Here is a 55927-nt window from a genome sequence, read left to right as displayed (position 1 = left end):
CCCGTCAATTTCGCACTCAATGTCAAGGCCTGCGCAGACCAACCGATAAGGCAAAGGCTACAAATTAAAAGTTTTTTCAATAGATTGATCATGATTGGCCTTGGAACTTCAAACATTAACAACACCGCCCCGTGGGTTCATGGGGCGCATACACTCCTTCTCGGCTAGCACGATTTAGCAATAAGCCTTAATAGGCATGAGTTTGCACAAAATAAAAAGGGAGCATTACGCTCCCTTCTTTACTTTTATTATTTAACTTCAGCCCCTAACTTATCACTGCCATTAAACCGTTAGGTTCTTTCTACCAAGAAACGTTGTTTGAAATCGACAAACGCCTCATGTAACGCATTCTCTTTAATTGGCTTCAGCATGACATAGTTTGCACCTGCCGCCATAAACGCATCACTGGTTTCTTTCGCGGTGTCTGCTGTACACGCGTAAATTGGCGTTCCAAGCCTCAAGTTCTGGCGAATCTCGTGCGTGGTCTCAATACCACCAAGGTGGGGTAATTGGTTATCCATGAGGATCAGATCGTAGGTGGTATCAGAAAGGAGCTCCATCGCTTCCAGCCCATCTTTCGCCCAATCCACCTGCATTTTATACTTCTTACAGAAAGCCTGAAGGATAAACGCATTGGTATGGTTATCTTCCACCAGTAGCACTTTTAAACTTTCATCAAACAAGGCTTCCGGCTTGATACGTTGACTGACCTCCAGAGGCCTTAAGACACGCTCACGATCTTTTACTGGAAGTGTTATAACAAATGTTGTCCCCCCCCCCTTGCTACTGCGGACCTGAACATCACCTTCTAACATATCGACTAGGTTCTTAACGATGGTCAAACCTAGGCCGCTACCGCCATATTCGCGTGTGGTTGTCGACTCTTCTTGCACAAAAGGTTCGAACATTTGGTCGAGCTTATCGCTTTCAATGCCGATGCCAGTATCAGTCAGTTCCACAACTAACACGCTGTTCTCCGCACCATAGAATTGTTCAAGTTCTGCGTGCAGTCGAATCGAGCCAATCGGCGTGAACTTAACGGCATTACTCACTAAGTTAAATAGAATCTGATTCAAGCGGACTTGATCGGTGAAGATTTCAACATTCGGGTCAAGCTCATTCTCGATGACCAACTCCACCCCCTTATTTGTGCAAATCGGACGATAAATATTTTCCAATGTACGCATGGTATCGGTGAAGGAGAACGGGTGTTTCTGAATATTGAACTTGCCCTGCTCTATCTTTGAGAAATCGAGAATATCGTTCAGTACTGCAAGCAAGTGCTCGCCACTGTGGCACAGGACGTCGATTTGATTCTTCTGCTCTTGTGTATCGACAGAATCTTTCAATAATTGGGCGACACCTAAAATGCCGTTGATTGGCGTACGAATTTCATGGCTCATTTTAGCAAGGAAGTCTGCACGTGCTTGCGCCGATTTTTCTGCTTCTCTACGCGCAATGTTACTCTGCTTCTCGGCTTCGATAAGTGTTGTAATGTCTTGGCCTTGCACAATAATGCCACTGATATCGCCATCAACACGAATTGGCGACAAGTTCCATCGGTAGATCTTATTACCAATAGGCACGTTCACCCCAGTCAACGTCGCACCTTGAGCCGCCATTTTGAGGTGTGGGGTCAATTTCTCTTTAAAGCCTTGGAAGACCGGATGCATGATTTCATGATCGTCTTCGATCACTAATTCTTTGCGCGCGGCAGGGTTCATCTGAATCAGGACACTCTCTTCAGACCAAACCATGATGGGTGATAAGGCAAAATTAAACAGATCTCGGAACGACTTCTTCTGCGCTTCAAGCTCTTCGAATGTACTTTCAAGGGTTGAACCGATGTGATCAAACTCTTCAATATCCGAACCGCCAAATCGTTCAAACCCTTTTTCCTCACGAGCAGAGCGGGTGTAAGACATCAAAGATTCTAACTGCGCCGAAACTTTACTCTCAATCCATTCCCTACTCATTAAGGCAATCATGATCATACCGATGATCGATGCAAGCATGGCTAGAATATGTTGGATTTGTAATGTCACCACACTCTGATTGTCTTGTACCGTCAACAAGCAAAGCTCGGTAGTCACTGCATTTACGACGATTGGCGTTTCTATTACCAACAGCTTATCGAGTCTTTTGTCTGAACTTTTACGCTGCAATACATCAGCAACGTTATATGGCTCATCACCAATCAAAGAGTTTGCTAAAGGAACGCTATTAGCAACCAGCACCACATTGTCGACGTTACTTTCACTCTTGAGCTTTTCCATCAAAGCGAAGTTGTTGTCTAAGACGACGGCATTAAATGAGAAACCAAGCACCTCTCCTGTTGAAGGGTCTAGGATCGGCACACGGCGCACGAGCATGTGTCTAGAACCAATGGAGGTCATGACATTAATGTAATACCAGTTGTTACTGAAACTGACCCGATTGGCAAGGCTATCAAGGATAAGGTCGTTCACACCATAGAAATGCGCATTTCCATCGTCCCAAATGATGCCTTTGTGGTCCGTTAGAAAACGGAATTCTGGTGTGTGCGACGGATCGCTTTGGTCGATACTGAGGAAGAAAAAGTTGAGCACATCCGTGTCGCGATCAGTGTAGAAATCACGAATGACTTCGCTCTTGGAATTACTGTCATGATGTATCTGGATCGCCGCAAAGTGGCTATCAAATATATTGTGGATCAGTGCAGAGGTTTGCTGTTTGGTTCGGTCTACTTCTTGCCAAATGATTTGCTTGGAGAAGTAATAGCTCTGAATGAAAATCCCCAGAATAATTGGGGCAAGAACTAAAATGATGATCTTTGTTATGAGCGTCGCCAGCGAGCGACGCTTTTTAATGTTTGATCGCGTTGTTGTCATCAATTATCTGAATATCTAAATGCGCGCTTTTTCAGCGCTTCGATTCTCTCCGGTGAATCTGCCTTTGTTACGATTTCAAAGTCACCTGAGTATACGGTCGGAACTGGTTTATCTTCCAAGTCCCACTTAATCGCTTCTGCCATGGCTATGCCAGTGTCATCATTCATACGCATGACGGTGATGTCTAAATCACCCTTCTGGATAGCGTCTAACTCAGCAGAGCCTCCACCCCAGCCATTGATCATAATATCTTCACGTCCCAACTCAGCCAGTGCGTCTACTGCACCTAATGCTACGTCGGTCGAACATGCATAGATAAAATCAACATCTGGATGTTTTGCTAAACTCGCTTTCGCAGCATCATAGCCGGATTGCTTGGTTGCCTTCGTGTAATACGCTGATTGTAGCTCAAAGTTATTATCACGGTTTACTTGGTGAATAAAAGTATCACCTCTCACATCGCTAATATAACCTTCAGAAAAGTAGAGCACACTGTAATATGTGTGTTTTGGGAAGAACTTTCCGAATTCTGTTGCTAATTCACGACTGCCTTCTGCGTGGTCAAATCCGACATATAAAAACGGTTGATGTTTGTCCCACTCACGGACTGGTGTAGTGATATTTTGCAAGATCAATTTGGTGTTCGTTGAGTCCAAAACGTGCTCAACAAATTTACGGTGTCTTGTCGTATCAAGCGTGAAAATCAAGTAATCCGATTTGCTCTTGAGCGCTTCCATTAATGACAAGCTTTGTTGCTTGATATCAGCATTTGGACGAGTAAACACTTGGTTCAGTTGGTAGTTAATATTCAACTTATCCAAACGTTTTTCGAATGCTGCAATATTTCTTACCCAGTAATCTGAAACTTGCTGTCCTGGGTAAACCACTGATATTTTAATCGGGCGTTGTGTCGGTTTAGACAGTGGGACCGGCTGTGCTCGTACTGCTTCTGATAAAGCATTGGTCAGATTTCGTTGCTCGGGAAACTCGTCCAAAAACTCTTGATAACCCCAGTACCCATTCAAAACTTGTGTTGCTTGAGACGCTGGAGAAAAACCGACCATAGAAATCAGGGAAAATAGTAACGCTTTCTTCATCTATTGCTCTTTTAGTTTTTATCGAGTATGGATCTGCTCTTATTTTTGCCTAGCCGAGTCATCCTTTACCCTAATCAATTCATCTTCCATAAATTGCCCGTTTCTATATAAATTTTCTTAATACAAAGCCGAACGGGCATCAACGTATTATGTGGTACAACCGCTCGAAATGATACCCACAACTATTAATAATTCGCCCACACGCGTCAAAAATAAACCGCCATTTAAAGGCGGTTTATTTTTTGTCATTTTGGGTATTCATTCGAGGAAAAATACGGAACGAGTCGCTCAAGTTTGCACGTTTTGACTGCCGAGACCTTTATATTGACTGGCAATACATTGCACTTATGACTACTACACCTAAGCCTTCCCAATAAACGAATTGGCGTGCCGCAACTCATTTACGCGAGTAAAAGACGAATGATTGGCCTTCACCAACTTGAATCACCGCACTTTCTTGCACCAGTAACTCTTTTTTAGTTTTAGTTAACTGTTTGATGAAGTATTCCGCTTTCATAGCCATGCTTTTGTTTTCAAAAGCACAGGACCACTCAAGTACAAGCGGCCCTTTTCCTTTTAGTGCTTTCGCGCCTTTACCACTTTGGTGCTGATTAAAACGCCTTTCCACGTCATTTGTTACCCCGCAATACAAAGCATTGCGGTTGTTACGAATCAGATAAACACTCCAACGTTGCTCGGCAGTATCACTCATGAAAACAAAGATTCAACCTGCTCTTTCAAAGCGGCAAGCTCTTCACGTAACTCTGCGACTTCTTGCTCAAGCTGTGTAATACGTTCAGAGCCCGCAGAAGAAGGGGCCGTCGTTGCTACCGCAAGCTCACTGACATCCACTTCACCGCAGAACAAATGCATGTATCGAGATTCACGCTTACCGGCTTCGCGAGGTAGCTTCACGACTAATGGGCCCTTTTCATCATTAGCAAGGTGCTCAAGTACATTTTCAACTTCTTTAACATCGTTGAAGGTCGCAAGACGGTTTGTGCGAGTGCGAATCTCACCTGGCGTTTGTGCACCACGAAGCAGCATGCAGCATACGATGCCTTTCTCTTGTTTCGTTAGTTTTAGATCGCCAAACTCGGTATTGCAGAATCGATGTTGGTACTTGCTCACGCGACTGTTGAAGCCACTTTCGTCGCTCACTAAACGGCGTTCGATCAACGCATCAACCGCGTATAGTACGTCAGCTTCGGATAGCGACATTACTGGCTCACGATTGCTCTTTTGGTTGCATGCGTTAGTCAATGCGTTAAGGCTGAGAGGATATTGGTCGGGGGTGGTCACTTCTTTTTCGATTAAGCAGCCAATTACTCGTGCTTCAATTGCCGTTAGCTCAACTTTCATAATGCATTTCCTTATTATTGTTGCATTTGAATTTGGGTATCAGGCTAAAGCATAGCGCATGGACCTGACACCCTTTGCGAATCGGGTTAGGTCTTAATGCTCTGAGAGAATCGACACTTTGGTCATCTTCCCATTCTCATCAATCATCATTATCTTTGAACGGTTCAGTTCAACTTCGGTGATTTCGAGTTGCGTCCTCGCCGCCACATATGCGGCTTTAAGCTTCGTTGCCATAGAGTCGTCATGGGATTCGACATCTTGGTTTTCGACTTGCTCCGCAATAGTTCCAGAGTTCATTTCGAGCTTCATATCTTTATCTTGAATGCTATCGATAATATAGCGAAGGCCCCAGCATGACAACGAGTCCCTGCGTTCAAGTGAGCAACATTCACGCTTTTAACGCGCGATTGTTGATACCACATCAAAATTGGTGGATAAATGTTCAACCCTGCCGCACGTTTGATCTAAAGACTTTTATGCCACGAGATGTTGTGCTTTAATCGAGTCAGATATTCATAAATTAGGAAAGGGAACCATGAGTAGCGTATTTGAAATCGTGAACCAAGCTCGTCGTAAAAACAAACTAAAACGTGAGCTGCTTGATAACGAGAAAAAAGTTCGTGACAACCGTAAACGTGTAGACCTACTAGAAAACCTACTAGACTACATCAAGCCAGAAATGACTCACGACGAGATCGTTGCAATCATCAAAAACATGAAAGCTGACTACGAAGACCGCGTTGACGATCACATCATCAAGAGTGCAGAAATCTCTAAAGCACGCCGTGACATCAGCCGTCGTATCCGTGAGCTAACAGAAGAAGACAAGCAAACTAGCGGTAAAAAATAAGCCGACTTAGTTGCCATATTCAACCCCGAGCAAGCACGCCTTGCTCGGGGTTTCTTTTTGTCTCTTTGTTGTACAGTGTGTACAATAAACACAATTTCCGTTCCAAAAACACCCATATTTTATATGTCTTCTACTTCTTCTAATGCCCAACCGACGTTAGCGAAACAACTCTTTACGATGACTTGGCCAATGCTGTTTGGCGTTCTGTCATTAATGAGCTTCCAATTAGTTGATAGTGCGTTCATTGGCCAACTTGGTGTCCTTCCCCTTGCAGCACAAGGTTTCACTCTTCCCCTTCAAATGGTGGTGATTGGTATTCAAGTTGGCTTAGGCATCGCGACCACAGCGGTCATCTCAAAAGCACTCGGCGCAAACAACGCTCGCTATGCTAAGCAGCTAGGAGGCCTAGTGCTTATGATTGGCTCTATTGGTGTTGCGGTCTTCGACCTGCTTATTTGGCTGCTGCGCTACCCTATCCTCTCTCTATTGAGCGCACCAGATTCAGTTATGCCCATCATCGATAGCTATTGGCCATGGTGGCTATTGAGTTCATGGGTAGGAGCGGTACTGTATTTCTATTACAGTATCTGCCGAGCCAATGGCAACACCATGCTGCCTGGCACCATGATGATGGTCACCAGTGGTGTGAACTTAGTGCTCGATCCACTGTTTATCTTTACTTTCGATCTCGGTATCAACGGTGCCGCTATTGCAACAGTGATTGCTTTTGGCTTCGGTATTTTAGTAGTGGCTCCTCGCGTTCAGAGGAATCATTGGGCTAGCTTCGAATGGCACGATTTGAATGTAGTTAAGAGCGTTACATCCATCGGCAATATCATGGGGCCGGCAATGATCAGCCAACTGTTGCCACCACTTTCTTCGATGTTGGCAACTAAGCTACTTGCGGGATTTGGTACCGCAGCCGTCGCTTCTTGGGCTTTGGGATCTCGCTACGAATTCTTTGCCATCGTTTCGGTATTGGCATTAACCATGTCTATGCCGCCAATGGTGGGTCGATTACTGGGTGCGAAAAACTACGCTGACATTCAATCGCTGATTTCTATCGCGGTGAAATTTGTTCTTGGCTTCCAGCTTCTAATCGCCATCATCACCTTTGTCGCTGCTGATCCACTTGCTCTGCTTATGACCAGTGATGCTGAAGTGACCAGCGTGCTTGAAATGCATTTGATGATTGTGCCTATCAGCTTAGGCTCGCTGGGCGTGTGTATGTTGATGGTGTCGATCTGCAATGCTTTAGGTAAGTCGTACACAGCGCTAACCATCTCCGCACTACGACTGTTTTTGTTCTTCCTTCCGTGCCTTTGGGTTGGCGCGCAAATGGGAGGCATTAAAGGGCTGCTTATTGGCGCTTGCCTAGGTAACCTCATGGCAGGTATCGCTGCTTATTTAACATACCGTAAAACCATTCATAAGCTCGTTTCTGCTGAAGCTGCGGCTTAAGAGAGCCAAATAAAACAAAGCCCTCACGATGAGGGCTTTGTTCTTTAGACCATTTAGCATGATGCTGTTTTAAAGCTTTAGAAAAGCAAGCGCCTAGTTTAGTGCGACTTTATCCGCAGGGAATACAACGCCTGTTTGTCTTCTTACCTCAGTTAGCACTTTCGCGACCGTCAATGAACGTTGCTTCATTTGAGGCGCAATCGAACCCAGTTTCAGTTGCTTAGCAAATGCCTGCGCTTCATAGTACATGTGGTTCTCTTCTTGAGGTAACGTGAGTACTTCTTTGTCCTCACCACGCAAAATGCGCTCAACACCACGCCCTGTAGCAATCATATCCACCAGCAGACTACCCTGTTCACCTTGGAACTCACTTGGGATGAGTGAATCACTCACCTTCGAGTGCAATAGGTTCACATTAAAGCAGTCATAAGCCAAGGTCACGCTGCCACAACCATCAACGCCAGAAGACAAAATATGCGCACTCGCTTGTACACTATTCGGCTCGCCAAACAACTCAACGGCAGAACCAACGCAGTAGTAACCAATGTCCATGATGGAGCCATTGGAGAAATCAGGATTGAAGGTGTTTGGGTTCTCACCATTTAGATATTTCTGATAGCGAGAAGAGTACTGACAGTAACTGATCGTAGCATGACAAAGAGGCGCGATCGTCGGTAGACTGTCTTTTAATACTTGGAAATTCGGAGTGTATGGCGACATGAAGGCTTCAAACAACACGACATTATTTTCTTCAGCCGTTTTAAACATCGCTTGAGCAAGAGAATAATTTGATGCCATCGGCTTTTCACAAATCACGTGCTTGCCCGCTTTGAGCATCTGCACTGCCTGAGGCGCATGAAATGAGTTTGGGCTCGCGATGTATACTGCATCAACGCTTTCATCCGCCCCTAAAGCATCGAGGTTATCGTAATAAGCTTCTACGTTGTAAGGTGAGCCAAATTCGCGTGCTTTCTCTACATCACGAGAATAGACGGCGTGAAGATAAAACTCTTTGGTCTGAATCGCCGCTTCAACAAATTGTTGAGAGATCCAGTTCGTCCCGATCACAGCAAGTTTGAACATATTACTTCCTTTTCTTTATCGTTCTGGAAGCCGTAAGGAGTTCGGCTCGCAGACACGATTTAAGCAAGCTTTAGTTCATTAAACAACTCAAACAGTTGATTCGATTTGTAAGGTTTCGGTAAGTAAGCATCCATCCCCGCGGCAAAACAGTGCTGAATGTCTTCTTCAAGCACACTCGCTGTCAAAGCAATAATGGTGGTTTTCCCACTCCCAACTTCTTTCTCCCAACGGCGAATTTCTTTTGTTGCGGTCAGACCATCCATAACTGGCATCATGCAATCCATAAGAATGGCATAGAACTGTTCCCCCTTTCGTGATGGGTTCTAAGGCTACTTGCCCGTTACTGGCGATCTTTTGATTCATCAAATTATCTTCCGCAATCAAAATTCGACGATGTGTACGAGACTGGTTGATATTGTGGACCACTGCCGACTCTTTGGTTTACAAAACCTCTTCTGTTTGACTCGCCTAAAGTGGTCAAAACGCCAAATTCACTATTCATTGCCCCGATGTAAGCCAAAGTTATGTGAAACAAAAATGTGATAGCTTGCAAAATTTTGCAGCATCAATTTTAAACAGATTTCGTTAAATTAACTCATTGTAAGGAGAGACTTGGGCATATTTCCTAAAATGGCAAAAGTTGTTTACCATTTAAGTGGTAAAAGCAACAGATATCACATTATCAGAGGTATAGTTCACCTTGTTACATATCGTCACTTTGAAATGATCCATTATTGTAGCGAAATAAGCCATGCAGATAGAAAAAGTCAATACCTATAAAAGACCGCTAAAATCACATTAGTCAGCCAAGAATTAGACCTTACCCCACACTTTCCACTAGATTTATTTTTCCTAGCAGAATAAGACCTCCACCAGTACAATCCGCACACACAACTATTACAACTTAATTACAAACACCCTCACTTCACGCTCTACCGTTGAGGTACTAGCCGAAAAGTAAGGTCAGCCCCCCAAAACGTGAAAGGTCCAAAACAACAATGAGTCCAGAGAAATATCTCCAAGACTGGCAAACTAGCCAAACGATTGCTGAATCTATTTCCCCTCTTATTGGTAAGTTATATCGTCAAAAAGGAATCGAAGTGGTTCTGTTTGGTAAAACGCTTATCAACGCAACAACCATCGACATTCTCAAAACTCACCGTATTGCAAGACGTTACACAGGAAGCCCTCTCTCTCTAGAACAAACGATGCCAATAATCCAAGCGCTTTGCGAAATGAGCATCTCGTCTTGCCGTGTTGATGTTGGTCAGCTTGCTGGTATGTACTGGAAAGATCACGAAGACACAGCCGCACTTAGCGACTTTTTACACACTGCACTTCAAGGTGCTCGTGACGCCGATTCTTCTCTAGCGGCTCGTGATGTGGTTCTTTATGGTTTCGGTCGAATTGGTCGTCTACTTACTCGTCTGCTGATTGAAAAGAGTGGTCCGGGTTACCCGCTTCGTCTGCGTGCTATCGTGGTACGTGGTGGCAAGAAAGGTGATCTTGAGAAGCGTGCAAGCTTGCTACGTCGTGACTCCGTTCATGGACAGTTCAACGGTAGTATCGTGATTAATGAAGAGCGCAAAGCGCTGATTGTAAACGGTAACTACATTCAAATTATTTACGCCAACAGCCCGAGCGATGTGGACTACTCAGTTTACGGTATCAACAATGCGCTAGTTGTTGATAACACGGGCGTTTGGCGCGATGCCGAAGGTCTTAGCCAACACGTAGCGTGTAACGGTGCAGAGAAAGTATTGCTTACTGCACCAGGTAAAGGCGACATCAAGAACGTCGTATTTGGTGTGAATGAATCTGTGATTCAAGAAGATGACACCATCATCTCCGCAGCGAGCTGTACGACTAACGCTATCACTCCGGTACTTAAAGCACTTAACGACAAGTACGGCGTGCTTTCTGGACACATTGAGACTGTTCACTCTTACACGAATGATCAAAACTTGATCGACAACTTCCACTCAGGCGATCGCCGTGGTCGTAGTGCTTCATTGAACATGGTTCTGACATCAACAGGCGCAGCGAAAGCGGTAGCAAAAGCACTGCCAGAACTTGCTGGTAAACTTACAGGCAATGCAATTCGCGTACCAACTCCGAACGTATCAATGGCTGTTACAAACCTTAACTTGGGTGAAGATGTAGACCGTGATTCGCTGAACGAATACCTACGTCAAATGGCATTGAATTCGGAGCTTTCCGCGCAAATCGATTACACAGATTCGACAGAAATCGTATCAAGCGATCTAGTTGGCTCTCGCCACGCTGGTGTGGTTGACGGTCAAGCAACCATCGCTCAAGACAAGCGTTGTGTACTGTACATCTGGTACGACAACGAATTTGGTTACAGCTGTCAAGTTGTACACTGTATGGAACAAATGATGGGTGTTCGTTACCAAACATTCCCTCGATAAGGTGAACCTTGCTCCACAACGTTAACCACAATGTGTAACGAGCAACACCCCAGCATTTGTTTTAAATAATAAGCGCCTTGCGCATTACTAATATACTTCCCCGCTTATACGCCTGATGACCCTCAGGCGTTTTTTCGTTTTAAGACACTTTGACATTCCTCAGACAAATCGATGTGAAATTGAACGGTATATTCATGTTTCGTTCATGTTCAGCGCAATAATATGAACCCATAGATTGAAAGAGAGGTCATGATTATGAATCGAATTATCGTTACTGCATTGGCACTGATTACTGGCTTTTTTACTTTGGTATTTAGCCTAATCATGGCGATTCCATTGACCATCGCAGCCCTGATTACTGGTAAACGTATTGAAAAACGCGTGAAGCAAATGCAACAAGAAATGCATGAAGAGTATGAATTCAATACGGGTAAGTCCGACGCGATTGAAGGCGAGTTTGAAGAAGTTCGTCGCTAACGTTTCTGAAGGTTCCACACTCCCCCTATGTTCCTGAGCAACCTTCTTTGCTGACATCCTACCTCGTTAAGAGTTAGGATGTTTTTTTGTCTGCCATATACAAGAAAGGCTACCATCTCGGTAGCCTCTCTGCTTTTTATACAATGAGTTCGACTTGGTTAAATCGTCACAACTACTCGCACTACCAGTAGCATTAAAACGATACCGGATAATCGGTCAATCAGCACCGCTTTTGAGCGAATACGGTCCACAACGCGCGAGTTAGACAATACCAATGTTATGAAGGTGTACCACAAGCCATCAACAACAAATGGTGTCGCGACGATGATCATTTGGTTACTTAGATCGTTACCCAGCGCTACAAATTGACTGAACAGTGCGATGAAGAACAGCGCAATTTTCGGGCTTAGAATTGAAATGAGGAAGCCTTCTCGCGCCGATTGTAAAACCGTCGTTTCTTCACCGGACTCTAACTTCGCCGCAACCCCACCTTTTGAGCGCAGTGCATTGAAGCCAAGATACGCCAAGTAAGCTGCACCAGCCAAGCTAATAGTCTTAAATAGCAATGGGCTTTGTTGCAGCACTACCGCCAAACCTATCAAGGTAATAAACGCATAAATACCGATACCAAACGCGTGCGCCCATGCGGTAGCCAAACCATTAACTCGACCACCAGCCAACGAGTGCTTAGCGACAATCGCTAAACTCGGACCTGGGGACATCGCCCCTAATAAACACACGGTAAAAAGTGATAACCAAACTGTTAGTGTCATAAGAATCTCCCATCTTTGACGCTAATCTATCAACGGAGCAGGTATAATTAGAAATCAAAGTTTTTCATATTAGCTATGATTTCAGATCATAAGCAGTAGATACGCACATTAACGAATGGAATACTCTGAGGTTTGCATAACCGAGAGAATCTCCTCTCGCGCCCATTTATGCGCCGGATCCGTATCGTACTTTGGATGCCACATTAACCAATACTTATGAGTAGGGGTTTCGAGTGGCAACGCTTTGTGGGCTAAATCCCAATGCTTCGCGAGATTCACGGCAATATGCTCGGGTACCACCATCAGATGCTCACTTGAGACTAAGCGATTGATAGCAGCAGAAAAGAAAGGCACCTTGAAGGTAACGTGGCGTGTATAACCCAGCTCTCTCAATGCCAAGTCAGTATAGGAATCTTTATCCCCTCCACCGTTCACTTTGATGTGAGAATACGAAATTAGATCTTCGACACTAATATGGTCTTGCTTTGCTAACGGGTGGGAGGCCTTCATCAAACACACGGACGAGTCCTCACCAATCTTCACACTGGATACACCTTTAGGCTGTTCTGGATAAATTGAAGACGCAATATGAATACCTGTCTCATGAAGTTTATCAAGAAAGTCCGGTTGCCAAAGTCGATACGCCATATCCAACTGAGGAGCAAAACTACTAAAGTGCGAAGCAATGTCAGGGAGTACATATTGCGCGACATAGTCACTCGATGCTAATACTAACTCTCCTTTCCAATCCCCGGGTTCAAAAGGCTTGTCATCGAGAAGGTGATCGAATTCCGCCAATAAGTCGTCCAACTTCTCTTTTAGAAGTAGCGCTCTTGGCGTGGGAATCAATTGGTTACCCTGCCGAACCAATAAAGGGTCGCCGCATAATTCGCGTAACTGCGCTAGTTGACGACTGACCGCGGATTGAGTGATGTGCAAACGCTCCGCGGTTCTGCTCACATGGCACTCTTCAAGCAATACATGCAAAGAGCGCAGCAGATTCAAGTTGATGTTATTCAGCACATTCAACCCATTGTGTGCGCCAATCTGCGGCGGCGTAATCTTCCGGCCAATATTCCACTTGTTTGCAAATTAGCCCATCACGGATGCTGTGAAAAGTAATCACTCTATCTGAGCGAACGCCATCACTAACAATCACATCGGTGACTACTTGATCGCCTTCTCCCACAATACGTTCAATCGCAAAGGTCCACTTACCCTCTGCTGGATAAGCTGAGTTCAGTTCGGCAAAGTTCTTTCTGCCGCGAATGACTTCTTTGGTCAATGGCCAAATTACTTCACAATCAGGCGAAAGACACTCTGCTGCCGCATAGAAATCATTGCTTGCCATTACGTTCCAGAAATTGAGGACGATGTCTTTCTCGGTCATTTTACAAACTTGCTCCCTGTGGTATTGAAAAACTCCGTTAACACGGTATGTGTCATCACATTTCGAAGCTCTGGATAACTTTGGATATAGTCTCGAATATCATTCAAACGGGCGATATTCGGTACTTCAACAAACAGCATCATATCGGTTTCACCACTAATTGCATGACACCATTTAACACCGTCTATTTTGTAAAGATCTTTGGCGTAATTATCGCAGTGGTGACTTGCTGCTGACGTGTCAAATTTCAACACCATATAAGCACAAAGCGTCGACTCTTGAGATGTTGCAATATCGGCATGATAGCCAAGAATCACTCGATCATTTTCTAGCTTTTTTATTCGCGCTGTCACCGCTGAGCGTGACAAACTGACTTGCTCTGAAATCTCTGTAATAGAGAGGCGGGCATTCTGCCGCAATAGGTCTATGATCTGATGATCAAATTTGTCCATAACATCACCACGCTTTTCTTCGTCTCGTCATTCTACTCAATTCCAACTTATTGGAAATAGACAATATGAGCTTTATTGACAATAACTACCGTCATTTTGACGGCCAACAACATCATTTTGATACAGAGAACTCAGATAAGCTTGTCCGACAACCTACACAGACGTTTAGAGGTCGTCATGGATAATCTTAAGAAAGACATCACGCTCATATCTGGCATTGGACAACTTTCCACCACATTACTTGGAACAGGGTTATTTATGATCCCAGCAATTTCTGCGGGTATCGCTGGGCATTTCTCACTTTGGGCTTGGATTATCTTACTCATCGCAATTTGCCCTATCGCGCTTACCTTTGCTCAATTAGGTAAACGCTATCCTAGTGCTGGAGGCACAGCATTTTTTGTTCGTAAAGCGTTTAACAGTAATCTGGAAAGTAGCGTTGCGTGGCTTTTTGTAAGCGTGATTCCTGTAGCCCTGCCAGCTGGGGTAACATTAGCCTCAGGCTTCTTAAATGAACTGTTACCAGAATCAATGAATATCCCATTGTTCACACAGGCCTTTGTTGTCTTTTTATTAATGCTAGTTAACCTTCTCGGCACAAAGTCATCTGGAAGACTACAAACCGTCATTGCTCTTAGCATTTTTGCTTTGGTTGGTGCATTTTTATGGAAAGGTGATGTTGGCCCAGCCGATCTCACCATGCCTGCCATCAAAATGGATTCAACTTGGTCAATTGCGACAGCATTAGGCGTCATGTTTTGGTGCTTTGTTGGGATAGAAGCCTTTGCGCATATGGGGGAGGAATTTAAGAACCCACAACGTGATTTCCCAATTGCTATTATTGTTGGCTGCTTTGTCGCAGGACTCACCTATTGGGCCTGCTCTGTCGTGATACTCCAATTTGGCGCTTACGGCAGTGCTGAGTTCGACAATGCCTCAATTCCGTGGTTGAGTGCGTATCTATTGGGTGATCACGCCAAATGGCTTATTAGTGTTATCGGTTTCTCAGCGTGTTTTGCGAGTGTGAACCTCTACACTCAAAGTTTGGCGCGAATGGTGTGGGCCCAAGCAAGGGAGCACAAACCAACTAGCGCTATCGCGAGAGTTTCAGTGCGAGGCGTACCAGCGAATGCCACGTTAATCGTCGGCGCTATATTGCTTGCTTCTTGTGTTACTGGGTCGATATCAGGGCTAGATTTGGAGTTCTTCCTAAAGCTCGCAAACGGCATCTTTGTTCTGGTCTATCTATTGGCAATGCTAGCAGCCTACTAACTGCTCAAAGGTTGGGGAAAGGTCCTCGCAGGATTTTCTCTCGTGTTGTGCACCGCAGTATTCATTTGTTTGGGTTGGTCTATGCTGTACGCCGTTACTATTTTTGCAGTGCTCTCCCTACCATGGAAACAGTGGCGAAAAAAGAACACTCGCCGAGTGACTGATTAAGGCTTAGCGTAGTTATTCAAACAACTCAGAAAGCTGTTCAACCAGAGCATCAATCTCACTTAATGCGACATTGCCATAACCCAATACCGCTCCTTGCCAATTTCGCGCTTTAAAATCTGAATGTTCATAAAAACTCAATGGACGCAACACTATCCCTTTGGATTTAACTCGTTGCGTCCATTCATGCTCATCAACCCCTTGCAACCACTTTAAAGTGATATGGAGACCAGCAGCCTGACTGATCACCTTAACTCTATCGCCAAAGTGCTTTTCAACAGCCAAACACATCTGCTCATGCTTAGTTTTGTACAGTCGGCGCATTTTGCGGATATGACGAATTAACCCACCTTCAGTAATAAAATCAGCCAACGCCTCTTGGGTGTGCGTTGGCGAATCACCGGTTAACGCATCCTTAACCACCAAGCATTGCTCAACTATACGTTCAGGTACCACAAGATAGCCAAAGCGTATTCCATTAAACATCACTTTACTGAACGAGCCCACATACAGTACGCGATTATCGCGCCCCATTTGAGCCGCTAGCCCTTGTAAGCTGGTATATGGACGATGGGCAAACTGAAATTCACTGTCGTAATCGTCTTCGATAACCCAACGTGATTGCTCGACCGCCCAGTTGATAATCTTCCCTCGCTGCTCGGTATTAAGCGTAGTTCCCATCGGATACTGATTGCTTGGTGTGATATATAGAGCATCGGCATCGCTGCTGGTTACCGCTTCCACATCAAAGCCGAGTTTTTCTCGTACCAATAGGGGCTCAAATTGATATTGCTGGAACTGAATTAGCTTCCGCATTTGCGCGTAACCCGGTTGCTCCATCAAAACCTTATCACCTTGTTTTAGAGCTACCATCGTCGCAATTGACAACGCTTGCTGTGCCCCAGAAGTAATAATGATGCGCTCTGGGGAGCAATTTACTGAACGGCTTGATGCAAGGTAGTCAGCTAAAGCACAACGCAATGCCCAACTGCCCTGAATATCTTGGTTCCCTAGCAAACAGGTACGGGAAAGATGACGAGCAAGTAACTTTTGCCACTGCGCCATAGGAAAAGCTTCTAAATCAGGCACACCCGGAGCAAATGCGCGGTTGATGTCAAAGTTGGTTTTCAGTGATGAGTCCGTTTTGATTGAACTGGGTTCAGGCAGATACTGTTCCGGCAGTTCTACAGCAACATAAAAGCCAGAGCCTTTTTGACTGTTCAAGTACCCTTCCGCCACTAACTGCTCGTAGGCTGCAATCACGGTATTCCTACTGAGTTCAAGGTCTTGTGATAGCTTTCGTGTAGACGGCAATTTCCCATTCTTCGCCCACAGCCCTTGAACAATCTTCTCGCGGATAGCAAAAAACAACGCTTGCTGACGCGTTCCATCACTTTCTTTTAAATGCAGGTCACCGATATCAATCAAAGACAAACTGGATCCATCCGTTAGTTAAAACTGGCTCTCTTTAAGCTACCAGTTAAACGGTACATTGCAATCAAAGATTGAGAAGCAAGTGCTCGTCCCTGTGAGCAAAAGGAGAGAAAATGTTATCCAATACCAACAGAACGGAAATTAAGAAAGGCGCGCATAAAGCCATCTCTGATGTCGACAAACTGCACGCCATCATAGATGAAAGCCTTATCGCTCATATTGCAATAACCAACGAGTCTGGCCCTGTAGTCATCCCCATGCTGGCTTGGCGTGTAGATGATTACGTGTATACTCATGGTGCCAACAACAGTCGATTACTGCGCTCACTCAAACAAGGAGTGCAAACATGCCTAACCTTTACCTTGTTTGATGGCTGGGTACTGGCTCGAAGCGCGTTTCATCATAGCGCACATTATCGTAGCGCTGTTGTCTTTGGCCAGTTTGAGATGGTGGCGGATAACCAAGAGAAAGACAGATTGCTGAATCACTTTATTGAACAAATCGCTCCGGGAAGAACAAAAGACATCCGCTTGAGCAATGAGAAAGAACTCAAAGCAACCATGCTACTGCGTATACCACTAACGGAAGCATCAGTGAAAATCAGCAATTTTGGTGTTAACGACGATGCACAAGACATGGACATTCCAGTTTGGGCTGGAGTCTTGCCGTACCGAACTGTTGCAGGCCCGCTGCAAGCTTGTGAAGATTTGTATGAAGGCATTAAAGAGCCAGACTACCGTCGTGCCTACCCTAATCGCTGGCAGGAATAAGCACGGTAAACAACGCGCCCCCTAAGTGGCTCTCGCCGACCGACAGCTCCCAGCCTAGTTGCCTCGCAGCACTAGACGCAATGGCGAGTCCCAAGCCAAAACCTTTGACATCGGCGTTACGGCTTTTATCTATACGAGAAAACGGAATGAATACCTCTTCACGCATCTCTTTAGGAACCCCAGGGCCATCATCTTCAATATCGACGATCCAGAAGTGCTCTACCGACCGGCTCGTCACTTCCACACAAGACTCGCCATAACGTTTTGCATTCTGCAGTAGGTTATCAAGAACCAAATTACCCAACGTTGGTTGCAGGTGGATGGACTGGTAAGCCAAAGCATTCTCAACAGTAAGCTTCGCTGACACTAACCCACGATAATTCATGCGGCTTTTACACCAAAGCGGCAGTTCAATGGTTTCAACAGAATCGGCTAACGAATAGTTATTCACGCTCAAGCGGGAAAGCATTACGATGTCAGACGTTAAATCCGTCACCACATCCACATATCTTTCAATGTCATCGTGCAGTTCCGCTTGCATTTCACCTTTAGTACGCCTTGCCAAGTCGGTAGCTAGCTGAATTCGACTCAGTGGCGTTCGAACTTCATGAGGGATAGCCTGAGTGAAAATGTGTGTTTGGCGCACTTGCCTTTCAATGTCTTCCGACATGTTGTTGAAGCCAGTAGCAAGCTCTCGGACCGGAGAAGAGAAGTGCTTTAAATCCACACGAGTGCTGAGCTCACCGGAGCCAAATTGCTGCTGTGCTGACGTCAATTGTTGAATCTGGCGATCAAGTCTACGCACCGGAACATAAACCAAGACACCCAAGCTGCATATTATGGTGAATAACAAGCTGAACACAAAGATGCTTTCTGAGTCTTCATCCCAATCAACATCTGGACTAAAAAAATCTCGCTTTTCTTTAAATACCAGACTTTCTGATGAGTTTGGGAGTGGAAAAACCGCAGCGTAGATATTGCCATCGATCAAGTACACGGGCACACCTTGCATACGATAAAGCAATTCGCAGTCCAAACAAGGAGGCGAACCGTCCCAGTTATTAAGAAGAGTCAGGTCGAAGATGAAAAAATCCTGTTTGCCTGTTCTCGTTAACTGCTTGTAGAGTGAGTTAGGCGTCCCACGTTGCTCAGTATACTGATCGACAAAATACGTACCATCACTCAAGAAGATGCCAACTTCAGTTTTGCGCATAAACTCGTCCCCCATAGTAAAAAACAAGGCGACAGTCACGGCAAGGCCCGTTACCAATCCAACATAGAGCCGAGTAAACAGAGAGAACATCCGCTATTTCCCCGTTAACATGTATCCACGATTACGCACGGTCTTAATGGTAGCGGTGTGAATAAGGGCTTTTGAGAATTTTTTCCTCAAAGAAGAGATTCGCATATCAATTGAACGGTCAGTAATGCAGTATTCAATGCCACGCGCAAGGCGGCAACAGGACTCTCGAGAAACGGGTTTATCAACATTGAGCATTAATAGCTCCAATATTTCGAACTCAGAATCAGTGAGATCGATATCTTGCTCTAAGTAATAAGCTTTAGAGCGACGGGTGCATAAGTCGATGCCATAACGGCTCAGCTCTGTCTTTTCATCCGAATCTATTTGGCGACGGTAACGGCGTAAAGAGGCCTCAATACGAGCGAGGAGGATATTGCCCTTAATTGGTTTCGTTAGGTAATCATCAGCACCAAATTTAAATAGGCTAACTTCACTCATCTCATCATCAGTGGCCGTCAACACAATGATTATTCCATGATAAAATGCCCTAGCCTCTTGGCATATCTCTGCACCATTTTTGCCTGGGAGCATCAAATCCAATAACACCAGATCAGGCTTCAATTCTTTGATAGCGTCGAGTGCATTAAGACCATTGTCGAGAACAGTAACTAGGTAACCTTCAGCCTCTAGGTACATTTTGGTTAATCGAGCAATCTCTGAATCGTCCTCTACGAGCAAAATTTTATTACCAACCATAATCCATTCACCCAACCTATAAAACAGAGGCAGTATATCGCTCGTTTTGTTCCATGCAACCCATATAAACCGAACCTCTAGCGACAGAAAGTGCTTACAAACACTTACAAACCATACATTTATAAAAAAGCGCTCTCTACAAAAAAACACAAAAGAACAAAAAACCAATTTATAAAAACAAGTTAAGATTTAATATCACCAATTAAACCAAAAACAAAATATAAAGCTACTATTATTTTAGCTTTGTCGAATTAAAAACCTTACAACAAATCATCAGCAGTAATTATGACTACAATTGCTCATGTAGACAGAAAATACTCTTGCAAATAAATTCCTCAGCAAACCTTCCGCCTGTGAGTATTACAAAGATGAAATTCGCTCAATTAACGCCTCTGGCTCTACTTTGTACAGTAAGCCTAACTGCCTGCGGTGGTAGTGACTCAAATTCAAAGTCACCAACAACCACACTGCCACCCCAACCAGCTCCAACATTGAAAACCGTGACGATCCCTAGCGTCGTTTCCAAAAAGTTTCCAGCCAAACTGCAAGTGGCTGCTGATGCTGGTTTTACCCACTACCTTGAAGTCTCCCTTTCGCAAGACGGGAACAATGCGTCGTTCCATATTATCGCGATGGATGACGGGGCGAATGATGAAAAAATATTTCGTGCCGCCAAAATCGTTCAGCACCTACTCACAAACCAGCCAAATTCGAAGTATGGTGCCGACAAATCTAGTATCGCAAAGACACTAGCCGAGCGTGATGCAACATTAATGCTGACAGAAAACGACGACCAGAATGACGAAATGCTCACCAAAATTTTCGTCAGTGAGTTGCTTCGTCAAGATAAATTGGACGACGCGATTGCAGATTCTGGCTTACCACAATCCTTTGATACCAGCTCATTAGAAAACTTTATTGCAACCATGATGGTGCTTAATGAAGACGACATGGACACGCTTATCGAGTCCATTGCATTAACGTTGATGAGCAGCGGGGATACACCAAACTGGTTGATGAACAGCCAATCCTTGATGTACCGCGAACTGACGGTTGAAGGCGATTGTCACTACATGAGTAACTTTGCCGATTACTGTGCCAATCTGGGTGAACATGCCGACCGAGATGCCGCTTTTGAAGAGATTCTACATTTGGTCCAAGCGCAAGGCATTGCTCCTAACGCATCGACTTCCTCATTACAAAAAGCCATTCAAGCGCATGCTCTAAGCATTCATAACGACATCCAATCAGGTAAGCCTACGGTGTGGCGCCCAACCCAGAGTGACTGGGAAGATTGGGAGTCTGACGACTTCGATCCAGAACGCGTTAAGCTAACAGGCCCTTCTTACTCTCACGAATATTTTGCTGCTGCTTTTGAAGCTTACATGAGCGTTGCAAAAGCAAACGGGCATGGTTTAGATGGCTACCAAGCGTTAACACGTGAAGAAATGCAAACCCAAGATCCACAAGCGATTGATTGGATTGACGGTTTGTTCCACGACTACCTGCAATACACCGCAAGCATCGACTCTGCAGGCGTCAAACTCTACACAGAAAAAACGAATCCAGGCTCGGTTCCTACCTTCCGCATGGCACCAAACAAACATGGTTTAGTAGAAGCCTACACCTACAAGTCTCAATGGCTGACAAAAGTGAAGATCGTTGGCGACGACGCGATGAATGTCATCGGTAATGACCAAGACAACACATTTGAAGGCAACCATAAAAACAACAGTATTTATGGTGAGGGAGGCGTCAACACTTACGTCGTGCGACACAAACTGGCTGAATGTATCGTTATCAAAGCGAAAAACGTCTCTGTTGAGTGCCCTAATACAGGCATTGACGAGTTGTACGACATTCAGAACATCCAGTTCACCGATCAAACTCTAGATGTAACCAAGCTATAAACAATGAAAAACATGAAGAAACTTACTCTACTCGCTCCCCTATTCCTTGTTGGTTGTGGTGGCCTTGCTGTCATGGATCGTACTGATGCAGTAAAAGCGCAACCAGAAATGTTGGTGAAAACCGACGGCGACTTTTGGGGATTCGGTGCGGATGGCCATTTTGATTTTGCTGGCAAGTACAAAGGCAAATATTCGCGCAGTGCTTAAAACTCAAGCTGGTTCAATCGTATCTCATTCAAAGAAGGGGCAATGGGCGCAGAAGTGACTCGTATAGACAGCGGTGAAACTTGGCTCCTAAACTGCACCGGCGGCGGCATGTCGGTAAACTACATGGGAGTTGATTTTGGTGGCAACGATCCATACACCTGCGACATCACTCAACATGGTAAGAAAGTCGGTGAATTTGCTATGGAGCCGAAATCTGCGCTGATCAACATCAGCCTTGAGAAAAAAGAAACGGGCGTAGTTCACATTGGCAATACCCATTTCAATGTAGAAACCGTTCACACGAGCCCTGATTCGATGATGGCGGTAGACATTCCATTGGGTTACAGCTTTAAGCAAGGTACGCAAGAGGTTGCGGCAGTGCAGACGAATGGCACAATCGCAGTGCAAATGTTGCCCGAGCTTAACGATCAGCAAAAAGACGTGGTTGCCATTGGCGCTGTAGCAAGTGCACTGAGCTGGCGTCCTGAAGAGTAAGCGTTAACACTCCCAAAAATTTCAAAGCCCTCATTTTAGGGCTTTTATTTGCTGGCAGCACTGGTCATCACAAAGACTATTTTTCCAATCGAGCCGCGTATTGTTTGGGAGTTAAGCCGCGATGTTTTTTGAACATTCGATTAAAACTCGCGACATTGGTATATCCGAGGCGATCAGCAATCCCCTCTATACTGACATGTTTGATCAATAAACCGGCTGCAACGTTACTTAATACATAGCCAGATACCGTAGAGAAATTAAGTCCTAACTTGTGCAAGCGTCGCTGGAACTGTTGCTCTGAAAGCCCAAGTAAAGATGAAACACGCTCCAATGTCGGCAATCCATAATGGCTACTGTAACTCACTACTTCATAAATCACTTTAAGCTCATCTTCCGGATCGGGCATGTTGAGCAAATCATCCAAATCTGAAAAGCTCATCGCTAGACGGCTGTCTTCACGATGGCTTACTTGACGCGAGGCGAGGCGGTCATCTCCTGGGATCCAGATTTCTGTTTTTGGCTGACTCCACTCAACCTCACAGCCAAAGTACTCTTCGTATGGTTTGCCATTTTTCCTAGAACCAGAAATCATCACACGTAATGGCTTGTAATCTTGCCCCAAAAATTCACGCAAAATCTTGGTCATGAATATCGCGCAACGAATATTGTCATGTACTTTGACCGAAGTTTCCACAAATGGGTTGTGGTAAGTCCATTTGATGATCTTGCCTGATTGCTCACCCGCTAAAAAAGCGCCTGACTGAAGGTTACTTACGCCATAATTCACGCGTCGAATGGTGCTAGCGAGATCATTACCTGAGTATAACCAACGTCCGACCGGACCAAGCTTTTGCAGCTCAATGCCACGGCTTAAACTTAACACCACATCTGGGTCATCAGTCAGTTGTTCAATACGTCGATACCACTCCGAAACGGCCTTCAAAGGTATCAATGTCATCGGGTTGTGAAACACTGATGCAGGGATGCCAAGCTCTTCGGATCTCAAATTATACTTAGATAACGCGAGGTTATGCATATTTAAAATACCCATCGCGCGAATAAATCGAACCGTTTTCATAACCAATCACATCAAATTTAATCTTCTAGTGATTGAATTTGTCACAAACCCTCACCTATTTCAATTCCAGACCACAATACGCCAACAGTTTGATAGAGGAGTGTTTAATGAGTTTACTGAGTGTCCCATTTGTCGGAACAGGCGCAGATACAGCGTTACATGTTGTCGCTGCCGTCGTTTTAATCGCGAGTGTCGCAGGCGCGTGTTACGGCTTTTGGAAAATCCATGAGTTGCCAATTAATAAGGCGCACAGCAAAGACCATCATCAGATAGGGCTCATTACCGCCCTCACCTGGATAGGATTTGTCTGGCACTGGGTATGGGTGCTAGCCGTGATCTTTGCATTCGTTGATATGGAAAAAGCCATCATCAATCTGCGTGATACATGGAAAAGTAAACCGCAAACAGAAACACAGCCAGAAGAGGAGGCATAATGTTAGAAGGTTTAGCGGTATGGGCACTCTTCATCTATCTGCTCCGTTTAGTCGGCATGCCTTGGAACAAAGCAACCAAATCGTTCGCTTACCTAGGCGGCTTGGGGTGGTTAATGTTCGTCTGGGTAGGCCTCATCAACTTCACGCCGATGGATCTATCCGGCGGCTCAGTGGTGCAGTCACCACACATCCAGTTGCGTCCGGATTCAACCAATGTGAAAGGCAAAGTTGACCATATTTATATCAAGCCAAATCAACAAATTGAAAAAGGTCAGCTCATTTACGAACTCGACCCAACGCAATATGAGATCGCATTGAACCAAGCAAATGTGTCGGCAGATTCTGCTCGAGTAGCACTGGCAACAGCACAAGGTGATATCGAGATTGAAGAAGCAAACCATCAAGCACTGGTGCAAGATCTAGAAACGTCAAAAAGCCAATTGGAAGCGGCGAAAGTTGACTATAAATTGCAGAAAAAGATGCTGAATCGTTACGTTGAACAAAACCGAGTAGTCCAAAACACCATTACGGCAAGCGACATCGACAAACAATCGAGTGCCGTTGATATAGCACGCCACAACGTGTTAACTCTTGAATCTCAAATCAAGAAGAAACAAGTCGATATCTCACGTGCAAAACTGGCGATTCATAAAGCTGAGCTCGCGGTTGAAACCAAACAGGCTGAACTGCGCCAAGCGGAAGAGCAAATCGCAAAAGCACAATGGGATTTGAACAGCACCAAAGTGCACGCACCAGCAGATGGCTTTGTAACCAACTTTATCCTGCGTGAAGGCCAGCGTGTATCGATGATGCCGCGTATCAACATGTACACTAACGAGAAGTACGTTCTGATGCGAGTGAACCACCAAGCAATTCGTAATATCAAACCAGGTCAACCTGCTGAATTTTCTTCTTCGGTTTACCCTGGCAAGATCTTCTCTGCAACAGTAGAGGGCATTGTTGAAGCGACCGGCGAATCACAAGGCAACCTACTTGGTCTGGATGATTCCGTTCGCGCTACAACCGGTAAGAACTTGCAGAACAAAATTGATGAGCCAGAAGGCTACGATATCCCTGTCGGCTCAGTTGGTCTAGCATGGGTCAGCGGCGAGAAACCAATTGGTTTCCTAGCGTTCTTGGATGTGATTCGTGGCATCATCATCCGAATGAAGTCGCAACTGTACTTCTTCTACTCTATCTAAACTCCCAAACCGCCAGTTTCGCTGGCGGTTTTCTTTTCATTTGTATCCAAGCACGTAGTTTTCCCGTATAACAAATAGTTAGTAAATAACGGAGAAAATTCATGTCGGCAAAGGAAAGAAGCCTACCCACCCATCGCATCTCAAGATTCAGCAAGTTCGCTTCCCTTGCAACCCGAGTCGCAGGCAACGTGATTGCTGAAGGCACTAAACAAATCGCTAAAGGCAATAAACCCAAAGCGAAAGACCTGTTACTAACGCCGCAAAACATTGCGCGTTTAACAGACCAACTGGCCCACTTGCGGGGTGCAGCGATGAAACTTGGTCAAATGCTCTCTATGGATGCTGGCGATGTTTTGGAACCAGACCTCGCTGATATTCTCTCGCGACTTCGCTCAAACGCAGATCCTATGCCAGCAAAACAACTCAACGCAGTAATGGAAAACGCGCTAGGAACGAATTGGAAAACTGAGTTCCTCTCCTTTAACTTCAAGCCAATAGCCAGCGCTTCCATTGGTCAAGTTCACCAGGCCTACAGTGATGCAGGTGATAACCTCGCGGTGAAAGTGCAGTATCCGGGAGTAAGGAAAAGTATCGACAGTGACGTCGATAACGTGGGGACTCTGCTCAAAGTCGTTGGCTTGATTCCCGAATCTGTTGATTACAAAGGACTATTGGAAGAAGCTAAAAAGCAACTGCATGATGAAGCTGATTACGCACGAGAAGCGCACTTTGCCATTCGTTATCATGACGCTTTGAAGGATCACCCTCATTTTGTCGTGCCGAAAATCCACACCGGAAGCTCTTCCGACGCCGTGCTCGCAATGGAATTTATTGACGGTAGTCCGATTGAACAAATCGAGCATTATGACCAAAGCACACGCGACTTTGTAATGCACAGTTTACTCGAATTGCTGTTCCGAGAGCTGTTCGAATTTAAAATGGTCCAAACCGACCCCAACTTTGCCAACTACTTGTATATCGAGAACACCCGTCAAATCGGCTTGTTAGATTTCGGCGCGACTCGCGAATACAGCGAACAATTTAGCACTGGTTATCGCCAAGCTTTTGCATCGGTTGTCAACGACGACGAGCAAGGCTTGAACAATGCGCTTGAGCAGATTGGATTTTTCAGCAAGACCATTATGCCTGCACAGCGCCAAGCGATTCTTGATCTCGTCAAAATGGCGTGTGAACCTATGCTGGTTGATGAGCCTTATGACTTCAAAGCCAGTGGCTTAGCTCAGAAACTCCGCGAGGCCGGTACCATTTTAAGCATGGAACAAGACTACTGGCACACGCCACCAGCAGATGCCCTATTCCTGCACAGAAAAATAGGCGGAATGTACTTGCTGGCAGCTCGCATTGGTGCAAAAGTGAACATTCGCCAATTGGTCTCACCGTACCTACAGATTATGGACGAATAGACTATTGTTTTTCTGCCACTTTCGAGTACCTTGAGCAGCTGCCTATAAGAATAATCTGACTGTCGGGGTGCTCGGTGAGTAAGTTTCAAGACCTCTCCACTCTAATCGAACAAATTGTCCAAGCAGACGAAGTGGATCAAGTTACCGCTTTGAATGATTCTATCGAATGTGGTCTCGAACCCGGTGCCGTGGCACTGATACTCGAGGCTTTCCCGATCGATGAACGTGTACGCTTGTGGCGCGCATTACCTATGGAATTGCACATCGATGTGCTGACTGAAATGCGTGCTGAAGTACGTCTTTCCATCATCGAAGCACTTTCTGAAGTTGAGCTGAAGCTGACCTTAGCCAAGCTGGATAACTTATCGCTGATTGAATGGGCTGACTCGCTGCCTGAAGAGTTCATTAATGAAGCGTTAGAGCTGATTGAGAAAGATGAACTCGATCTCTACGACCAAGCAAACGAATATGAAGACGAAGAACTCGGTCGATGGGCTGAACGAAAGATCATCACTCTCCCTTTTAATATTACCGTTGGTAAAGCTCGACGCTTGATGGAGCGTTACAGTTACGATACACCGCAGCAAGTGTATCTGATCAATCGTAAAAAGCAGTTTCGTGGCGCAGTGAACTATTATGAAATCTTACGTAGTGAAGCGGACGTTCGTCTCAAAACCCTAGCGATTGATACCGTCACCGTACTCGACAGTAAAATGGAACTGTCTGAAGCCGTAGAGGCACTTGAGCACAGCCCTCTCCCTGCTTTGCCAGTTACCGATGCAGATCAAACCTTGATCGGTGAAGTGGATTGGCAATTCGCACTCAGCACTCAACGTGAAATCTACGAAGCACGTTTGATGGCTGGTACGGGTATGGATGAAGGTGATGACTTGTTCGCGCCAATTCTAAAGAGCTCACAAAAGCGTGGCGTTTGGCTGGGCATTAACTTGCTGACTGCAATTCTAGCATCGGTGACGATTGGCTTGTTTGAAGATGTGATTTCACAAGTGGTCGCTCTTGCTGTTCTGATGCCGATTGTGGCTTCTATGGGGGGTATTGCAGGTAGCCAAACACTGACGCTGATGGTTCGTGCCATGGCATTAAACCAAATTGCCCCTGGTAACCGTTTTGCCCTACTCAAAAATGAATTGGGTATCGGCTCTCTTAACGCTTTGCTTTGGGCGTTGATCATCGGTGGTTTAGCAGGGCTTTGGTTCCAATCTCCTGTATTGGGCGGCACCATCGCTCTCGCGATCATCGTCAATATTGTTACCGCGGCCTTATTTGGTGTGCTGATCCCAATTGTTCTTGATAAGCTCAAACTCGATCCAGCACTTGCGGGCTCGGTGATTCTGACTACGGTAACTGATGTCGTTGGCTTCTTTGCTTTCTTGGGCACGGCGAGCTTAGTAATGTTGTAAAAAGAATCGCTCTAGTTAATTAATTCATCATTAGCATTATAATTACAAATTACAAATTACAAATTGCAAACCGCATTTGCAATTTGCAACTCACAGCAAATTTTAGGCAACCTTTATCACAGAAACCGTGTTTTTTCGTTGTTTTTAAAGTTGGCACACTAACTGCATAATTTAGTGTGACCCTTCTTAAGCCGAGGGTCACCTAGCCAACTGACGTTGTTAGTGGACTCGAATTTGTTCACAAATATATAAGCCAATCGCACAAATTGCGGTTGGCTATTTTTTATCTGGCCCCTTCAAATTCCTTCTCCAAATCCTTACTCCCTGTTGAACCAATTTTATTCACTCAATTTACAATCGATTACATGCGATATTTTCTTAAGTTAACTACAACAAACAGCCACCTAAGAAAAATTGAACAGCATACACACCAAAATAACCATTAAATAAATGACTTTGCGTTCAACTTATGAACAATCGTTACTATCAAGCTCAAAAAAACGTTTGCTAAGCATTATGAAAATCCATTGAATCGCTATTTTATAAACAAACCACAAAAATATGACGAGATAAAAGAAAGCCACCAATGACACCGATTTCATTACACATTACTGGTCAGATTAGCCGTCAAGTTCCAAACTTTTTTATTTTTCTGAAAAACTATAACCACATGTTTTTAAAGGACTATAAAAAGACAAAGCTAGAGGTAAACGTTTAAGTGACAAAAAACTCATTGACTATGAGAGTTACATCACCATAATACGCGCCGTTTGCCCAGAAATTGGGATCTACAATTTGTTTTAATTTTTCTTTGCGGAGGTAAAAATGGCTGCGGACAATAACTACAGTCTTGGACCGGTTCCTAACACTGCCAGAAAAGGCGTGGCATCATTAACCATGGTTATGTTGGGGCTCACTTTCTTCTCCGCAAGCATGTGGACGGGCGGCTCGCTCGGTACCGGACTTTCTTTTGATGATTTCTTCCTCGCTGTTCTCATTGGTAACCTAATCCTCGGCATCTACACTTCTTTTCTTGGTTACATCGGCGCTTCTACTGGTCTCTCTACTCACCTCCTTGCTCGTTTCTCTTTTGGCTCTAAAGGCTCTTGGCTTCCTTCCGCTCTTCTTGGCGGCACACAAGTTGGTTGGTTTGGTGTTGGCGTGGCGATGTTTGCTATTCCAGTAAACAAAGCAACAGGCATCGATACAAACACGCTTATCATCATTTCTGGTCTATTAATGACTGCGACGGTTTACTTCGGTATCTCTGCGCTTATGGTGCTATCTGCGATTGCAGTACCAGCAATTGCGTTACTCGGCGGATACTCGGTAGTAGAAGCGGTAAACAGCGTGGGTGGTGTGGCTGAACTACAAAAAGTACAACCAGTACAACCTATCGACTTTTCAGTAGCGCTAGCAATGGTGGTTGGCTCATTCATCAGTGCGGGTACGTTAACCGCAGACTTTGTTCGATTCGGCAAGAAGCCAAAAGGCGCAGTGATGGTCACGATGGTGGCATTCTTTATCGGTAACTCGCTGATGTTCATCTTCGGCGCAGCTGGTGCGGCGGTAACTGGCCAATCAGACATTTCAGAAGTGATGATCGCTCAAGGTCTTCTAATCCCAGCTATCATCGTGCTTGGTTTGAACATTTGGACAACCAACGACAATGCGCTTTACGCATCGGGCCTAGGTTTCTCAAACATCACTGGTTTGCCAAGCAAATACATCTCTATGGCGAACGGTTTAGTCGGTACATTGTGTGCACTATGGTTGTACAATAACTTTGTAGGCTGGTTAACTTTCCTATCGCTTGCAATTCCACCAATTGGCGGTGTAATCATTGCGGACTTCTTCATGAACCGTAAACGTTACACAAATTTCGCAGCAGCAGAGTTCCAAACTGTTAACTGGGCTGGCATTATCGCAGTGGCGATTGGTGTTGCAGCTGGTCACTTCCTTCCGGGAGTGGTACCTGTAAACGCAGTACTGGGCGGCACAATCAGCTACCTGATTCTAAATCCTATTCTTAATAAAAAGACACTGGCACAACAGCCAGCGTAAGGAACCATCATGACAACACTATTGATCAAGAACGCAACGCTTAAGGGACAGGAAGGTCTCCAGCAAATTTTGATTGAGGATGGTCAATTCAAGCGTATTGAAGGCAATAATGTAGAACTAAATTACACAGGTGATGTTCTTGATGCGGAGGGCGGCATGGCTGTCGCACCTTTCTGTGAGCCGCATATTCACCTAGACACTACCCAAACCGCCGGTGAGCCGAACTGGAACATCTCCGGTACACTTTTCGAAGGCATCGAGCGTTGGGCTGAGCGCAAAGAGACGCTGTCGATTGAAGACGTGAAATCACGCGCTAAGCAAACTCTGAAATGGCAAATTGCAAACGGCGTACAACACGTTCGTACCCACGTTGACGTTTCTGACCCTACCCTTATTGCTCTAAAAGCAATGGTAGAAGTTCGTGAAGAAATGAAAGAGTGGGTAGACATTCAAATCGTTGCGTTTCCGCAAGAAGGCATTCTGTCTTACCCGAATGGTAAAGAGCTTCTAGAAGAGGCGGTTCAGCTGGGTGCTGACGTTATTGGAGCAATCCCTCACTTTGAATTCACTCGTGAGTACGGCATCGAGTCTCTGCACTACGTTTTCGAGCTGGCGCAAAAATACGACCGTTTGATCGACGTGCACTGTGATGAGATCGATGACGAGCAATCACGCTTTGTTGAAACGCTTGCAGCACTAGCGCATAAGTTCAACATGGGCCACAAGGTAACCGCAAGCCATACAACAGCGATGGGCTCTTACAATGGTGCGTACGCATCTCGCCTATTCCGTTTGCTGCGCATGTCTGGTATCAACTTCGTTGCAAACCCATTGGTCAACATCCACCTTCAAGGCCGTTTTGATGATTATCCTAAACGCCGTGGTGTGACTCGCGTAAAAGAAATGCTGAATGCAAACATCAACGTATGTTTTGGTCACGATGATGTATTTGACCCTTGGTATCCACTAGGTACTGCAAACATGCTACAAGTACTGCATATGGGTCTGCATGTGTGTCAGGTGATGGGTTACGATCAAATCAACAACTCGCTTGATCTGATCAGCACGAATTCAGCACGCACACTGAACATTCAAGACAAGCACGGCATTGAAGCAGGTAAGCCAGGTAGCTTATTGATTCTTCCTGCGGAAAATGGTTTTGATGCAGTTCGTCGTCAGGTGCCAGTTCGTTACTCTGTTCGTCACGGTAAAGTGATTGCAGAAACGCAACCAGCGACAACACACATTCACCTTGGTGAACAAGAGCAAGTGACCTACAAACGCTAATCACTGAGCTTCAAGCACAAAAAAAGGGTCTGACTTACATCAGACCCTTTTTTTATTTTTTCAAGCGCTGCGTTAGCTGTCTACGGCAACTAATGACATTCCTAAGCAACGAGGGAGTATTGCCTAAGTAAACAACCTTGCCATCTTCATCGATGATCGCAGGCACAACCTTTAAGCCTTTCATGTCTGCGCCGTATTCCACCAACTTACGCTCTAGCTCATATAAATCCTGCATGCTTCGGACTCAATTTATAATTATTTAATTTCGCGTGAATGCTATCCCTCTGAAGGGGGAATAATATTGATCTATATCACAAAATGTTGATCCAACTTATGCTTACTCAAAGTTGAGACACAGACATGGGCCGTTTGCGATACGTAAGGCGAGGAATAACCCCTATTTGTGAAACGCATTCAAAGAAAGCTTCACAATACAGACAATTTTCGTAATAAATATTTGCACTGACTCTCAACAAATACTAAAGTTAGGAGGTTAGTTGAGCTTTTAAGTAAAAAACCTAAAATCGCCCAAACTGAGATTTTCCACTAACAACGTCAAAATTAGTGCTTATAAAATAAAGAATAAAACAAAAAACAGGGTCAACAGCAATGTTGACCCTTTTCTTTACCTATCCACAACCGAGCTCCACACAGAAAATATGAGCCTTTCAGTAAACAAAAGAACCTACCGATAACTGCTGGTTATCAGCGAGATAAGTGGATTCCTAATCAAACAGCGTTCAATAATAGCTCCGAACCAAACATCTCGGAGTAAACACATGAACCCTTTCAACAAAACAACATTGGGCGCAGCGCTATCTCTTCCCCTACTTGCAGGATGCGTGACTCCGGGAGAAGACGACCCAAATGCGTTAACAAAACAAGGCGCCGCTGGTGGCGCGCTACTGGGCCTCACTATGGGGGCTCTAACGGGTGATGCTGACTTAGCTCTAAAGGGAGCGATTGCTGGTGGTGTCACTGGTGGTGTAGCAGGTGCAAGTGCTGACATTCACAACAACCGTGAAAATATCCGACACGACAGCCGTAACGAAGCGATCGGCGGTATCAACGGAGGTCAGAACACCACAGCAACCAATGCCCCTCAGCAATGGCAAGAAATTGATAACTTTGTAGGTAATTGGAACGTTAATATTCAAAACCACAATCGCGATTTCAAAGGCTTAGACGGTTTGCAAGCGCACGGTTCTTTGGCAAAAACAACAGAAGCGAATGTAAAGGTAACTAACTCACAAGGCGTTGATCTGAATGCTGCGTTCACGTTCGATCCACAAGCGGGCTACCAACTGACGCTGACCAATGAAGCAAAAGATGTATCGGTTGCTTTTGCTGGTGAACAACAATCACAAAACCACCGCTACAACTTCTACCCGATGAACATTAACGACGTCATTTACCAAGGTATTCCTACCGGGGATGTTCGTGTAGAGCTTGGGTTCGCAGGGCCAAACGTTTGGACAATCGATAGCTACGCATACATCGACGGAGCAGAACAAAAAGTACAAACATTCCGTTTCACCCGAACTCAATAAAACGACGAGACTTTCTCGTAGCGTCTCAATAACAACGTCTCGTTTGGCAATTTAATAAAGGCTTAGGCATAATCTGTCTAAGTCTTTATTTTTTCATTATTATTATGCCTCAACTCAATAAGTCAGACCTCAGCAAATTTGAACCTCAGTTCCTTCAATTTATGCAGCAACAAATGCAAACCGACGCGGCCCACGACCTGAGCCACGTCCGCCGCGCAGTGAAAACGGCTCGCCAGCTAGCAGAACAAGAAGGTGCGGATTTAGCCGTTGTCCTGCCCGCAGCCTATCTGCACGATTGCTTCACTTATCCGAAAGACCACCCAAATCGCAAACAAAGCTCCACGATTGCAGCTACCAAGGCGATTTCGTTTCTAGAAAGCATCAACTACCCTGCTCAGTACCATGATGCCATCGCCCACGCGATCGAATCCCACAGCTTTAGTGCCAATATTACGCCAAACACTTTAGAAGCTTAGGTTGTCCAAGATGCCGATCGTTTAGATGCGCTTGGCGCAATTGGTGTGACACGGTGCATTCAAGTGAGCACGTTATTTGATGCCGCCTTGTATAACGAACAGGACATGTTTGCAGAGCATCGAGAATTGGAAGATAAACGCTTTACCATCGATCATTTCCAAACCAAACTGTTTAAAATTGTTGAAACAATGAACACCAAAGCAGCGTATGAAGAAGGTCGGAAACGTAAAGCATTTATGGAGTCTTACCTCGAACAGCTGCGCCAAGAAGTAGAAGGTTAATATGTCGGAAAGCCACGACCTAATTACAGAGCTCAAACGCCAGCTCAAACTGTCTGGTTTGCATTACGTCGATGTCGCACAGCATTTGGAGTTAAGCGAGGGCTCTGTAAAGCGCTTATTGGCAGAAGGCAGTCAAATTAGCCTAGATCGATTGGAGCGTATCTGTCAACTCATTGGTTTGGAGATGGCTGAGCTATTTAAGCTGGCTGCGGCACACAACAAAGGGCTGGAGTCACTGACATTAGCGCAAGAAAAGCAACTGGTCGATGATAAGGGCCTACTGCTTGTCGCTGTCTGTGTAGTCAATGGCTATCGCTTCGAACAGATCATTGAACAGTACACCTTTGATGAGTTAGAGCTGATACAAAAGCTCGCCCAACTCGACCGCCTCAATATTATTGACCTGCTACCTGGCAACAAGATTCGTCTGCGTATTTCCCCGACTTTTCGTTGGCATACCGGCGGCCCTATTCAGCGTTTCTTCCAACAACAAGTTCAAGACGCCTTTTTCCAAAGCCATTTCTCTGCCGAAGGTGAAAAGCTGGTGATGGCAACAGGCCTCATGAGCTTGCCAACCAATAAGAAGATGCAGCAGAAGCTACAAAAGGTCATTGATGAATTTTATCAGGTCTGCCAAAGCGATGACTCATTGGACATGAAAGAGAAGCACGGTACCTCTCTGGTGATAGCGATGCGTCGTTGGACATTCCCGCTGTTTAACCCTTGGGAACGTAAATAGGAAGAACTGATGCTCGATAAACTCAAAAGCCTATCGATCAAGGCAAGACCTATTCTCCTTTTGCTCGTACTCATGGCGTTTGGTGGTTTTGCGGTGTTCATTGCCACGCTCTTGCAACTTTCTGATGTAGTTAAAGAGTCTCATCTTATTCCGAGCGGCGTAACGGCGTTGTGGGCGCTTGCCGCTTGGGTGATGATCTCGAGCTTTCAGCATGTTCCTGAACTTACGCCAAACCTCGGATTCTTCAAGCGAATGAAAGCTCGCTTTGTCCGCCTATTCTTTTATTTGGTGACATTAGGCTTTATTGGACTCTCTGGTTTTATTCTTATGTCACATTGCGAATGCTAAGCGTCTGGTTCCGACACTAAGCTCATCTCGTAACGTATAAAAGCACCTATCCGTTCAACATCACAAGTTAATGAAACCAAAAGTATCGTAAAGTGTTACTTTTGGTTTCTCATAACGTAACTCTTTTCTTTACGCTGGTTTCCTAAAGCTCAGCCATTAAAGTGCTCCCATCTCAACGCGATTTTGCCCCTACGGAGCCAGCATGTTTCTTACTAAACGATTCTTCCCCTATTTCGTTACTCAGTGCCTTGGTGCACTGAACGACAATATCTACAAAAATATTCTCTTGCTGATGGTGACCTACAGCCAAATTGATTCACTACCGATGTCGGTCGATCTTTTTGTTAACCTTGCGGCTGGCTTATTTATTCTTCCCTTCTTTCTGTTTTCAGCTCACGCTGGTGCGATTGCCGACAACATGGACAAAGCTAAGCTAATCCGCCGCTTAAAACTTATTGAATTGGTGATCATGAGTTGTGCTGCGACGGCTATCATGACGCAGAGTGCCATTCTAATGCTGGTGCTACTCTTCATGACTGGCACTCAATCGGCTTACTTCGGCCCTGTGAAATACGCTCTACTTCCTCAAGCGCTAAAATCTGATGAGCTAGTGAAAGGTAACGCTTGGGTTGAGATGGGGACTTTCCTTTCAATCCTGATTGGTACATTAAGCGCAGGTCTATTGCTTGCAATTCCAAATGGTATGCTTATCGCCTCTTGCATTGTGATTACGCTTTCACTACTGGGCTTTTTGAGCAGCGCAAACATCTCCTCTCTGCCAAGTAAGAAAAGTGACCAAGTAAAATTCGAGCCTATTACCGGTTTGAAGAAAACACTCAAACTGGCACAAAAACAACGCGGTATTTGGATGTCGATACTAGCGATCAGTTGGTTCTGGTTTATGGGTGCGACTTACCTGACTCAATTCCCAAACTTTGCTCGTGAACACCTATTTGCAGACAGCACAGTGGTTTCTCTGTTGCTAGCTCTGTTCTTAGTTGGTATCGCGACAGGCTCATGGTTATGTGAAAAACTGTCTTTCAATCAAGTTGAACTGGGTATTCTGCCATTTGGTATTTTCGGCTTAACGATTTTCAGTGCCGACCTACTATGGGCAGTACCTGCAATCGAATCTTTCCCGAGTCAGTATTACGATGTACAAAGCTTTGTTGCTCAGTCTTCGCATATTAGAGTGATGATCGACTTGTTCTTGGTAGGTGTGAGCGGAGGTGTATTTATTGTTCCCCTTTATGCGTTTATCCAATCGCGTTCAGAAGAAGGCGAATGTGCTCAATCTATTGCGGCAAACAACATCATGAACGCACTGTTTATGGTGGCTTCCGCTGCTGTTTCTATCTTAGTGTTAAGTGTTTTAGAGTTCTCTATTGTTGAGCTATTTGCGATTTTGGCCGTCGGTAACTTCATCGTGGCCATCTACGTTTACCGTCAAGTACCTGAGTTTACTCAGCGCTTTATTAGCTACTTGCTAAGCCACTGCCTGTACCAAGTTTCGGTAACCGGTCGTCAGCATATCCCGGAGCAAGGCGCTGCCCTGATTGTGGCAAACCATGTAAGCTATGTGGACGCTTTGATTCTAATGGGGACATCAACCCGCCCTGTTCGATTCGTGATGGACAAGTCAATCAGTGAGCTGCCTGTTCTTAAATACGTTTTTCGTCATGCTGGCGTTATCCCAATCTGCTCTCCACACAAATGTGCAGAGACTTACAAAAGAGCTTTCGAACAGATTGAGCAAGCTCTTGATAACGACGAGGTAGTTTGTATCTTCCCTGAAGGTAGTTTGACCTCAAATGGTGAACTAGGCGAGTTCAGACCCGGTGTTGAGAAGATTTTAAAGCGAACACCTGTACCCGTGATTCCAATGGCGTTGAAGGGCTTATGGGGCTCTTTCTTCAGCCACAAAAATGGACACGCGTTAACTAAGCGCCCGACTCGCTTTTGGTCTCGTATCGAAGTCAATATTGGTGAGCTATTACAACCAACCATGTTAGATCGCCATTTGTTACAAAAAGAAGTGCAAGATTTGCTAATTCGCTGACAGTAGTGTGACGGAGAATTTAGTAGGATAAAATCAACGTCATAAATCTAGGAGGTATTATGAAAATCATCATCTTACATGGTCTTTATATGCATGGGCTGGTCATGCAGCCTCTTAGCCAAAAGCTGAGAAAGCTGGGCTACGAGACCCAAGTATTGAGTTACAACACGGTTTCAATTAACGAAGAGTCGCTGTTCGATTCCATCGACAAGGCGCTTAATCCGCTGACTGCCTATGTGTTGGTGGGTCATAGCCTAGGTGGTTTGATGATTAAACGATACCTCGCGAGCAGAAAACCATCGACAACTCTGGTGTCCCATGTTGTGGCAATTGGCTCGCCACTGAAAGGCGCATCTATCGTCACTCGCATTCAAGATTTGGGATTCGGTGCGATGCTTGGTAATTCACCGTATCACGGACTTAACAAGCACGAAGATGTTTGGACTTTCCCACAAAAGCTCGGCAGCATCGCGGGAACGATGGCGATTGGTGCAAGACCGATTCTAATGCGTAGAGACAACACCATGTCTGACGGAACGGTGACTGTAGACGAAACACGCTTAGAAGGTATGCAAGATCACATAGAGACGAAACAAACTCACACTAGCCTTATCTAAAACACCTATGTGCCAACACAGATCGATCACTTTATCAAAACTGATCACTTCAGCCGATAGCGCACTTTTCCATCAAGTAGTTGCAATCTACTTTTCAAGCCAAGGCGTTCGCAGTACTATCTCTACTCCGACCACTCATTGAGTGTCGGAGTTTTTTACTTCTAACCATATTGGTTGGATTCAATGTTCTCAGGGCGGGGCGAAATTCCCCACCGGCGGTATACTCTTTTGAGTGAGCCCGCGAGCGCTCGATTCGTCGAGGTCAGCAGATCTGGTGAGATGCCAGAGCCGACGGTTATAGTCCGGATGAAAGAGAATAAGAAAACATCAGCGGTTTCCTCAACGTTCTGTGTTGATGAGCACTGGTGCACTTCTTTTTGGATCGCATTTTTTATTGCGTGGGTTTATGCCATCTTACCGTTGGTGGTTCATTGCCTGCATAGAATGTGACGATCCCTCATACCGCCCTGATTCTGGTGATATTTAGGAGTTAACCATGAATCAGTCATCACTACTAGCCGAATTTGGCGACCCAATTACTCGCGTTGAAAACGCACTTATCGCACTTAAAGAAGGCCGTGGCGTGCTTCTTCTCGACGATGAAGATCGTGAAAACGAAGGCGACATCATTTATTCCGTAGAACACCTGACTAATGAGCAAATGGCTCTGATGATCCGCGAATGCAGCGGCATTGTTTGCCTGTGTCTGACCGATGCTCAAGCAGACAAATTGGAACTGCCACCAATGGTTGTGAACAACAACAGCGCAAACCAAACGGCTTTCACGGTTTCTATTGAAGCGAAACAAGGTGTAACCACTGGCGTTTCTGCCGCTGACCGCGTAACAACCATCAAAACAGCAGCAAACCCAAATACAAAACCAGATGACTTAGCTCGTCCTGGTCACGTCTTCCCTCTACGCGCTCGTCCTGGTGGCGTAATGACTCGCCGTGGTCATACAGAAGGCACTATCGATTTGATGCAAATGGCAGGTTTACAGCCTGCTGGCGTGCTGTGTGAGGTGACAAACCCAGATGGCACCATGGCAAAAGCACCAGAAATCGTTGCGTTTGGTCGTTTACACAACATGCCAGTACTGACCATCGAAGATATGGTGGCTTACCGTAATCAATTTGATTTAAAGCTTGCATAATCGACACGTCGTCAATCTCGAAAAAAGCCGCTGAATTCAGCGGCTTTTTTGATCGATTTGATTCCTTTTCTAGTAGTTATACTTAATAAAAACAAAAGGAATCAACATCATGAAGGGAATCACTCGCAACGCACTTATCGCAACACTACTCTCCACCAGCTCTATGACTTTTGCATCGAGCTGTCCAGATATCTTGCAAGGAAAACAAAGACTTCTCAATTCAACGGAAGAAATAGCGCTGTGTGATGCCTTCAAAGGCAAGACACTGCTGGTTGTGAACACGGCGAGTCAGTGTGGCTTTACTCCCCAATTCGAGCAGTTGGAACAACTACACCAAACCTATAAAGATCAAAACTTTGCCGTTGTGGGATTTCCTAGTAACGACTTTCGCCAAGACCGCGGCAGCGAAGAGAAGACTGCGAAAATCTGTTACCTCGACTATGGTGTCACCTTCCCTATGATGGCGCGAACCTCTGTTCTTGGTGAGAACGCAAACCCAGTATTTGCCGAGATAACCAACCAGGCGGGCGTTACACCAAAATGGAATTTCTACAAGTTCCTCATCAACAAAGACGGCAAAGTTGTTGCGACCTTTCCAAGTTCAACTTCCCCGACAAGTACTACGCTTACTAACATGATTGAACAGCAACTATAAGGAAAGCGGCCATGGCGACTACACGTACGACAATGCTGCAATTGGGCTATTTAGGACTGCTGCCATTTATGTTCAGCTTGGTTCTCATCGGCACGGAAAGGACTCTATTCAACTTATCTGGAGAGCAGTTTTTTATCGCTTACAGTGCAGTGATTTTGAGCTTTCTCTCCGGTGTACTTTGGGGCAATGCGATTGATCATTTCTATCATCGACTAAGCCGTAATGCCTTGGTGCTCAGTAACTTATTTGTACTACTCGCATGGGGAGCGCTACTACAAGGTAACAAACACTATGTGATTGCGACGCTGTTACTCGCTGCTGGCTACATTGCAGTGTGGTATGCAGAAAAGCTGATCCGAAAAGTGGAAAATGAGGCAGAACCAAAAGGTTACCAGATGATGAGAGGAAAGCTCACTACAGGTGTAGTACTTATGCATGGATTGGTTTTAATTGCTTAAACTGGTCTGTCTACCCATCAGATCACAAAATTAACCAAGTTATATAAAACAATCTTTATTTCGTGAAGCGTGTATAATTTTGAACACCGTTTTGTTTTAATTATGAATGGGTGGTCATATAAGTATCTCAAAGGCATTCACAAAGGATATGAATATGTTTTTTCGTAAGCTTCTTTTCAGTACCGCGGTCATCAACGCAACAGCAGGTTGTGTGTCTTATCAAGCACAACAGGCTGCGGTCAATACGGTGAATACTACTGGCGTGGTTTTAAACAACGTCGTGAAAACCACGATCGCTCAACCATGTAACGTAGCGGTTACCGTCGCGAGTTTGTTCTACCCAAATGCGATTTTTATGACTGATATGCCAACTGCCGCTTGTACAGCAGTCCTTCGCTAAAGAACAAAAGAACATAAAAAATGGCGACCTGATTGGTCGCCATTTTTTCTTCTCGCCGTTAAAGCGTAAGTAGGTAGTTCACCAAATCATTGTACTCGTCGTAGCTACGAATCTCATTTGGCAACACAATATACTTGTTGTTCACTACCACTCCAGGAACACCGGTCAATGTGCTTTGTTTAAACTGCTTATCAAAGCCTTTCTGCATCGAGTCAACAGCGAAGCTGTTGTATGCAGCATCAAACTTCTTACCGTCGACTCCATTATCAACGAAGATTTGCTTCAACTCAGCTTCATTTTGAGGTACTTGACGCTTCTGGTGAATTTGCGCGAACATCGCTGGCACCATTGTTTTCTCAACGCCTAGTGACACCATTGTCGCGTATGACTTAGCCATTGGTACTGCCATGTCACTCCCCATGAAAGCAACATGCACTTTCTCAAAACTTGCCTCTTTTGGCAGAGCAGGCTTTAGGTTATCGATGACAGATTCAAATTTGTAAAAGTGTGGGCAGTAGAAAGAGAAGAACTCGGTTACCGTCGGTTTCTTCGCCTTCTCCACATCCAATACTTTGTAATGTTTGCCTACTTCAAATTGCGCAGCGTGAGCAGTGAATGCCAATAATAAAGTGCTGCAAAGTGCAAAAAGCTTTTTCATGTTTGATTCCTTCAGACACATGTGTGCCGTATTCATTAGTTAATAATTTAAGCATCCAGCAAAGCTGGTCAGAGATGAATAAGAAGGTCAAACAATAGAGGGACGGTAAGGCTTAAAAGCCACAACCACTGTTTTAGGTGACGGTGATTTATCGATCAGTGCAAGACTGTACGGTAATAAGACGACATCATCTTGCAAGAGATTGGTGGGTATTTTAACGATACAAGAAGAACTGCAACTGGTATGAGCTTGCTTCCCTTTCTCCATCAAGTGATCACCATGGTGTGATTCAATACAGTCCGTATTGTTCACTCCCATTTTTTGATGAAGCTCAGATGCTCGATCTTTGCTTGTACTCACTTCGATTGGTGCCGTTGCTGCACGTACGCTCGACGCAACACCCGTTAGCAACATGGCTAATAGACAGAGCATTGTCATCATGAATGTACGGTTAAAACTCAGCATACAACTTCTTCAAAATACGGTGGATCTTCATCATACAGAATCCTTCTTTTCATACAAGCCAATCACTTAGTGCCACCTTCACAAACCAGAGGATTCTTGCGCTCTATACCGACCGCAATGCCAATAAAGCTTGAAATCACTATAAAACCTGAGTAATAGTTAGATCAGTTTTTGTACAAACAAGGAAAGATTAATGCTTAAAAAGAGATTCTTTAAAACAAAAGATGAAGTCGAAGTCACGTTCGAGCTAGACAAAAACCAGTGGGAGTCGATTCAAATTGCGGGTGATTTTAATAACTGGCAACCAGAACCAATGAAGCTCGTGAAGAAAAGTGGCCAATTTAAATTTAAAACGCGCTTGCCGAAAGAACAAAATATCCAGTTCCGTTCCCTATTTAACGAAGCCGAGTGGGAAAACGATCCACAAGCGGACGCATACGTACCAAATGGCTTTGGAAGCGATAACAGCGTTGTATGCACACAAGAGCGAATAGCTTAAGCACGCAATTCAGAAACAAAGGCGCACCGAGTGCGCCTTTTTTATTGTCTAATTTTCATTGAGTTATTGCTCATTATTGTTATATAACAACAGTGTTTTAACTGAAGTGATATATATCAACAAAACCCATTTCCTTAATATACCTCCATCGCAGCGAGACAGGTGTTATCAACTGAAAGTCGCTCTCAAATAAAAGCTATTTCTAGCGATGGCTACTCTTAAAACAATTAAGGAAACAAAAGATGAAAAAACTGATTGTAATCACAGGTGCAAGTTCTGGTATTGGTGAAGCTATCGCACGCCGTCTAAGCGACGAAGGTCACCCACTTCTTCTTGCTCGTCGTGTAGAGCGCTTAGAAGCACTAAACCTGCCAAACACGCTATGTGAAAAAGTAGACGTTACTGAAAAAGCTTCATTTGAAGCGGCAATTGCTAAAGCAGAAGAGAAATTTGGCCCTGCTGACGCACTAGTAAACAACGCAGGCGTGATGCTACTTGGTCAAATTGACACACAAGATGCATCAGAGTGGAAACGTATGTTCGACGTGAACGTACTTGGTTTGCTAAACGGCATGCAGTCTGTGCTAGCACCAATGAAAGCGCGTAACAGCGGTACTATCATCAACATCAGCTCAATCGCAGGTAAAAAGACGTTCCCAGATCACGCAGCTTACTGTGGTACTAAATTCGCAGTTCACGCAATTTCTGAAAACGTTCGTGAAGAAGTGGCTGCATCAAACGTTCGCGTAACAACAATCGCACCAGGCGCTGTAGAAACTGAACTGCTTTCTCACACAACATCACAAGAAATCAAAGATGGTTACGGTGCGTGGAAAGAAGATATGGGCGGCGTGCTAGCTGCTGATGACATCGCACGTGCAGTTGTATTTGCTTACCAACAACCACAAAACGTTTGTATCCGTGAAATCGCTCTAGCACCAACTAAGCAACAGCCTTAATCTCTGCGATTCCAACGCTTCAAAACAAATCAATAATTAGCCATCAAAAACTTATATGTCGGAGTCGGCACTAGTGGCTTAATTGAGTCAAAATCTCTTTCTTCTAGTAATTTACGAACTGTAGAAGCACTTATGACTCGACCACCTGTTGAAATACGTTCAATAATATCCACGTCAATATTGTATTCAGGCAACAGCTCTTGCATTTTCTGGTTGTACTGCTTGGTTACTTTACAGGTTGGCTCATCACCCAAGAAAATCTTGCTAATATTTAATTTCTTAGCAATAAACTCACAAAAGAACCAAGCTTCCATAGAAGCATCAGCCACAACTTCACTTTTTGCATCTTTATCAAAGTAATCTGGATAAGTAAGTTCAGTACAAATAAACTTCCCGCCGGGGAGTACCGTTACATTTTCTAAATGTCGAGAGCTATCATGAACAAGTTGTAAGCGGTCTTTAAACTTAAAGAAAGACAAGTCCTCTTCAATAACAAAAATAAATAGCTTATCAACTTTCTTAGAAGCATAATCAATCAAATACATGTGACCATTTGTGATAGGATTACAATTTACAGCAATGCTACCGACATTAACCCCATCATCTGGAATATATTGCTCTAGTAAAGATAAATAACTTTTCATTTCACAAGACTCTAATGTTCGAGCCACGTGTTTAAATAAAAAGTACTTAAAATTATCCAATATTTTATAGAAATCGCTTTCATTCTGATTAGCTGTGAGAGCACAAACTGATTGAACCGTTGGTCGGCTTACTAATTTTGAAAGAATTCTATCCCCAACTTCGTTCGCCATCATTTCATTCCCTAAAGGAGAGAAATGGCAATTTACTTTATCTAAATCAAGAAAGAATTTGTTACCTCTATCTATCTCGTTTAAATCAATGGATTCAATTCTTTTGTTATTTAGACCGATAAATTTGTTAAAATCAAAGAATACAACAATGTCGCCAGGTTTAATCTCGGTCTGAACAAGATTGTTAATAGCCAATAAGAGGTTCATACCAATACTACCGTGATTTTCTACGATTACATCACCATAGTGGCTGTTAAAGTATGCCTGCAATTGACTTGAAATTGTATCGCTATCCTTTACACCAAAACTGCAGGTTGTTGAAGAACCAAATAACAAAACTCTTTTGACTGCGTTTTCTGGTTGCCCTATTGTTTTTCTTTGTCCATTTTTTATAGAAACAAAACCATTATCAAAGTCAGAAAGTACTACTTTTTTGCTTTTATTATGGGTGCGCCATACTCAAATAATTTTGATATATTTTCAATTTCACTAGTACTATATAAACTTTTTATATAATCAGGCACATTATTCGACTGATACCAATTTTTTCTATTTCTGATATATAAATTTGGGTTTGTTAACAATTCTACTTCTGTACTAGACTTCTTACCCAAACCTCTCCCTTTATTCTTAAGACAGATAAAAGAAGGAGTCCCAGCTTTAGATCTAACATAGTTTTCAATAAATTCGACTTTATAAGAATTTGGTATTGATTTATTTATTGTATGTATTGAAGATACTATATCACTTCGATAACAATCTGCTTTTTCCTCTAGATTACTAGCTTCATCCAATTTATTATTAAGAACAAATAGGTTCTTAAGAGCAAAATACCAACCTGGATCTTCATCATGATTATATAGAAATTTAACTTCTCTAATAGCTTTATTTACATCACCGTTATTTATATGAATTTCTAGCATTTTTATTTTTATTAATCTTTTTTTGTTAACAAAACAACTTTTAATTTTATACCTAAACAACCTTAGTTTAATTCTAATAGAACTCACGAAACACCCTAAATGCAAGACTCTACAGATTGTAGAGCATTTTAGACTCATAAAGATTAACTTTATAAAATATTTAAAATTTAATCACACCATGAATAGTTATCAAACAATAGTTATGTAAGGGTTTGTAATGGCGAGTAATAACACGATTACAATTATTCACATCGCTAAATTCAATGGGAAAAACCAATCAAACCGAAGTTTATTTAACTTATTTTTATCATTTAGAATAACTTAACAATACAAATAAACCTTATATAACATTTCCTTAAAAACCTCCTCGTAATACCTGAATGGAGTTTCAACGCCAACAAGACGAAATTCTTGCAAAACAAACGCAAGAACAAGAGGTTGAAGTGATTAACCAAGACCCCGCACCACAAGCTAGTTAAAGGTTGCACACCGATAGCAAAAAGCTCCGAGTAATCTCGGAGCTTTTTTGTTTTGTCTTGTTAATTTCAATCACTCTCGTCTATAAATCCCCTCTGACTCTTTACGTTTATTGAAATCCCTGACAAATTTGTTTAAGTTTCAGGGATAATTCCTACAAGATGCATCACTGCTATGAACGTACAAGACATTAAGCAATCACTTATCATCGTGGAAGACGATCCCAAATTGCAGGCTATGCTAAGCGAATACTTTGAAGGACAAGGCTTCGAGGTTAGCTGCATAGACAATGGAACGGACGCTCCGGATGCGATTCTTGAAAGCCAGCCAGATCTCGTTCTTTTAGATTTGATGTTGCCGGGGCAAGATGGATTGAGCGTTTGCCGCCAGATCCGCGAATGCTATAAAGGCAAAGTGCTGATGCTTACTGCCAGTGATGATGATTTTGACCATGTTGCTGCGCTTGAAATCGGTGCCGATGATTTCGTTACCAAACCGATTAAACCTCGCGTGTTACTCGCTCGCATTCGAATGCTATTACGCCGTAAAGAAGCATCTGCAACAGATTCAGACACGTGTTTAGAAGTTGGCGTCCTGTGCCTTAATCGCCTGCGTAAAACATGCGCTCTAAACCAAGAACCCATTCCTCTCACCGACGGTGAATTTGATCTCCTTTGGGTACTCGCAAACCATCCTGAACAAACCCTTTCTCGCGAGTGGCTCACCAAAACATTACGTGGCATCGAATACGACGGCACCGACCGAACTATTGATAACCGTGTCGTAACGCTGCGTAAAAAGTTAGGCGACAGCACCACACCACCACAGAAAATCATTACTGTGCGCGGTAAAGGTTACTTGTTTATGCCTGATGCTTGGAACGCGTAATGAAGCGCATTTATCTGGAAAGCTTTTTAGGTCTGATCATTTTATTTGTAGCCAGTCTTGTTGGCTATGAAGTCATTGTTTATCAACTCAATACGGACTACGACTACCTACTCGAAGAGCATGAAGCTCAAGCTTTCCATGAGCTGATTTATCCGGTGTATCAAGAGAAAGGTGAAGATTACACCGTTCAGCAGTTAGAGAAATTCGCAACATCGAGTCACATGTTGTTAATTGCTCAGGAAATGACGAGTCTTCCTCCTGAGATACAACAAGCATTCGATGAAGATCCATCTGTGAATACGGCTTTTGATGATGAGCGAGACTTGTGGTTTCGTTTTGAACCCGGTTCGCCTATTTTCAAGTTAAGCCAAAACCCCAACAGCCCTATCATTCAAGCCATCAACTTTGATGACAACATCATTTGGCTGTTCTTTCTTGCCGGATTTGCGCTTTACTGTGTCTTACTGATTTGGTTCTTAAGCCGACGCGTTCGCGCTTTAGAAAAGGTTACCGTTGATTTTGCCTCTGGTGATCTTAACGCCAGAGCGGATACCTCCAGCGCCAAATCCGTTGGAACTTTGAACAGAAGCTTCAACCATATGGCAGATAAGGTATCTCGACTCATCACCACAAACAAAATGCTCACCAATGCAGTAGCACATGAGCTTCGTACTCCAATCTTTCGTCTTCAATGGCAAGCCGATCTACTTGCCGACGCGGCTTTAAATGAACAACAACAGAAGTACGTCGACAGCATCGTAGAAGATATCGACGACATGGAAAATATGGTGGAAGAACTCCTCTACTACGCCAAAATGGAGCGACCAAATGCCGAGATTCAAACTTCCTCTGTCGTCTTATCGAGCTTTGCTCAGTCGCTTTTACCTAAGTGGCAACGTGACACCCAACTTTCCATCTTGATTGACGACACGAGCTCACAACAGGCGATCATTGACGCCGACCCAAAACTGCTAAAACGTGCTTTAGATAACCTACTTCGCAATGCAATGCGTTATGCGCAAACCCAAATTGTGCTAGAGATTATGGAGACACCAGAGAAATCTTGTATTCGCGTGCATGACGATGGCTGTGGTGTGGAAGAGAAAGATTGGCCTCATCTGTTTGATGCGTTTTACAGTGCTGATAAGTCGCGTAACAAGAGCACTAGCGGGTTCGGTTTGGGGCTTGCTATCGTCAAACAGATCGTTGAATTGCAGAACGGCGAAGTCTACGTCTCACACAGCCAGTACGGTGGTGCGTGTTTTACAATCTGCTTTCCCAAATAAATTCATAAACTTATCAATACTCCCTTAAACGCCATTACAAAAGGCGACACTTCAATACAATTGGCCGACAGAGCACCACAATAAAACAGTGTACATTTAATCCATCAATTCACAGCAATAATGGATCAACGCAATGTATAAACCTCTTCTTCTTGTCACCCTTTCTTCCACACTTGCTGCTTGTGCTTACAACCAAGAACCGGTTGTCGATATGACCAATGTTGACCAAGCCCAATACGAGCAAGATTTCAATTACTGCCAAGGCTACGCAGAAAAAGTAGACAAAAGTGAAGCTGCAAAAACGCAAGCTCAAAACGGTGCAGTAACAGGTGCATTAGTTGGCGCGGTTGCGGGAGCGCTAGAAGATGGTATCGGCGGCGCTGCTGTGGGCGCGGTAGCTGGCACTGCTGTTGGTGCAGGTGCTGGGGCTGTTGGTGGTGCTAACGATTCAACCAAAACTCAATCCTTAGTTCTGCGTAAATGCCTAGCAAACAAAGGCTATACCGTATACGACCTTGATTCATAACGTATAAATTCGCATCAATTACACAAAATTTTGCGTTGAGCGACGTTAATTTCACAAATGTTTCACGCTCGACCTATTAGTTTCATGTTTTCCAATTCGATGCACTTCTGTCATCAGGGGAGGCTTTATCCCTCAAAGCGCCCCTCTTTTTTAGGGCTTAGCAGTTAAAAGGCCACATTTTGAAACCAGGTAAAACAGGCATTCGCCGGATATTGGACGCAACCGGCTATTCACTTCAAGGATTGAAAGCAGCGTGGACTCATGAAGCCGCTTTCAGACAAGAACTGGTACTTACACTTGTCCTTTCTGTTTGCGCATTCTTGCTTCCTGTCACCACCTTAGAACGCATCATGATGATCAGCAGCCTCCTGTTGGTCGTGATTGTTGAATTGATTAACTCCGCCATCGAAGCGGTTGTCGATCGTGTCAGCGATGACTGGCATGAACTCAGTGGAAGAGCCAAAGACATTGGCTCCGCAGCAGTATTTGTTGCACTTTTTCTCGCCCTATTTGTTTGGGCGTCGATTTTACTTTAGTCACATCGAAGCACGTCAATTATGAAGACAATTGAACTCCCAACTAAAGGTATCTCCTACATTACCTTTACGCTTTTATTAGCCTTGTATTTCGCTCTTGTAGTCAATATCCCCATCTACAAAGAGTTGGTGCATATCTTTGCGGATCTCGACCAGGTTAAGATCGGTTTCATTATTACGATTCCAATCTTCTTTTTTGCGGCGTTGAATTTCCTATTTAACCTGTTCAGTTGGCCTTGGATCAGCAAGCCTTTCTTCATCTTATTGCTGATCACATCGGGCATGGTGAGTTACGCAAGCTACAACTACGGCACCTTGTTCGATACGGACATGATCACCAACATCGTTGAGACAGATACCAGTGAAGCCAGCTCATACTTGAGTGCCTACTCACTTATCTGGACACTGATTATGGGAGTTGTTCCCGCTATCTTGGTCTTCAAGGTGAAACTCAAGCCCATAGAAGGTAAATGGCTTCGATTTACATTAACTAAAGCCGTATCTATGCTGGCTTCATTGGCGATAATCGCCGTGATTGCAGGTTTGTACTACCAAGACTATGCGTCTGTCGGCCGAAACAATAGTTACCTAAAGAAAATCATCATCCCTACTCAGTATGTGTATGCCATTTCTAGCTACGTAAAAGAAAATTACTTAACGACGCCAGAGCCTTACCGCGAAATTGGTACGGATGCAAAACAGTCCCAACTAGCACTGGAACAAGCAAAAGAAAAACCGACGCTGCTTGTCTTTGTGCTAGGTGAAACGGCACGTACTCAAAACTACCAAATCAACGGTTATGATCGTGAAACCAACCCGTACACCAGCAAGTTAGATGTGATTTCATTCCAAGACGTCTCTTCTTGCGGGACGGCGACCGCGGTTTCTGTGCCTTGTATGTTCTCTCAATTACCTCGCAGTGATTTCGACCGTAGCAAAGCAGATAACCAAGACAATGCCTTAGATATCATGCAACGTGCTGGCATCGATCTCATGTGGAAAGAAAATGATGGTGGTGACAAAGGCGTTGCCCATAAGATCAACAAAATTGAAGTCGATCGCAGACAAAAAAATGAATTTTGCAACGGCAGCACCTGCTATGACATTGCATTGCTTGAAAACATCGAAGAACAAATTGGTGGCATGAAAGGTAACCGCCTTGTTGCATTTCACCTCATTGGCAGTCATGGGCCGACGTATTTCCAACGTTACCCGAAAGACAAAGCTTTCTTCCAACCAGACTGTCCTCGTGCAGACATTGAAAACTGCAGCGTTGAGCAAATCGTTAACTCCTACGACAACACGATTCGCTACACAGACTTCGTCTTGGATCAAACCATTGCGAAATTGAAAACGTTAGAAGACAAATACAATACCGCGATGATCTACGTCTCTGACCACGGCGAGTCTTTGGGCGAAAATGGCTTGTTCTTACATGGCATGCCATATGGGTTAGCACCAGATTTTCAAAAACGCGTACCCATGATGGTTTGGATGTCTCCTGGCTTTAAACAAGCCAAACACATCAATGCCGATTGCTTGGCACAAGAAGCCCAGCAAACAGCAACGCATTCACACGATAATGTATTCCACTCGTTGTTGGGGATCATGGATGTTGAAACCAATGCCTATGACGGTAAGTTGGATATCTTTAAAACGTGCAGAACCTCTTAACGAGCTCTTGTAGGAGTTCGTAACAAGACAATATGAAAGTAAAGCCTGACCACGACGTGAGTCAGGCTTTTTTATGACACCTCGCTCCAAGAAATGCCAGCAGTTAGGGCTATAATATTGGCCTCATTAACAAACAAAGTAGAACCAAATGAAAATTGGCATCATTGGCTTGGGTGATATCGCTCAGAAAGCCTACCTACCTGTTATCACTCAACTTCCAAACGTTGAACTCGTATTTTGTACCCGCAACGCGAACACACTTAACACCCTCTCACAACAATATCGAATAGCAGAAACCTGCCTAGACTATCGACAACTGGTTGGTATGGGTGTAGATGCGGTCATGATTCACGCTGCTACCCACGTTCACCCTCAAATTGCCGCTTTCTTTTTAGAACAAGGCATCCCGACCTTCGTCGATAAACCTTTAGCTGATAGCGCCGCAGAGGTAGAAAAGCTTTACGATCTTGCAGAGCGCGTGAAACAGCCTTTATATATTGGTTTTAATCGCCGTCATATTCCGCTCTACAACCAGCATATGTTTGGAGTACAGCGAGGCGAACTTTCAGGCCTGAAGTCACTGCGCTGGGAGAAGAACCGTCATCAATTACCCGGTGATATTCGCACGTTCATTTTCGATGACTTTATCCACCCTCTAGATAGTATAAACATCACGGCTAAAGCCGATCTGCAAAACGCCTACATCACACATCAAATGGATGGTGACCAGCTGGCGCGCCTTGATATCCAATGGCAGCATGGTGACACACTGCTTCATGCTTCAATGAACCGCCACTTTGGTATCACGACGGGGCGTGTTCAAGCTTGCTACGCAAACAAAGAGATGGAGTTTGATTCGTTTGTTGAAGGGAACCTGTGGCAAGATAATCAGGAGCAGAAATTGAGCTTAAAAGATTGGACACCAATGCTAACAAGTAAAGGTTTCCACTCTATGTTGCTAAACTGGTTTGAAGTGATTCAATCAGGCAACATCGCAACTGAAATCGTCGCACGCAATATTGCTAGCCACCAACTTGCAGAAGCGATTTGTCAGCATATTGAACAAGCCGTGCATCGATAACTAAGCACTGAAACGAGCGCGGAACGCTTTGGGTGCCAATCCCATGGTTTTAATGAACACTTTGCGAAACGCGCTCGCATCTTGATACCCAACTTGGTAAGCAATCACCTCAAACGCTAAGTTGCTCGATTCGAGTAAATCACACGCTTTTTGCACTCGAAGATGTTGTAGGTATTGATTTAAGTTCAAGCCTGTGGCTTTTTGAAAACGTCTTTGTAGCGTTCGTTCAGTCAAACAACTGATTTCTGATAAAGATTGATTTGAAATCACTTGTGAGAAGTGGTCCGCCATGTAATGTTGAACATTCAGTACCGCACTATCTCCATGTTGCAAATTAGGCATGAACTGCTGATAGAAGCGTTGCTCTCTCGCACCAGTATCTACTACCAGCATCTTTCCCAGTAAACGCATCACCGTCGGCGTACTTAACTGAGAAACAAGCTCTAGCCCCAAGTCAAGCCAAGACATCATGCCACCAGCAGTAATAACACTGCCTTCGTTGATTAAAATTGACTCCTGCTTCATTGCCACATGAGGGAATTGCTCTCTAAACAATCCCGCTAATGCCCAGTGCGTTGTGCACGTTTTGTTGTTCAGCAAACCAGCATGAGCAAGAATAAAGGCACCAGCGCAAGCTGAAGCGACAATTGCCCCTGCGCTATGTTGTCCCGATAGCCAAGCCATTAGTTGTTGATTGGGCGCTAAATAATATTGCTCTTCACCACTAGGTGGTAATAAAACGACCGAGTAATCCTTATGAGTATACGTGCTTTCTCCATTGATCATTTCCGTACAAAAGCGCTTCCCTACCCCCACTTCAATAGCGGCACGATTTGCTGTTTCAAACAGCTCCAGCAAGCCATAAATCGACGCTTTTGAACTGCCAGGATAATCCACAATTGCGATATTAAACTCTTGCATACTACCTGTCATTTTTAACCTAATTATTGCCATTTTAGACATAGAGCAATACTAAGGAAAGCTCAATTTTTAATTTAGAATCTTTTCAAAACAGTTAGAGCCCACTTCAAACTGAGTCAAATCAAAAAAGCTAATGCCTCCTATAAAGCATGAGCTTTTATCGTTTTTAGAACCAAGTTCAGAACAAAATATCACCGCTCGAACGCACACCTGCCCAATAGTTAACCACATGCATAAAACGCATAAATTACTTCACTTTTTGTCATTTGTTTCATCCTTTAATAGTCACTAAACTTCGCGCTCTTTTTTCTACTTGAGCGCACAATGCATGCTTTTTTCTCAAACCATTTTCGCTCAGGTGCTGAGAATGTCAGTCATGTTGGGTCTGTCGTTAATCATCGTCCATAACTCACCTAAGTTATTGGAAATATTGGCAGAGCAAGCCATCAACAGCGGTTGCCATCAAACCACTGGTGACGGTGAACACCAGGATCACTCTCATCACCACCATCACCATTAATAAGAGCAAATTATGAGTATTTTCCGATTTCCAATTCTTGTCTGGCTTGGAATAGGGATTTTGATTATCTGTCTAGGGATTAGACAATCGTTCGGCATTTTCATGATGCCAATTTCAGATCACTTCCAAACGGGCCGCGAGTTCTTTAGCTTTGCTATTGCCTTGCAAAACCTGTTGTTTGGTGTGTTCCAGCCATTCGTTGGTATGGCGTCAGACCGTTGGGGCGCAAAGCGTATAATCATTTTAGGTGCCATTTCTTACGCTTTGGGTCTTTACCTGACTTCTATCGCGGTTGAGCCAACCATGATGTATTTGTCGCTGGGTGTGCTGGTCGGTTTCGGCTTAAGCGCGACCAGTTATGTGATCGTGCTAGGCGCAGTGGCGAAAGTTGTCCCCGCCCAACACGCAGCAAAAGCATTTGGTTTAACAACAGCTGCGGGCTCATTCGGCATGTTTGCGATGATCCCCGGTGCACAAGCGCTATTAAGTGACTTTGGTTGGCAAGGCGCACTTCAGGTTTTTGCCGTATTGTGTAGCTTTATGGTGATGTTTGCGTTGTTCATGAGATCGGCAAAACCACAAACCAACAACGCCGCAAGTGCTCAAGAAGATAAACAAACTTTGAAAGAAGCGTTAAAAGAAGCTTTCGCACACAAAGGTTACTGGTTGATCCACGCTGGCTTCTTCGTGTGTGGCTTCCATGTCATGTTTATCGCCACTCATTTACCAAGTTATTTGGCAGATAAAGATTTACCGGCTTCAACAGCGGCGATGGCACTAGCGTATGTTGGCATCTTCAACATCTTTGGCTCTTACTTCTGGGGTATGATGGCCGATCGCTTTAGCAAGCGTCACGTTATGTCTGCACTGTACTTAATGCGCACGGTGGTGATCGGTGCTTTTGTGACTCTACCTGTTACCGAGCACACGGCTGCTATCTTTAGTGGTGCGATTGGCTTCTGTTGGCTAGGCACCGTTCCGCTAACTTCTGGCTTAGTTCGTCAGATATTTGGTGCTCGTTACCTTTCAACCTTGTACGGACTGGTGTTCTTTACTCACCAAGTAGGCAGCTTCTTGGGCGCTTGGGTTGGTGGTCGTATCTATGATTACTATGGTTCATACGATCCTATCTGGTGGTCAACAGTCGTGTTGGCATTTATCGCGGCACTGATTCACCTGCCTATCAACGACAAGCCCGAACCACGCTTAACTATGGCAACAGCATAATTCTAAAGGCTCTTAATATGATACGTTAAGGGCCTTTTCTTTATGAAGCCACCAATGTTCCCCCCTGTCTCTTCGATCAATTTCGTTTTTTCATCAACGCATTCTCATCAATGATGGCTTATTTAAGATAAAGTGCATCCATTCATCCTCCGTTAAGATTCGTGTGACATACTTAACATAATGCTATAAATCAAAAAGGGTTTTAAATGAGAACACTCGGCAACATCATCTGGTTTGTATTCGGTGGCGTATTTATGGGTTTGCTATGGTGGTTCTTTGGACTACTGGCATTCATCAGTATCATTGGTATTCCATGGGGACGTGCTTGTTTTGTAATGGGTAATTTCTCGTTCTTCCCATTCGGCAAAGAAGCCGTTTCAAGAGATGAATTGACCAATGAAATGGACATCGGCACGAGCCCACTTGGCGTCATTGGTAATGTGATTTGGTTTGTGTTTGCGGGTATCTGGCTGGCAATCGGTCATGTGCTTTCGGCGGTGGCATGCTTTGTTACCATTATTGGCATTCCATTTGCGCTTCAACACCTAAAGCTTGCCGTTATCTCTCTTGCTCCGATTGGGAAAACAGTGGTAACGACTGAAGAAGCCGCTATGGCTCGCTACAACATCAACCGCTAATACTTTAGCCCTCTGAGCAACCCGCTTGGAGGGTTATTCCTGTCAATAGTAAGCCCATGATCGCCACTGCGTATTCAATAATCATTGATTGCATATTCATATCTACACCCTAAAAATTAAAATTAACACCTAGCTCAATGCTGTTGTCTTCACTCACCTTAGTTGAACCAGAAGACACTCGATGCTCGCCAAAGGTGTATTTCACGTAAGGTTCTACCCACTTAGGTTTTAGCGTGACTCGCACCTCGTGATTGGTTCGATGCCCTCCCTCCGTCAGCTTTTTATCGTAGTTGTAAGCATAACCAAGAGTGATTAAATCAATTGGTGCATAACTGATACCAACGGTATTTTTCCATTCACGATTCGTGTTCTCTAATGCAGGGAATGATTTCCCAAGCGCACTCTTTCGCCACTCGTGAGAGCTATTGGCGTAGGCCATCCAATCGTCACCCAGAGCAGTTCCGGTAAATAACATCAAATAAATCTGCACGTCCGTAGCTAACAAAAGCCTCGGTGTAGAACTGTCCAAGCATAATTCCATACCCTGTACCGAGTTCTAAATAGCCTGTCGAGTCAACTTCCGCAGAGATATTCCATTCTTCTGTGGCTTGCAAATAGCCGCTAGCAGTAACAATCCATTCGTCATCCGTATGAGAAACATACAAACCAAACTCTGGCATCTTATGGTCAGCAGAAAAACACGGAACAGCAAAAACGGCGCACAGCAGTGTCAAAGACTTGTTCATGAGAAAACCTAATAAGAAATAAAAACAAAAAAGGAGCCACTTTATTCAAGCGACTCCCTGCTACTTACCCTAATACGATTGGTTTACGAACGCTCAACGCGGTCGCGAATCGCTCTTTTAATTTGCTGACGTTGCTCTTGTGACAGCGACTGAACTTTTTGTTTCAGCTCTGCACGCTGTTCTTTGGTTAATTCATTTGCAGGAAGGTTTACCGGACCTTCTATAGGGTTCTCAACATCTGGTTGAATTGGATTTGTTGGGATACCAGCAATCGGGTGCTCAGGCACTGGCTCAATTGGGTTTTCTGGCGTTCGTTCGATTGGGTGTACAGGCCCACCTTCGATCGGATGCTCTGGTACCGGCTCGATTGGATTTGATGGAACACCTGCAATTGGATGCTCTGGCACAGGCTCGATTGGATTTGATGGAACACCTGCAATTGGATGCTCTGGCACAGGCTCAATTGGGTTTGACGGAACACCTGCAATTGGATGTTCTGGCACAGGCTCAATTGGGTTTTCTGGCGCTGGTTCGATCGGGTGTACAGGATTTAACTTCACTTCTTCCACCACTAGTCGACCATCCTCTACACTCAAGTGAACAAAACCCTTGTCATTGACAAACACCAATTCGTTATTACGAACTTCAATACTACCGACTACGTTACCTGATGCGTCTTTCACAACCTCACCATCAGTGAAGTACAACTCACCACCCACATTGAATACCGTGTTACCTTCTACACCACGGATTGCGACTGTATTGTATTCACCGTTGTCGCCTTGAATGGCCATTCCATCGAAATGTTCACCTTCGAAGGTTTGCACCGATGCCACACCTGCTGGCTCACTAGGGGAGTCCGAAGAACCTGATGATGAACAACCTGCCAGAAAAGATGCTGCGATAACTGCACTCAGTAATTTAACTTTCATGATTTATACC

At 44.4% G+C, this 55927-nt stretch carries 52 protein-coding genes, 6 pseudogenes and 1 riboswitch; of the genes and pseudogenes, 35 read left to right on the top strand and 23 right to left on the bottom strand.

Features of this window, described 5'->3' with window-relative positions; all coding sequences use genetic code 11:
• Nucleotides 1-290: 290 nt before the first annotated feature.
• The 5 genes from luxQ to KIV40_RS10305 all read right to left on the bottom strand — a co-directional run bounded on the left by luxQ (nucleotide 291) and on the right by KIV40_RS10305 (nucleotide 5626).
• Nucleotides 291-2870, bottom strand: a complete 2580-nt coding sequence (gene luxQ / locus KIV40_RS10325; protein ID WP_285349033.1) for a quorum-sensing autoinducer 2 sensor kinase/phosphatase LuxQ — start codon at nucleotides 2868-2870, stop codon at nucleotides 291-293.
• Entirely contained in the window at nucleotides 2870-3967 is a 1098-nt protein-coding gene (locus KIV40_RS10320) for an autoinducer 2-binding periplasmic protein LuxP (protein WP_285349031.1), read from the bottom strand. The genes luxQ and KIV40_RS10320 overlap by 1 nt, the downstream gene beginning before the upstream one ends.
• Before the next feature lie 397 nt (nucleotides 3968-4364).
• Nucleotides 4365-4679: a GIY-YIG nuclease family protein gene (locus KIV40_RS10315; protein ID WP_012129028.1), complete on the bottom strand. Its 315-nt coding sequence runs from the start codon at nucleotides 4677-4679 to the stop codon at nucleotides 4365-4367.
• Nucleotides 4676-5329, bottom strand: a complete 654-nt coding sequence (locus tag KIV40_RS10310; RefSeq protein WP_012129027.1) for a YceH family protein — start codon at nucleotides 5327-5329, stop codon at nucleotides 4676-4678. Before KIV40_RS10310 ends, KIV40_RS10315 begins: the two co-directional genes overlap by 4 nt.
• Before the next feature lie 93 nt (nucleotides 5330-5422).
• On the bottom strand, nucleotides 5423-5626 hold the full coding sequence (locus KIV40_RS10305; protein ID WP_005433391.1) for a hypothetical protein: 204 nt from the start codon (nucleotides 5624-5626) through the stop codon (nucleotides 5423-5425).
• Nucleotides 5627-5864: 238 nt separating this feature from the next.
• Here KIV40_RS10305 and KIV40_RS10300 point away from each other — a divergent pair, with 238 nt between their 5' ends.
• Together KIV40_RS10300 and KIV40_RS10295 are read left to right on the top strand one after the other, a co-directional pair.
• Entirely contained in the window at nucleotides 5865-6179 is a 315-nt protein-coding gene (locus KIV40_RS10300) for a DUF496 family protein (protein WP_005373603.1), read from the top strand.
• A gap of 123 nt (nucleotides 6180-6302) precedes the next feature.
• Nucleotides 6303-7640 carry an MATE family efflux transporter gene (locus tag KIV40_RS10295; protein WP_012129024.1) on the top strand — a complete coding sequence of 446 codons (1338 nt, stop codon included), beginning with the start codon at nucleotides 6303-6305 and terminating at the stop codon, nucleotides 7638-7640.
• A 93-nt stretch (nucleotides 7641-7733) separates the two neighbouring features.
• On the opposite strand, the gene KIV40_RS10290 is transcribed toward KIV40_RS10295, so the two are convergent.
• On the bottom strand, nucleotides 7734-8723 hold the full coding sequence (locus KIV40_RS10290; RefSeq protein ID WP_285349026.1) for a Gfo/Idh/MocA family oxidoreductase: 990 nt from the start codon (nucleotides 8721-8723) through the stop codon (nucleotides 7734-7736).
• Nucleotides 8724-8782: 59 nt separating this feature from the next.
• Nucleotides 8783-9128 (bottom strand): annotated as a pseudogene (locus KIV40_RS10285) (response regulator); the annotation flags it as partial.
• Between the two features lie 593 nt (nucleotides 9129-9721).
• Here KIV40_RS10285 and KIV40_RS10280 point away from each other — a divergent pair.
• A complete protein-coding gene (locus tag KIV40_RS10280; RefSeq protein WP_285349024.1) occupies nucleotides 9722-11155 on the top strand; it encodes a glyceraldehyde-3-phosphate dehydrogenase in 1434 nt (477 codons plus the stop codon).
• A 255-nt stretch (nucleotides 11156-11410) separates the two neighbouring features.
• The gene (locus KIV40_RS10275; protein ID WP_005442428.1) at nucleotides 11411-11632 is read left to right on the top strand and encodes a hypothetical protein; all 222 of its coding nucleotides are present in this window, start codon (nucleotides 11411-11413) and stop codon (nucleotides 11630-11632) included.
• Nucleotides 11633-11790: 158 nt separating this feature from the next.
• Here the strand turns inward: KIV40_RS10275 and KIV40_RS10270 are convergent, their stop codons facing one another.
• The 4 genes from KIV40_RS10270 to KIV40_RS10255 all read right to left on the bottom strand — a co-directional run bounded on the left by KIV40_RS10270 (nucleotide 11791) and on the right by KIV40_RS10255 (nucleotide 14247).
• Nucleotides 11791-12405: a LysE family translocator gene (locus KIV40_RS10270; RefSeq protein ID WP_021018274.1), complete on the bottom strand. Its 615-nt coding sequence runs from the start codon at nucleotides 12403-12405 to the stop codon at nucleotides 11791-11793.
• A gap of 108 nt (nucleotides 12406-12513) precedes the next feature.
• Entirely contained in the window at nucleotides 12514-13428 is a 915-nt protein-coding gene (locus KIV40_RS10265; RefSeq protein WP_012129018.1) for a LysR family transcriptional regulator, read from the bottom strand.
• On the bottom strand, nucleotides 13418-13795 hold the full coding sequence (locus KIV40_RS10260) for a nuclear transport factor 2 family protein (RefSeq protein ID WP_005433317.1): 378 nt from the start codon (nucleotides 13793-13795) through the stop codon (nucleotides 13418-13420). The genes KIV40_RS10265 and KIV40_RS10260 overlap by 11 nt, the downstream gene beginning before the upstream one ends.
• Nucleotides 13792-14247, bottom strand: a complete 456-nt coding sequence (locus KIV40_RS10255) for an Lrp/AsnC family transcriptional regulator (RefSeq protein WP_285349021.1) — start codon at nucleotides 14245-14247, stop codon at nucleotides 13792-13794. Before KIV40_RS10255 ends, KIV40_RS10260 begins: the two co-directional genes overlap by 4 nt.
• Nucleotides 14248-14424: 177 nt before the next feature.
• Here KIV40_RS10255 and yjeH point away from each other — a divergent pair.
• Nucleotides 14425-15687: pseudogene (gene yjeH / locus KIV40_RS10250) on the top strand (L-methionine/branched-chain amino acid transporter).
• A 12-nt stretch (nucleotides 15688-15699) separates the two neighbouring features.
• Here the strand turns inward: yjeH and KIV40_RS10245 are convergent.
• Nucleotides 15700-17118: a PLP-dependent aminotransferase family protein gene (locus KIV40_RS10245; RefSeq protein WP_285349020.1), complete on the bottom strand. Its 1419-nt coding sequence runs from the start codon at nucleotides 17116-17118 to the stop codon at nucleotides 15700-15702.
• Between the two features lie 113 nt (nucleotides 17119-17231).
• Between KIV40_RS10245 and KIV40_RS10240 the strand changes: the two genes are divergently transcribed.
• Nucleotides 17232-17888 carry a pyridoxamine 5'-phosphate oxidase family protein gene (locus KIV40_RS10240; protein ID WP_285349019.1) on the top strand — a complete coding sequence of 219 codons (657 nt, stop codon included), beginning with the start codon at nucleotides 17232-17234 and terminating at the stop codon, nucleotides 17886-17888.
• Here the strand turns inward: KIV40_RS10240 and KIV40_RS10235 are convergent.
• A complete protein-coding gene (locus KIV40_RS10235; RefSeq protein WP_285349018.1) occupies nucleotides 17869-19191 on the bottom strand; it encodes an ATP-binding protein in 1323 nt (440 codons plus the stop codon). The genes KIV40_RS10240 and KIV40_RS10235 overlap by 20 nt on opposite strands.
• A gap of 3 nt (nucleotides 19192-19194) precedes the next feature.
• The gene (locus KIV40_RS10230) at nucleotides 19195-19887 is read right to left on the bottom strand and encodes a response regulator transcription factor (RefSeq protein ID WP_041853667.1); all 693 of its coding nucleotides are present in this window, start codon (nucleotides 19885-19887) and stop codon (nucleotides 19195-19197) included.
• Nucleotides 19888-20255: 368 nt separating this feature from the next.
• Here KIV40_RS10230 and KIV40_RS10225 point away from each other — a divergent pair, with 368 nt between their 5' ends.
• Together KIV40_RS10225 and KIV40_RS10220 are read left to right on the top strand one after the other, a co-directional pair.
• A complete protein-coding gene (locus tag KIV40_RS10225) occupies nucleotides 20256-21797 on the top strand; it encodes a hypothetical protein (protein ID WP_285349016.1) in 1542 nt (513 codons plus the stop codon).
• 12 nt (nucleotides 21798-21809) lie between these two features.
• Nucleotides 21810-22499: pseudogene (locus tag KIV40_RS10220) on the top strand (hypothetical protein).
• 76 nt (nucleotides 22500-22575) lie between these two features.
• On the opposite strand, the gene KIV40_RS10215 reads toward KIV40_RS10220, so the two are convergent.
• Nucleotides 22576-23577, bottom strand: a complete 1002-nt coding sequence (locus KIV40_RS10215; RefSeq protein ID WP_285349014.1) for an AraC family transcriptional regulator — start codon at nucleotides 23575-23577, stop codon at nucleotides 22576-22578.
• A 107-nt stretch (nucleotides 23578-23684) separates the two neighbouring features.
• On the opposite strand from KIV40_RS10215, the gene KIV40_RS10210 reads away from it, so the two are divergent.
• The 6 genes from KIV40_RS10210 to KIV40_RS10185 all read left to right on the top strand — a co-directional run bounded on the left by KIV40_RS10210 (nucleotide 23685) and on the right by KIV40_RS10185 (nucleotide 31409).
• Nucleotides 23685-24011: an MFS transporter gene (locus KIV40_RS10210; protein WP_285349013.1), complete on the top strand. Its 327-nt coding sequence runs from the start codon at nucleotides 23685-23687 to the stop codon at nucleotides 24009-24011.
• The gene (locus KIV40_RS10205) at nucleotides 24011-25213 is read left to right on the top strand and encodes an efflux RND transporter periplasmic adaptor subunit (RefSeq protein ID WP_285349012.1); all 1203 of its coding nucleotides are present in this window, start codon (nucleotides 24011-24013) and stop codon (nucleotides 25211-25213) included. The genes KIV40_RS10210 and KIV40_RS10205 overlap by 1 nt, the downstream gene beginning before the upstream one ends.
• A gap of 101 nt (nucleotides 25214-25314) precedes the next feature.
• Nucleotides 25315-26637, top strand: coding sequence for an AarF/ABC1/UbiB kinase family protein (locus KIV40_RS10200; protein WP_011999546.1), 1323 nt, complete (start codon nucleotides 25315-25317; stop codon nucleotides 26635-26637).
• 74 nt (nucleotides 26638-26711) lie between these two features.
• Nucleotides 26712-28058, top strand: coding sequence for a magnesium transporter (locus KIV40_RS10195; protein ID WP_011999545.1), 1347 nt, complete (start codon nucleotides 26712-26714; stop codon nucleotides 28056-28058).
• 825 nt (nucleotides 28059-28883) lie between these two features.
• Complete coding sequence (codB, locus tag KIV40_RS10190) at nucleotides 28884-30122, top strand: cytosine permease (protein WP_285349011.1); 1239 nt, start codon at nucleotides 28884-28886, stop codon at nucleotides 30120-30122.
• Between the two features lie 9 nt (nucleotides 30123-30131).
• Nucleotides 30132-31409, top strand: a complete 1278-nt coding sequence (locus tag KIV40_RS10185) for a cytosine deaminase (protein WP_285349010.1) — start codon at nucleotides 30132-30134, stop codon at nucleotides 31407-31409.
• A 52-nt stretch (nucleotides 31410-31461) separates the two neighbouring features.
• Here KIV40_RS10185 and KIV40_RS10180 read toward each other — a convergent pair whose 3' ends face one another.
• On the bottom strand, nucleotides 31462-31644 hold the full coding sequence (locus KIV40_RS10180) for a hypothetical protein (protein ID WP_005433443.1): 183 nt from the start codon (nucleotides 31642-31644) through the stop codon (nucleotides 31462-31464).
• 544 nt (nucleotides 31645-32188) lie between these two features.
• Here KIV40_RS10180 and KIV40_RS10175 point away from each other — a divergent pair.
• The 10 genes and pseudogenes from KIV40_RS10175 (at nucleotide 32189) to KIV40_RS10130 (ending at nucleotide 40146) form a co-directional block, all read left to right on the top strand.
• Complete coding sequence (locus tag KIV40_RS10175; protein ID WP_285349008.1) at nucleotides 32189-32959, top strand: hypothetical protein; 771 nt, start codon at nucleotides 32189-32191, stop codon at nucleotides 32957-32959.
• A 104-nt stretch (nucleotides 32960-33063) separates the two neighbouring features.
• Nucleotides 33064-33717, top strand: a pseudogene (locus KIV40_RS10170) (HD domain-containing protein).
• Nucleotide 33718: 1 nt separating this feature from the next.
• Nucleotides 33719-34456 carry a helix-turn-helix transcriptional regulator gene (locus tag KIV40_RS10165; protein ID WP_167425506.1) on the top strand — a complete coding sequence of 246 codons (738 nt, stop codon included), beginning with the start codon at nucleotides 33719-33721 and terminating at the stop codon, nucleotides 34454-34456.
• Between the two features lie 9 nt (nucleotides 34457-34465).
• Nucleotides 34466-34824: pseudogene (locus KIV40_RS10160) on the top strand (hypothetical protein).
• Between the two features lie 182 nt (nucleotides 34825-35006).
• Nucleotides 35007-36863 (top strand): MFS transporter, encoded by a 1857-nt coding sequence (locus KIV40_RS10155; RefSeq protein WP_285349004.1) that lies wholly within the window; start codon nucleotides 35007-35009, stop codon nucleotides 36861-36863.
• Between the two features lie 59 nt (nucleotides 36864-36922).
• Nucleotides 36923-37480, top strand: a complete 558-nt coding sequence (locus KIV40_RS10150; protein ID WP_285349002.1) for a triacylglycerol lipase — start codon at nucleotides 36923-36925, stop codon at nucleotides 37478-37480.
• Nucleotides 37481-37661: 181 nt separating this feature from the next.
• A riboswitch (FMN riboswitch) is annotated at nucleotides 37662-37802 on the top strand.
• A gap of 174 nt (nucleotides 37803-37976) precedes the next feature.
• Nucleotides 37977-38633: a 3,4-dihydroxy-2-butanone-4-phosphate synthase gene (ribB, locus tag KIV40_RS10145; RefSeq protein ID WP_011999535.1), complete on the top strand. Its 657-nt coding sequence runs from the start codon at nucleotides 37977-37979 to the stop codon at nucleotides 38631-38633.
• Between the two features lie 109 nt (nucleotides 38634-38742).
• Entirely contained in the window at nucleotides 38743-39288 is a 546-nt protein-coding gene (locus KIV40_RS10140; protein ID WP_255943777.1) for a glutathione peroxidase, read from the top strand.
• Between the two features lie 11 nt (nucleotides 39289-39299).
• On the top strand, nucleotides 39300-39746 hold the full coding sequence (locus KIV40_RS10135) for a DUF3429 domain-containing protein (RefSeq protein WP_005535260.1): 447 nt from the start codon (nucleotides 39300-39302) through the stop codon (nucleotides 39744-39746).
• A 154-nt stretch (nucleotides 39747-39900) separates the two neighbouring features.
• Nucleotides 39901-40146 carry a hypothetical protein gene (locus KIV40_RS10130; RefSeq protein WP_005433479.1) on the top strand — a complete coding sequence of 82 codons (246 nt, stop codon included), beginning with the start codon at nucleotides 39901-39903 and terminating at the stop codon, nucleotides 40144-40146.
• A 58-nt stretch (nucleotides 40147-40204) separates the two neighbouring features.
• Here the strand turns inward: KIV40_RS10130 and KIV40_RS10125 are convergent, their stop codons facing one another.
• Nucleotides 40205-40804, bottom strand: a complete 600-nt coding sequence (locus KIV40_RS10125) for a thiol:disulfide interchange protein DsbA/DsbL (RefSeq protein ID WP_285348999.1) — start codon at nucleotides 40802-40804, stop codon at nucleotides 40205-40207.
• A gap of 87 nt (nucleotides 40805-40891) precedes the next feature.
• Entirely contained in the window at nucleotides 40892-41269 is a 378-nt protein-coding gene (locus tag KIV40_RS10120; RefSeq protein ID WP_285348997.1) for a hypothetical protein, read from the bottom strand.
• Nucleotides 41270-41462: 193 nt separating this feature from the next.
• Here KIV40_RS10120 and KIV40_RS10115 point away from each other — a divergent pair, with 193 nt between their 5' ends.
• A complete protein-coding gene (locus tag KIV40_RS10115) occupies nucleotides 41463-41768 on the top strand; it encodes an isoamylase early set domain-containing protein (RefSeq protein WP_285348995.1) in 306 nt (101 codons plus the stop codon).
• Nucleotides 41769-42010: 242 nt separating this feature from the next.
• Nucleotides 42011-42727 carry an SDR family oxidoreductase gene (locus tag KIV40_RS10110; protein WP_285348993.1) on the top strand — a complete coding sequence of 239 codons (717 nt, stop codon included), beginning with the start codon at nucleotides 42011-42013 and terminating at the stop codon, nucleotides 42725-42727.
• 29 nt (nucleotides 42728-42756) lie between these two features.
• On the opposite strand, the gene KIV40_RS10105 is transcribed toward KIV40_RS10110, so the two are convergent.
• Nucleotides 42757-43878 carry a hypothetical protein gene (locus KIV40_RS10105; protein ID WP_285348992.1) on the bottom strand — a complete coding sequence of 374 codons (1122 nt, stop codon included), beginning with the start codon at nucleotides 43876-43878 and terminating at the stop codon, nucleotides 42757-42759.
• A gap of 89 nt (nucleotides 43879-43967) precedes the next feature.
• Nucleotides 43968-44552, bottom strand: a complete 585-nt coding sequence (locus tag KIV40_RS10100; protein WP_285348991.1) for a hypothetical protein — start codon at nucleotides 44550-44552, stop codon at nucleotides 43968-43970.
• 564 nt (nucleotides 44553-45116) lie between these two features.
• Between KIV40_RS10100 and KIV40_RS10095 the strand changes: the two genes are divergently transcribed.
• From KIV40_RS10095 to KIV40_RS10070, 6 genes are all read left to right on the top strand, one after another.
• Nucleotides 45117-45830, top strand: coding sequence for a response regulator transcription factor (locus KIV40_RS10095; protein WP_285348990.1), 714 nt, complete (start codon nucleotides 45117-45119; stop codon nucleotides 45828-45830).
• Nucleotides 45830-47116 carry an ATP-binding protein gene (locus KIV40_RS10090; protein ID WP_285348989.1) on the top strand — a complete coding sequence of 429 codons (1287 nt, stop codon included), beginning with the start codon at nucleotides 45830-45832 and terminating at the stop codon, nucleotides 47114-47116. The genes KIV40_RS10095 and KIV40_RS10090 overlap by 1 nt, the downstream gene beginning before the upstream one ends.
• 133 nt (nucleotides 47117-47249) lie before the next feature.
• Nucleotides 47250-47642 carry a glycine zipper family protein gene (locus tag KIV40_RS10085; protein ID WP_011999520.1) on the top strand — a complete coding sequence of 131 codons (393 nt, stop codon included), beginning with the start codon at nucleotides 47250-47252 and terminating at the stop codon, nucleotides 47640-47642.
• A 179-nt stretch (nucleotides 47643-47821) separates the two neighbouring features.
• Entirely contained in the window at nucleotides 47822-48178 is a 357-nt protein-coding gene (locus tag KIV40_RS10080) for a diacylglycerol kinase (RefSeq protein WP_011999519.1), read from the top strand.
• Nucleotides 48179-48199: 21 nt separating this feature from the next.
• Nucleotides 48200-49852, top strand: coding sequence for a phosphoethanolamine transferase (locus tag KIV40_RS10075; RefSeq protein WP_011999518.1), 1653 nt, complete (start codon nucleotides 48200-48202; stop codon nucleotides 49850-49852).
• Between the two features lie 148 nt (nucleotides 49853-50000).
• Nucleotides 50001-50933 (top strand): Gfo/Idh/MocA family oxidoreductase, encoded by a 933-nt coding sequence (locus KIV40_RS10070; protein WP_285348988.1) that lies wholly within the window; start codon nucleotides 50001-50003, stop codon nucleotides 50931-50933.
• On the opposite strand, the gene KIV40_RS10065 is transcribed toward KIV40_RS10070, so the two are convergent.
• The gene (locus tag KIV40_RS10065) at nucleotides 50934-51854 is read right to left on the bottom strand and encodes a GlxA family transcriptional regulator (RefSeq protein WP_041853555.1); all 921 of its coding nucleotides are present in this window, start codon (nucleotides 51852-51854) and stop codon (nucleotides 50934-50936) included.
• A gap of 367 nt (nucleotides 51855-52221) precedes the next feature.
• On the opposite strand from KIV40_RS10065, the gene KIV40_RS10060 reads away from it, so the two are divergent.
• The 3 genes from KIV40_RS10060 to KIV40_RS10050 all read left to right on the top strand — a co-directional run bounded on the left by KIV40_RS10060 (nucleotide 52222) and on the right by KIV40_RS10050 (nucleotide 54239).
• Complete coding sequence (locus KIV40_RS10060; protein ID WP_005535284.1) at nucleotides 52222-52374, top strand: hypothetical protein; 153 nt, start codon at nucleotides 52222-52224, stop codon at nucleotides 52372-52374.
• A 12-nt stretch (nucleotides 52375-52386) separates the two neighbouring features.
• Entirely contained in the window at nucleotides 52387-53601 is a 1215-nt protein-coding gene (locus KIV40_RS10055) for an MFS transporter (RefSeq protein ID WP_285348986.1), read from the top strand.
• Nucleotides 53602-53807: 206 nt separating this feature from the next.
• Nucleotides 53808-54239, top strand: coding sequence for a YccF domain-containing protein (locus KIV40_RS10050; RefSeq protein WP_005433505.1), 432 nt, complete (start codon nucleotides 53808-53810; stop codon nucleotides 54237-54239).
• Nucleotides 54240-54348: 109 nt separating this feature from the next.
• Here KIV40_RS10050 and KIV40_RS35425 read toward each other — a convergent pair.
• Both KIV40_RS35425 and KIV40_RS10035 read right to left on the bottom strand, forming a co-directional pair.
• Nucleotides 54349-54985: pseudogene (locus KIV40_RS35425) on the bottom strand (hypothetical protein).
• Nucleotides 54986-55068: 83 nt separating this feature from the next.
• The gene (locus KIV40_RS10035; protein WP_011999508.1) at nucleotides 55069-55917 is read right to left on the bottom strand and encodes a hypothetical protein; all 849 of its coding nucleotides are present in this window, start codon (nucleotides 55915-55917) and stop codon (nucleotides 55069-55071) included.
• Nucleotides 55918-55927 lie beyond the last annotated feature (10 nt).

The organism is Vibrio sp. D173a (assembly GCF_030248475.1).
The sequence above is the reverse complement of the archived record's forward strand: the minus strand, read 5'-3'. Positions and strand labels throughout refer to the sequence as shown.

Coding starts and splice junctions, on each gene's coding strand:
- KIV40_RS10035 (WP_011999508.1), bottom strand. CDS start 55,917: ATGAAAGTTAAATTACTGAGTGCAGTTATCGCAGCATCTTTTCTGGCA.
- KIV40_RS10085 (WP_011999520.1), top strand. CDS start 47,250: ATGTATAAACCTCTTCTTCTTGTCACCCTTTCTTCCACACTTGCTGCT.
- ribB (WP_011999535.1), top strand. CDS start 37,977: ATGAATCAGTCATCACTACTAGCCGAATTTGGCGACCCAATTACTCGC.
- KIV40_RS10075 (WP_011999518.1), top strand. CDS start 48,200: ATGAAGACAATTGAACTCCCAACTAAAGGTATCTCCTACATTACCTTT.
- KIV40_RS10130 (WP_005433479.1), top strand. CDS start 39,901: ATGTTTTTTCGTAAGCTTCTTTTCAGTACCGCGGTCATCAACGCAACA.
- KIV40_RS10300 (WP_005373603.1), top strand. CDS start 5,865: ATGAGTAGCGTATTTGAAATCGTGAACCAAGCTCGTCGTAAAAACAAA.
- codB (WP_285349011.1), top strand. CDS start 28,884: ATGGCTGCGGACAATAACTACAGTCTTGGACCGGTTCCTAACACTGCC.
- KIV40_RS10180 (WP_005433443.1), bottom strand. CDS start 31,644: ATGCAGGATTTATATGAGCTAGAGCGTAAGTTGGTGGAATACGGCGCA.
- KIV40_RS10235 (WP_285349018.1), bottom strand. CDS start 19,191: ATGTTCTCTCTGTTTACTCGGCTCTATGTTGGATTGGTAACGGGCCTT.
- KIV40_RS10055 (WP_285348986.1), top strand. CDS start 52,387: ATGAGTATTTTCCGATTTCCAATTCTTGTCTGGCTTGGAATAGGGATT.
- KIV40_RS10090 (WP_285348989.1), top strand. CDS start 45,830: ATGAAGCGCATTTATCTGGAAAGCTTTTTAGGTCTGATCATTTTATTT.
- KIV40_RS10290 (WP_285349026.1), bottom strand. CDS start 8,723: ATGTTCAAACTTGCTGTGATCGGGACGAACTGGATCTCTCAACAATTT.
- KIV40_RS10120 (WP_285348997.1), bottom strand. CDS start 41,269: ATGCTGAGTTTTAACCGTACATTCATGATGACAATGCTCTGTCTATTA.
- KIV40_RS10305 (WP_005433391.1), bottom strand. CDS start 5,626: ATGAACTCTGGAACTATTGCGGAGCAAGTCGAAAACCAAGATGTCGAA.
- KIV40_RS10215 (WP_285349014.1), bottom strand. CDS start 23,577: ATGAAAACGGTTCGATTTATTCGCGCGATGGGTATTTTAAATATGCAT.
- KIV40_RS10205 (WP_285349012.1), top strand. CDS start 24,011: ATGTTAGAAGGTTTAGCGGTATGGGCACTCTTCATCTATCTGCTCCGT.
- KIV40_RS10240 (WP_285349019.1), top strand. CDS start 17,232: ATGTTATCCAATACCAACAGAACGGAAATTAAGAAAGGCGCGCATAAA.
- KIV40_RS10110 (WP_285348993.1), top strand. CDS start 42,011: ATGAAAAAACTGATTGTAATCACAGGTGCAAGTTCTGGTATTGGTGAA.
- KIV40_RS10185 (WP_285349010.1), top strand. CDS start 30,132: ATGACAACACTATTGATCAAGAACGCAACGCTTAAGGGACAGGAAGGT.
- KIV40_RS10315 (WP_012129028.1), bottom strand. CDS start 4,679: ATGAGTGATACTGCCGAGCAACGTTGGAGTGTTTATCTGATTCGTAAC.
- KIV40_RS10255 (WP_285349021.1), bottom strand. CDS start 14,247: ATGGACAAATTTGATCATCAGATCATAGACCTATTGCGGCAGAATGCC.
- KIV40_RS10260 (WP_005433317.1), bottom strand. CDS start 13,795: ATGACCGAGAAAGACATCGTCCTCAATTTCTGGAACGTAATGGCAAGC.
- KIV40_RS10115 (WP_285348995.1), top strand. CDS start 41,463: ATGCTTAAAAAGAGATTCTTTAAAACAAAAGATGAAGTCGAAGTCACG.
- KIV40_RS10230 (WP_041853667.1), bottom strand. CDS start 19,887: ATGGTTGGTAATAAAATTTTGCTCGTAGAGGACGATTCAGAGATTGCT.
- KIV40_RS10275 (WP_005442428.1), top strand. CDS start 11,411: ATGAATCGAATTATCGTTACTGCATTGGCACTGATTACTGGCTTTTTT.
- KIV40_RS10150 (WP_285349002.1), top strand. CDS start 36,923: ATGAAAATCATCATCTTACATGGTCTTTATATGCATGGGCTGGTCATG.
- KIV40_RS10310 (WP_012129027.1), bottom strand. CDS start 5,329: ATGAAAGTTGAGCTAACGGCAATTGAAGCACGAGTAATTGGCTGCTTA.
- KIV40_RS10280 (WP_285349024.1), top strand. CDS start 9,722: ATGAGTCCAGAGAAATATCTCCAAGACTGGCAAACTAGCCAAACGATT.
- KIV40_RS10165 (WP_167425506.1), top strand. CDS start 33,719: ATGTCGGAAAGCCACGACCTAATTACAGAGCTCAAACGCCAGCTCAAA.
- KIV40_RS10320 (WP_285349031.1), bottom strand. CDS start 3,967: ATGAAGAAAGCGTTACTATTTTCCCTGATTTCTATGGTCGGTTTTTCT.
- KIV40_RS10155 (WP_285349004.1), top strand. CDS start 35,007: ATGTTTCTTACTAAACGATTCTTCCCCTATTTCGTTACTCAGTGCCTT.
- KIV40_RS10095 (WP_285348990.1), top strand. CDS start 45,117: ATGAACGTACAAGACATTAAGCAATCACTTATCATCGTGGAAGACGAT.
- KIV40_RS10200 (WP_011999546.1), top strand. CDS start 25,315: ATGTCGGCAAAGGAAAGAAGCCTACCCACCCATCGCATCTCAAGATTC.
- KIV40_RS10050 (WP_005433505.1), top strand. CDS start 53,808: ATGAGAACACTCGGCAACATCATCTGGTTTGTATTCGGTGGCGTATTT.
- KIV40_RS10070 (WP_285348988.1), top strand. CDS start 50,001: ATGAAAATTGGCATCATTGGCTTGGGTGATATCGCTCAGAAAGCCTAC.
- KIV40_RS10060 (WP_005535284.1), top strand. CDS start 52,222: ATGTCAGTCATGTTGGGTCTGTCGTTAATCATCGTCCATAACTCACCT.
- KIV40_RS10225 (WP_285349016.1), top strand. CDS start 20,256: ATGAAATTCGCTCAATTAACGCCTCTGGCTCTACTTTGTACAGTAAGC.
- luxQ (WP_285349033.1), bottom strand. CDS start 2,870: ATGACAACAACGCGATCAAACATTAAAAAGCGTCGCTCGCTGGCGACG.
- KIV40_RS10175 (WP_285349008.1), top strand. CDS start 32,189: ATGAACCCTTTCAACAAAACAACATTGGGCGCAGCGCTATCTCTTCCC.
- KIV40_RS10295 (WP_012129024.1), top strand. CDS start 6,303: ATGTCTTCTACTTCTTCTAATGCCCAACCGACGTTAGCGAAACAACTC.
- KIV40_RS10065 (WP_041853555.1), bottom strand. CDS start 51,854: ATGCAAGAGTTTAATATCGCAATTGTGGATTATCCTGGCAGTTCAAAA.
- KIV40_RS10125 (WP_285348999.1), bottom strand. CDS start 40,804: ATGAAAAAGCTTTTTGCACTTTGCAGCACTTTATTATTGGCATTCACT.
- KIV40_RS10140 (WP_255943777.1), top strand. CDS start 38,743: ATGAAGGGAATCACTCGCAACGCACTTATCGCAACACTACTCTCCACC.
- KIV40_RS10135 (WP_005535260.1), top strand. CDS start 39,300: ATGGCGACTACACGTACGACAATGCTGCAATTGGGCTATTTAGGACTG.
- KIV40_RS10270 (WP_021018274.1), bottom strand. CDS start 12,405: ATGACACTAACAGTTTGGTTATCACTTTTTACCGTGTGTTTATTAGGG.
- KIV40_RS10210 (WP_285349013.1), top strand. CDS start 23,685: ATGAGTTTACTGAGTGTCCCATTTGTCGGAACAGGCGCAGATACAGCG.